56 protein-coding genes and 1 tRNA gene are annotated in these 56,116 nt (G+C 63.7%); 28 read left to right on the forward strand and 29 right to left on the reverse strand.

Annotation, left to right across the window (positions count from 1 at the left end):
- Nucleotides 1-1,564, reverse strand: a 1,564-nt coding sequence (gene ilvD, locus J0L98_RS07640) for a dihydroxy-acid dehydratase (protein ID WP_296411048.1), incomplete at its 3' end; no start/stop codon positions are given.
- Nucleotides 1,565-1,865: 301 nt separating this feature from the next.
- On the opposite strand from ilvD, the gene J0L98_RS07645 reads away from it, so the two are divergent.
- The 6 genes from J0L98_RS07645 to J0L98_RS07670 are packed head-to-tail and all read left to right on the forward strand — an operon-like array spanning nt 1,866 to nt 6,688.
- The gene (locus J0L98_RS07645) at nt 1,866-2,003 is read left to right on the forward strand and encodes a hypothetical protein (RefSeq protein WP_296411049.1); all 138 of its coding nucleotides are present in this window, start codon (nt 1,866-1,868) and stop codon (nt 2,001-2,003) included.
- A 24-nt stretch (nt 2,004-2,027) separates the two neighbouring features.
- Nucleotides 2,028-2,795 carry an ABC transporter ATP-binding protein gene (locus tag J0L98_RS07650; RefSeq protein ID WP_296411050.1) on the forward strand — a complete coding sequence of 256 codons (768 nt, stop codon included), beginning with the start codon at nt 2,028-2,030 and terminating at the stop codon, nt 2,793-2,795.
- Nucleotides 2,796-2,808: 13 nt separating this feature from the next.
- Nucleotides 2,809-3,531 carry an ABC transporter ATP-binding protein gene (locus J0L98_RS07655; RefSeq protein ID WP_296411051.1) on the forward strand — a complete coding sequence of 241 codons (723 nt, stop codon included), beginning with the start codon at nt 2,809-2,811 and terminating at the stop codon, nt 3,529-3,531.
- A 32-nt stretch (nt 3,532-3,563) separates the two neighbouring features.
- Nucleotides 3,564-4,778 carry an ABC transporter substrate-binding protein gene (locus J0L98_RS07660; protein ID WP_296411052.1) on the forward strand — a complete coding sequence of 405 codons (1,215 nt, stop codon included), beginning with the start codon at nt 3,564-3,566 and terminating at the stop codon, nt 4,776-4,778.
- 60 nt (nt 4,779-4,838) lie between these two features.
- Nucleotides 4,839-5,720: a branched-chain amino acid ABC transporter permease gene (locus tag J0L98_RS07665; RefSeq protein WP_296411053.1), complete on the forward strand. Its 882-nt coding sequence runs from the start codon at nt 4,839-4,841 to the stop codon at nt 5,718-5,720.
- Nucleotides 5,721-5,776: 56 nt separating this feature from the next.
- Entirely contained in the window at nt 5,777-6,688 is a 912-nt protein-coding gene (locus J0L98_RS07670) for a branched-chain amino acid ABC transporter permease (RefSeq protein ID WP_296411111.1), read from the forward strand.
- 68 nt (nt 6,689-6,756) lie between these two features.
- Here the strand turns inward: J0L98_RS07670 and J0L98_RS07675 are convergent, their stop codons facing one another.
- The 8 genes from J0L98_RS07675 to J0L98_RS07710 all read right to left on the reverse strand — a co-directional run bounded on the left by J0L98_RS07675 (nt 6,757) and on the right by J0L98_RS07710 (nt 14,056).
- Nucleotides 6,757-8,379: a methyl-accepting chemotaxis protein gene (locus J0L98_RS07675; protein ID WP_296411054.1), complete on the reverse strand. Its 1,623-nt coding sequence runs from the start codon at nt 8,377-8,379 to the stop codon at nt 6,757-6,759.
- 105 nt (nt 8,380-8,484) lie between these two features.
- Nucleotides 8,485-9,072 carry an aminoacyl-tRNA hydrolase gene (pth, locus tag J0L98_RS07680; protein ID WP_296411055.1) on the reverse strand — a complete coding sequence of 196 codons (588 nt, stop codon included), beginning with the start codon at nt 9,070-9,072 and terminating at the stop codon, nt 8,485-8,487.
- A 29-nt stretch (nt 9,073-9,101) separates the two neighbouring features.
- Nucleotides 9,102-9,698, reverse strand: a complete 597-nt coding sequence (locus J0L98_RS07685) for a 50S ribosomal protein L25/general stress protein Ctc (protein WP_296411056.1) — start codon at nt 9,696-9,698, stop codon at nt 9,102-9,104.
- 88 nt (nt 9,699-9,786) lie between these two features.
- A complete protein-coding gene (locus tag J0L98_RS07690) occupies nt 9,787-10,737 on the reverse strand; it encodes a ribose-phosphate pyrophosphokinase (RefSeq protein WP_296408708.1) in 951 nt (316 codons plus the stop codon).
- 73 nt (nt 10,738-10,810) lie between these two features.
- Nucleotides 10,811-10,887, reverse strand: a tRNA-Gln gene (locus J0L98_RS07695).
- A gap of 16 nt (nt 10,888-10,903) precedes the next feature.
- Nucleotides 10,904-11,767, reverse strand: a complete 864-nt coding sequence (gene ispE / locus J0L98_RS07700; protein ID WP_296411057.1) for a 4-(cytidine 5'-diphospho)-2-C-methyl-D-erythritol kinase — start codon at nt 11,765-11,767, stop codon at nt 10,904-10,906.
- A 1-nt stretch (nt 11,768) separates the two neighbouring features.
- A complete protein-coding gene (locus J0L98_RS07705; protein ID WP_296411058.1) occupies nt 11,769-12,332 on the reverse strand; it encodes an outer membrane lipoprotein LolB in 564 nt (187 codons plus the stop codon).
- A complete protein-coding gene (locus J0L98_RS07710) occupies nt 12,329-14,056 on the reverse strand; it encodes a tetratricopeptide repeat protein (RefSeq protein ID WP_296411059.1) in 1,728 nt (575 codons plus the stop codon). The genes J0L98_RS07705 and J0L98_RS07710 overlap by 4 nt, the downstream gene beginning before the upstream one ends.
- Nucleotides 14,057-14,215: 159 nt before the next feature.
- Here J0L98_RS07710 and mutM point away from each other — a divergent pair, with 159 nt between their 5' ends.
- Nucleotides 14,216-15,025 carry a bifunctional DNA-formamidopyrimidine glycosylase/DNA-(apurinic or apyrimidinic site) lyase gene (mutM, locus tag J0L98_RS07715; RefSeq protein WP_296411060.1) on the forward strand — a complete coding sequence of 270 codons (810 nt, stop codon included), beginning with the start codon at nt 14,216-14,218 and terminating at the stop codon, nt 15,023-15,025.
- A gap of 103 nt (nt 15,026-15,128) precedes the next feature.
- Nucleotides 15,129-17,084 (forward strand): dynamin family protein, encoded by a 1,956-nt coding sequence (locus tag J0L98_RS07720; RefSeq protein WP_296411112.1) that lies wholly within the window; start codon nt 15,129-15,131, stop codon nt 17,082-17,084.
- A 96-nt stretch (nt 17,085-17,180) separates the two neighbouring features.
- Here J0L98_RS07720 and J0L98_RS07725 read toward each other — a convergent pair whose 3' ends face one another.
- Genes J0L98_RS07725 through J0L98_RS07745 form a run of 5 tightly spaced genes read right to left on the reverse strand, consistent with a single transcriptional unit; the run spans nt 17,181 to nt 21,247 of the window.
- Entirely contained in the window at nt 17,181-17,432 is a 252-nt protein-coding gene (locus J0L98_RS07725; RefSeq protein ID WP_296411061.1) for a YfhL family 4Fe-4S dicluster ferredoxin, read from the reverse strand.
- A 16-nt stretch (nt 17,433-17,448) separates the two neighbouring features.
- A complete protein-coding gene (gene coaD / locus J0L98_RS07730) occupies nt 17,449-17,940 on the reverse strand; it encodes a pantetheine-phosphate adenylyltransferase (protein WP_296411062.1) in 492 nt (163 codons plus the stop codon).
- A 37-nt stretch (nt 17,941-17,977) separates the two neighbouring features.
- Entirely contained in the window at nt 17,978-18,514 is a 537-nt protein-coding gene (gene rsmD / locus J0L98_RS07735; RefSeq protein WP_296411064.1) for a 16S rRNA (guanine(966)-N(2))-methyltransferase RsmD, read from the reverse strand.
- Nucleotides 18,511-19,848, reverse strand: coding sequence for a pitrilysin family protein (locus J0L98_RS07740; protein WP_296411065.1), 1,338 nt, complete (start codon nt 19,846-19,848; stop codon nt 18,511-18,513). Before J0L98_RS07740 ends, rsmD begins: the two co-directional genes overlap by 4 nt.
- A gap of 25 nt (nt 19,849-19,873) precedes the next feature.
- Complete coding sequence (locus J0L98_RS07745; RefSeq protein ID WP_296411067.1) at nt 19,874-21,247, reverse strand: pitrilysin family protein; 1,374 nt, start codon at nt 21,245-21,247, stop codon at nt 19,874-19,876.
- 159 nt (nt 21,248-21,406) lie between these two features.
- Between J0L98_RS07745 and ftsY the strand changes: the two genes are divergently transcribed.
- From ftsY to J0L98_RS07760, 3 genes are all read left to right on the forward strand, one after another.
- Nucleotides 21,407-22,513: a signal recognition particle-docking protein FtsY gene (gene ftsY, locus J0L98_RS07750; protein WP_296411068.1), complete on the forward strand. Its 1,107-nt coding sequence runs from the start codon at nt 21,407-21,409 to the stop codon at nt 22,511-22,513.
- A gap of 160 nt (nt 22,514-22,673) precedes the next feature.
- Nucleotides 22,674-22,976, forward strand: coding sequence for a hypothetical protein (locus tag J0L98_RS07755; RefSeq protein ID WP_296411069.1), 303 nt, complete (start codon nt 22,674-22,676; stop codon nt 22,974-22,976).
- An 11-nt stretch (nt 22,977-22,987) separates the two neighbouring features.
- Nucleotides 22,988-23,176: a hypothetical protein gene (locus J0L98_RS07760; RefSeq protein ID WP_296411070.1), complete on the forward strand. Its 189-nt coding sequence runs from the start codon at nt 22,988-22,990 to the stop codon at nt 23,174-23,176.
- Nucleotides 23,177-23,260: 84 nt separating this feature from the next.
- Here the strand turns inward: J0L98_RS07760 and wecB are convergent, their stop codons facing one another.
- From wecB to rfbB, 5 genes are all read right to left on the reverse strand, one after another.
- Nucleotides 23,261-24,367, reverse strand: a complete 1,107-nt coding sequence (gene wecB, locus J0L98_RS07765) for a UDP-N-acetylglucosamine 2-epimerase (non-hydrolyzing) (protein WP_296411071.1) — start codon at nt 24,365-24,367, stop codon at nt 23,261-23,263.
- A gap of 222 nt (nt 24,368-24,589) precedes the next feature.
- Nucleotides 24,590-25,135 (reverse strand): dTDP-4-dehydrorhamnose 3,5-epimerase, encoded by a 546-nt coding sequence (rfbC, locus tag J0L98_RS07770; RefSeq protein ID WP_296411072.1) that lies wholly within the window; start codon nt 25,133-25,135, stop codon nt 24,590-24,592.
- Nucleotides 25,135-26,019, reverse strand: a complete 885-nt coding sequence (rfbA, locus tag J0L98_RS07775) for a glucose-1-phosphate thymidylyltransferase RfbA (RefSeq protein ID WP_296411073.1) — start codon at nt 26,017-26,019, stop codon at nt 25,135-25,137. The genes rfbC and rfbA overlap by 1 nt, the downstream gene beginning before the upstream one ends.
- Nucleotides 26,020-26,031: 12 nt before the next feature.
- Nucleotides 26,032-26,925, reverse strand: a complete 894-nt coding sequence (gene rfbD, locus J0L98_RS07780) for a dTDP-4-dehydrorhamnose reductase (RefSeq protein ID WP_296411075.1) — start codon at nt 26,923-26,925, stop codon at nt 26,032-26,034.
- Between the two features lie 11 nt (nt 26,926-26,936).
- Complete coding sequence (rfbB, locus tag J0L98_RS07785) at nt 26,937-27,998, reverse strand: dTDP-glucose 4,6-dehydratase (RefSeq protein WP_296411076.1); 1,062 nt, start codon at nt 27,996-27,998, stop codon at nt 26,937-26,939.
- A gap of 239 nt (nt 27,999-28,237) precedes the next feature.
- On the opposite strand from rfbB, the gene J0L98_RS07790 reads away from it, so the two are divergent.
- From J0L98_RS07790 to J0L98_RS07815, 6 genes are all read left to right on the forward strand, one after another.
- The gene (locus J0L98_RS07790) at nt 28,238-30,184 is read left to right on the forward strand and encodes a CHASE domain-containing protein (RefSeq protein WP_296411077.1); all 1,947 of its coding nucleotides are present in this window, start codon (nt 28,238-28,240) and stop codon (nt 30,182-30,184) included.
- 103 nt (nt 30,185-30,287) lie between these two features.
- Complete coding sequence (gene pyk / locus J0L98_RS07795) at nt 30,288-31,733, forward strand: pyruvate kinase (protein WP_296411079.1); 1,446 nt, start codon at nt 30,288-30,290, stop codon at nt 31,731-31,733.
- Nucleotides 31,734-31,852: 119 nt separating this feature from the next.
- Nucleotides 31,853-32,917, forward strand: coding sequence for a class II fructose-bisphosphate aldolase (gene fba, locus J0L98_RS07800; protein WP_296411080.1), 1,065 nt, complete (start codon nt 31,853-31,855; stop codon nt 32,915-32,917).
- A gap of 81 nt (nt 32,918-32,998) precedes the next feature.
- On the forward strand, nt 32,999-33,379 hold the full coding sequence (locus J0L98_RS07805; RefSeq protein WP_296411081.1) for a hypothetical protein: 381 nt from the start codon (nt 32,999-33,001) through the stop codon (nt 33,377-33,379).
- Between the two features lie 147 nt (nt 33,380-33,526).
- Entirely contained in the window at nt 33,527-34,828 is a 1,302-nt protein-coding gene (locus J0L98_RS07810) for a DUF3422 domain-containing protein (protein WP_296411082.1), read from the forward strand.
- A gap of 52 nt (nt 34,829-34,880) precedes the next feature.
- Nucleotides 34,881-35,813 (forward strand): phosphoribosylaminoimidazolesuccinocarboxamide synthase, encoded by a 933-nt coding sequence (locus tag J0L98_RS07815; protein ID WP_296411083.1) that lies wholly within the window; start codon nt 34,881-34,883, stop codon nt 35,811-35,813.
- A gap of 82 nt (nt 35,814-35,895) precedes the next feature.
- On the opposite strand, the gene J0L98_RS07820 is transcribed toward J0L98_RS07815, so the two are convergent.
- Nucleotides 35,896-36,762 carry an HDOD domain-containing protein gene (locus J0L98_RS07820; protein WP_296411085.1) on the reverse strand — a complete coding sequence of 289 codons (867 nt, stop codon included), beginning with the start codon at nt 36,760-36,762 and terminating at the stop codon, nt 35,896-35,898.
- Between the two features lie 110 nt (nt 36,763-36,872).
- Here J0L98_RS07820 and J0L98_RS07825 point away from each other — a divergent pair, with 110 nt between their 5' ends.
- The gene (locus tag J0L98_RS07825; RefSeq protein WP_296411086.1) at nt 36,873-38,942 is read left to right on the forward strand and encodes a M3 family metallopeptidase; all 2,070 of its coding nucleotides are present in this window, start codon (nt 36,873-36,875) and stop codon (nt 38,940-38,942) included.
- A complete protein-coding gene (locus J0L98_RS07830) occupies nt 38,939-39,424 on the forward strand; it encodes a glutaredoxin family protein (protein WP_296411087.1) in 486 nt (161 codons plus the stop codon). Before J0L98_RS07825 ends, J0L98_RS07830 begins: the two co-directional genes overlap by 4 nt.
- Nucleotides 39,425-39,524: 100 nt before the next feature.
- On the opposite strand, the gene J0L98_RS07835 is transcribed toward J0L98_RS07830, so the two are convergent.
- From J0L98_RS07835 to J0L98_RS07850, 4 genes are read right to left on the reverse strand one after another with little or no spacing between them, the layout of a single operon-like run.
- A complete protein-coding gene (locus J0L98_RS07835; protein ID WP_296411088.1) occupies nt 39,525-40,052 on the reverse strand; it encodes a GTP cyclohydrolase I in 528 nt (175 codons plus the stop codon).
- Complete coding sequence (locus J0L98_RS07840; RefSeq protein ID WP_296411090.1) at nt 40,049-40,732, reverse strand: hypothetical protein; 684 nt, start codon at nt 40,730-40,732, stop codon at nt 40,049-40,051. Before J0L98_RS07840 ends, J0L98_RS07835 begins: the two co-directional genes overlap by 4 nt.
- A 1-nt stretch (nt 40,733) precedes the next feature.
- Nucleotides 40,734-41,456 (reverse strand): queuosine precursor transporter, encoded by a 723-nt coding sequence (locus tag J0L98_RS07845; protein ID WP_296411091.1) that lies wholly within the window; start codon nt 41,454-41,456, stop codon nt 40,734-40,736.
- On the reverse strand, nt 41,453-42,427 hold the full coding sequence (locus J0L98_RS07850) for a transcriptional regulator (protein ID WP_296411093.1): 975 nt from the start codon (nt 42,425-42,427) through the stop codon (nt 41,453-41,455). Before J0L98_RS07850 ends, J0L98_RS07845 begins: the two co-directional genes overlap by 4 nt.
- A 264-nt stretch (nt 42,428-42,691) precedes the next feature.
- Between J0L98_RS07850 and J0L98_RS07855 the strand changes: the two genes are divergently transcribed.
- The 9 genes from J0L98_RS07855 to J0L98_RS07890 all read left to right on the forward strand — a co-directional run bounded on the left by J0L98_RS07855 (nt 42,692) and on the right by J0L98_RS07890 (nt 49,648).
- Nucleotides 42,692-43,582 carry a cysteine synthase family protein gene (locus tag J0L98_RS07855; protein ID WP_296411095.1) on the forward strand — a complete coding sequence of 297 codons (891 nt, stop codon included), beginning with the start codon at nt 42,692-42,694 and terminating at the stop codon, nt 43,580-43,582.
- A gap of 57 nt (nt 43,583-43,639) precedes the next feature.
- Nucleotides 43,640-44,422: an alanyl-tRNA editing protein gene (locus tag J0L98_RS07860; protein WP_296411097.1), complete on the forward strand. Its 783-nt coding sequence runs from the start codon at nt 43,640-43,642 to the stop codon at nt 44,420-44,422.
- A 64-nt stretch (nt 44,423-44,486) separates the two neighbouring features.
- Complete coding sequence (locus J0L98_RS07865; protein ID WP_296411099.1) at nt 44,487-45,464, forward strand: hypothetical protein; 978 nt, start codon at nt 44,487-44,489, stop codon at nt 45,462-45,464.
- 3 nt (nt 45,465-45,467) lie between these two features.
- The gene (locus J0L98_RS07870) at nt 45,468-47,060 is read left to right on the forward strand and encodes a GTP-binding protein (protein WP_296411100.1); all 1,593 of its coding nucleotides are present in this window, start codon (nt 45,468-45,470) and stop codon (nt 47,058-47,060) included.
- A 251-nt stretch (nt 47,061-47,311) separates the two neighbouring features.
- Nucleotides 47,312-47,491, forward strand: coding sequence for a hypothetical protein (locus J0L98_RS07875; RefSeq protein ID WP_296411101.1), 180 nt, complete (start codon nt 47,312-47,314; stop codon nt 47,489-47,491).
- 11 nt (nt 47,492-47,502) lie between these two features.
- Entirely contained in the window at nt 47,503-47,634 is a 132-nt protein-coding gene (locus tag J0L98_RS21580) for a hypothetical protein (protein ID WP_365954432.1), read from the forward strand.
- Between the two features lie 309 nt (nt 47,635-47,943).
- On the forward strand, nt 47,944-48,702 hold the full coding sequence (gene xth, locus J0L98_RS07880) for an exodeoxyribonuclease III (RefSeq protein ID WP_296411102.1): 759 nt from the start codon (nt 47,944-47,946) through the stop codon (nt 48,700-48,702).
- Nucleotides 48,699-49,361 (forward strand): Crp/Fnr family transcriptional regulator, encoded by a 663-nt coding sequence (locus tag J0L98_RS07885; protein WP_296411103.1) that lies wholly within the window; start codon nt 48,699-48,701, stop codon nt 49,359-49,361. Before xth ends, J0L98_RS07885 begins: the two co-directional genes overlap by 4 nt.
- A 92-nt stretch (nt 49,362-49,453) precedes the next feature.
- Complete coding sequence (locus tag J0L98_RS07890; protein ID WP_296408765.1) at nt 49,454-49,648, forward strand: DUF2892 domain-containing protein; 195 nt, start codon at nt 49,454-49,456, stop codon at nt 49,646-49,648.
- 168 nt (nt 49,649-49,816) lie between these two features.
- Here J0L98_RS07890 and rsmA read toward each other — a convergent pair whose 3' ends face one another.
- From rsmA to J0L98_RS07915, 5 genes are all read right to left on the reverse strand, one after another.
- A complete protein-coding gene (rsmA, locus tag J0L98_RS07895; protein ID WP_296411104.1) occupies nt 49,817-50,617 on the reverse strand; it encodes a 16S rRNA (adenine(1518)-N(6)/adenine(1519)-N(6))-dimethyltransferase RsmA in 801 nt (266 codons plus the stop codon).
- A gap of 11 nt (nt 50,618-50,628) precedes the next feature.
- A complete protein-coding gene (locus J0L98_RS07900; protein WP_296411106.1) occupies nt 50,629-51,522 on the reverse strand; it encodes a patatin-like phospholipase family protein in 894 nt (297 codons plus the stop codon).
- Nucleotides 51,519-52,496: a 4-hydroxythreonine-4-phosphate dehydrogenase PdxA gene (gene pdxA / locus J0L98_RS07905; protein WP_296411107.1), complete on the reverse strand. Its 978-nt coding sequence runs from the start codon at nt 52,494-52,496 to the stop codon at nt 51,519-51,521. The genes J0L98_RS07900 and pdxA overlap by 4 nt, the downstream gene beginning before the upstream one ends.
- 83 nt (nt 52,497-52,579) lie before the next feature.
- Entirely contained in the window at nt 52,580-53,878 is a 1,299-nt protein-coding gene (locus J0L98_RS07910) for a peptidylprolyl isomerase (RefSeq protein ID WP_296411108.1), read from the reverse strand.
- Between the two features lie 16 nt (nt 53,879-53,894).
- A partial coding sequence (locus tag J0L98_RS07915) for an LPS-assembly protein LptD (protein ID WP_296411109.1) occupies nt 53,895-56,116 on the reverse strand: 2,222 nt, incomplete at its 5' end.

Genomic DNA, 56,116 nt, shown 5'->3' on the forward strand with positions numbered 1-56,116 from the left:
CCGAGGTGCCACCGGAGAAGCGGCCGTCGGTCAGCAGGGCACAGCTCTTGCCCAGCCCCTTGGACTTCAGGTAACTGGTCGGGTAGAGCATCTCCTGCATGCCAGGGCCGCCCTTCGGGCCTTCGTAGCGAATCACCACGACGTCACCCGCCACGATCTGGTCGCCCAGGATGCCCTCCACTGCGGCCTCCTGGCTCTCGAACACGCGAGCACGCCCGGTGAAGGTCCAGATGGACTCATCCACGCCGGCGGTCTTCACGATGCAGCCCTTTTCGGCGATGTTGCCGTACAGCACGGCCAGACCACCATCCTGGCTGAAGGCATGAGCCTTGTCGCGGATGACCCCCTTGCTGCGGTCCATGTCCAGCTCGTTCCAGCGGCGATCCTGGCTGAAGGCGACCTGGGTCGGCACACCGCCCGGCGCGGCCTTGTAGAAGTTGAACACACCGCTGTCGTGGGCCTGCATCACGTCCCAGCTAGCCAGAGCCTCGGCCATCGTCCTGGTATGGACAGTGGGCAGATCCGTGTGCAGCAGCCCGGCGCGATTGAGCTCCCCGAGGATGGCCATGATGCCGCCGGCACGGTGCACATCTTCAATATGCACGTCGGCCACGGCGGGCGCCACCTTGCACAGGCAAGGTACTTGGCGCGAGATACGATCAATGTCCTTCATGGTGAAGTCGACACCGGCTTCCTTGGCCGCCGCCAGCAGGTGCAGCACCGTGTTGGTGGAGCCCCCCATGGCCACATCAAGGCTGATGGCGTTCTCGAAAGCCCTGAAACTGGCGATGGAGCGCGGCAGGACGGATTCGTCATCCTTCTCGTAGTAGCGGCGAGCCATGTCTACGATGGCGCGGCCGGCACGCAGGAAGAGCTGCTCGCGATCTGCGTGGGTGGCAAGCACGGTACCGTTGCCCGGCAGAGACAGGCCAAGGGCTTCGGTCAGGCAGTTCATGGAATTGGCGGTGAACATGCCGGAACAGGAGCCACAGGTCGGGCAGGCAGAGCGCTCGATGGCGTCCACCTCTTCGTCCGAGCAGCTACTGTCGGCAGCCTTGACCATGGCGTCCACCAGATCAAGGGAGATCACCTTGGCCTCCCACTTCACCTTGCCGGCCTCCATCGGGCCGCCGGACACGAAGATCGCCGGGATGTTGAGGCGCAGGGCAGCCATCAGCATGCCCGGAGTGATCTTGTCGCAGTTGGAGATGCACACCATGGCATCCGCCGTGTGGGCGTTGCACATGTACTCCACGCTGTCGGCGATCAGGTCGCGGCTGGGCAGGCTGTAGAGCATGCCGCCATGGCCCATGGCAATGCCGTCATCGACGGCGATGGTGTTGAATTCCTTGGCAACACCACCGGCCTTCTCGATCTCGCGCGCCACCAGCTGGCCCAGATCCTTGAGATGTACGTGACCGGGAACAAACTGGGTGAAGCTGTTCACCACCGCGATGATCGGCTTTTCGAAATCGCCGTCCTTCATGCCGGTGGCGCGCCAAAGGGCGCGGGCGCCGGCCATGTTGCGACCGGCGGTGGAAGTGCGGGAACGATACTGGGGCATCTCGAGGACTCCGTCTTGAAACGAATGAATGTGTTGCCAGCCTTCCATTCTAGCCCGACAGAAGGGCCGGTGCCGCCACTCGCTACTTGCCGGTACAGCCGGGGCAGCTTACGCGAGCGTAAGTTCGGGTAATCCCCCATTGGCCGCCAGCGGCGATGGCCCCTTAATAGGCTTGCATAGAGCAACACGCACAACGCTCCTGCCCCGAGCGCAGCCGCACCATTCGTTACATTTGAGAAAAGGTTTGGACACGCAGGGGCACTAGGCTTGGCGCAATAAGAAACACAACGGAGACCTCGCAATGAGCCCATTGCCCATCCTGGCCTTGATCCTCACGGTCAGCCTCGCCCTCGCCGTTGCGCACAGACTTGCAGCTGCCCGCCAGCAGCGCGCGCGCCTGCGCAAACAGCCCCTCTCCTCCACCCGGGCGAAGCACTGATTTCGCCCCCAACCGGGAAGTCCCATGAGCGAGTTCATCCTGGAAACTGCCGGCCTGACGAAGGAGTTCAAGGGCTTTGCGGCGGTATCCAACGTCGATCTGAAGGTCCGTCGCGGCCATATCCACGCCCTGATCGGCCCCAACGGCGCCGGCAAGACCACCGTATTCAACCTGCTGACCAAGTTTCTGCCTCCCACCCGCGGCAGCATCGTCTTCGATGGGCAGGACATCACCCGTGAAGCGCCAGCCGTCACGGCGCGCCGGGGGCTGGTCCGTTCCTTTCAGATCTCGGCAACATTTCCGCACCTGACAGTAATGGAGAACGTCCGGATCGGACTACAGCGGAAGCTGGGTACCGAGTTCCATTTCTGGCGCTCCGAGAAGAGCCTGGATGTTCTCAACGGCCGCGCCATGGAGTTGCTCGAATCCGTGGATCTGGGGAGCTTTGCCGACACGATCACAGCGGAGATGCCCTATGGCCGCAAACGTGCCCTGGAGATCGCCACAACCCTGGCTCTCGAACCTACGATGATGCTCCTGGACGAACCCACCCAAGGCATGGGTCACGAGGACATCGGACGGGTGGTTGATCTGATCCGCAAGGTATCCGCCAATCGCACCATCCTGATGGTCGAGCACAACCTCTCCGTAGTAGCCAACCTGTGCGACCGCATCACCGTGCTTCAGCGAGGCAGCATATTGGCGGAAGGCCCTTACGAGGAGGTCTCGAAAAACCCGCAGGTGCTCGAAGCCTATGTGGGCTCCAGCGACATGAACGACGCCCACCACTGACCGGAAGCGATCCATGACCAGCGCCTTCGACCCCAAGCCCGAGATGCTGCGGATCCATGATCTGCATGCCTTCTACGGCGAGTCCCATATCCTCCACGGCATCGACCTGAATGTCGGTCGCGGTGAATGCATCACCCTCCTTGGCCGCAATGGCTCCGGCCGCTCCACCACCCTCAAGTCCATTCTCGGCCTGGTGGGTCGACGTACCGGATCGATCATGGTGAATGGCAAGGACGTCATTGCCGAGCCCACTCACCGCATGGCCCGCTACGGCATCGGCTACGTCCCCGAGGAACGCGCGATCTTTGCCTCCCTCTCCACCGAGGAGAACCTGATGCTGCCACCCCAGGTGGCGAGCGGCGGGATGAGTGTGGACGAGATCTACGGGATGTTCCCAAACCTGCTGGAGCGCCGCAGCAGCCCCGGCACCAAGCTGTCCGGCGGCGAGCAACAGATGCTCGCCATGGCCCGAGTACTGCGCACCGGCGCAAAGCTGTTGCTCCTCGACGAGATCACTGAGGGTCTGGCACCGGTCATCGTCAAGAAACTGGGTGAAGTCATCGTAGAACTCAAGAAACGTGGCTTCACCATCGTGCTGGTGGAGCAGAACTTCCGCTTCGCCGCCCCCCTGGCCGACCGCCACTACGTACTGGAGCACGGCGAGATCATCGCCACGATCACCAAGGAAGAACTACCCGGAAAGATGGACTGGCTGCACCAAACCCTCGGCGTCTGAGCCGGCTCGACACAACAACGAAGGAGAGAGACATGACCATGAAAAAAGCGATTTCCATCGCCTGCACCACCGCCCTTGCCACCCTGTCCGCAGGCGCCCACGCGCAGGTGTCCGGGGGAGTGGTGAAAATCGGCGTGCTGACCGACCTGTCGGGCACCTATTCCGACTTGGCCGGCTCCGGCGCCGTACTCGCCACCAAGATGGCGGTTGAGGACTTCATCGCCAAGGAAAAGCCCAGCTTCAAAATCGAGGTGGTGAGCGCCGACCACCAGAACAAGGCCGACATTGCCTCCAACAAGGCCCGGGAATGGTTCGAACGTGAAGGCGTGGATACCGCCACTGAGCTGGTCACCACCTCCGTCGCCCTTGCCGTCATGAAGGTGGCCAAGGAGAAGGACCGCATCGCCCTGATGAGCGGCCCGGCCTCCACCCCCATCACCAACGAGCAGTGCAACGACGTTACCGTCCACTACACCTACGACACCTACGCGCTGGCCAACGGTACGGCCAAGGCCGTGACCAAGCAGGGCGGCAAGAGCTGGTTCTTCCTGACCGCCGATTACGCCTTCGGCCAAGCCCTCGAAAAGGACGCCTCGGCCGTGGTCACCGCCAACGGAGGCAAGGTGCTGGGCTCCGTCCGCCACCCCTTCCCCGGCTCCGATTTCTCGTCCTTCCTGCTCAAGGCCCAGTCCTCCGGCGCCCAAGTGATCGGCCTCGCCAACGCCGGTGCCGACACCACCAACGCCATCAAGCAGGCCGCCGAGTTCGGCATCACCCCAACCCAGTCCCTGGCCGGCCTGCTGATGTTCATCACCGACATCCACTCTCTCGGCCTCAAGACCACCCAGGGTATGTACCTGACCGAAGGCTTCTACTGGGATCTGAATGACGAAACCCGCGCCTGGTCGAAGCGATTCTTCGGCGTGCAGAAGAAGATGCCGACCATGGTCCAGGCCGGGCAGTACTCCTCGGTGTATCACTATCTGAAAGCGGTGAAGGCCGCCGGCACGGATGACACCAAGAAGGTCATGGCCCAGATGAAGAAAACGCCGATCAACGACTTCTTTGCCAAGAACGGCCAGATCCGGGAAGACGGCCGGATGGTTCATGACATGTACCTGATGCAGGTGAAGAAGCCCGCCGAGTCCAAGTACCCGTGGGATTACTACCATGTGCGCCAGGTGATCCCGGCGGCCGAGGCCTTCCAGCCCCTGGCCCAGTCCCGCTGCCCGCTGGTTAAGAAATAAAAGCCGCTGCAACCACGATCCCCGGAGCGGCCCCGCACCGCTCCGGCCCTGGAGTGACCCATGGAAATATTAGGCGTCCCATCCGCCCTGCTGGGCAGCCAGTTGCTGGTCGGGCTGATCAACGGCTCGTTCTACGCCATCCTCAGCCTAGGGCTGGCGATCATCTTCGGCCTGCTCAACATCATCAACTTCGCCCACGGCGCCCAGTACATGATGGGTGCCTTCATCGCTTGGCTGGCATTGACCAAGTTCAACGTCAATTACTGGGTGGCCCTAATTGCAGCCCCCCTGCTGGTCGGCCTGTTCGGGGTCATCCTCGAACGCACCATGCTGCGCAAGCTCTACAAGCTCGACCACCTCTACGGGCTGCTTCTGACCTTCGGTCTGGCCCTGATCATCGAGGGCGTCTTCCGTGATCAGTTCGGCATCTCCGGTGAGTCGTACGACGTTCCGGATGCCCTCGCCGGAGGCATCAATCTGGGCTTCATGTTCCTGCCCATCTATCGGGCCTGGGTCATCGTCGCATCCCTGACCGTTTGCTTCGGCACCTGGTACATGATCGAGAAGACTCGCCTGGGCGCCTACCTGCGCGCCGGTACCGAGAACTCCCAGATGGTCCAGGCCCTGGGCATCAACGTGCCCCTGTTAATCACCTTTACCTACGGTTACGGCGTCGCCCTGGCAGCTTTCGCCGGCGTACTGGCGGCCCCCGTCTTCCAGGTCAATCCGCTGATGGGCTCCAACCTGATCATCGTCGTGTTCGCCGTGGTGGTCATCGGCGGCATGGGCTCCATCCTGGGCTCCATCGTCACCGGTATCGGGCTTGGTCTGATCGAAGGCCTGACCCGGGTCTTCTACCCGGAAGCCTCCGCCGTCGTCGTCTTCGTCATCATGGTCATCGTCCTGCTGGTACGGCCTGCGGGTCTGTTCGGCAAGGCTTGAAAGGACACTCCGTGAGCACAACCAAGCAACCCTCCGCCCTGATCAAGACCGAGGCCTTGTACACCGCCCTGTTCGTCGTCGGGCTCATTGCGCCCTTCGCGGTCTATCCGACCTTCCTGATGAAGTTGTTCTGCTTCGCCCTTTTTGCCAGCGCCTTCAACCTGCTTCTTGGCTTTGCCGGCCTCCTGTCCTTCGGTCACGCCGCCTTCCTGGGCACGGCCGGCTACGTCTGCGGGCTGATGGTGCGCGACATGGGCGTTACTCCGGAAGTGGGCATCATCGCGGGTACCGCAGCAGCCGGCCTGCTCGGCTGGCTGTTCGGCGTACTGGCCATTCGTCGCACAGGCATCTATTTCGCGATGATCACCCTGGCCCTGGCCCAGATGGTCTACTTCATCGTGCTGCAGGTAAAGGCCACCGGCGGTGAAGACGGTCTGCAGGGTGTCCCCCGCGGCCACCTCTTCGGCCTGGTGGACCTGTCCGACAACATTGCCATGTACTACCTGGTCTACGCCGTGTTCAGCATTGGCTTCTTCATCATCTACCGGACCATCCACTCACCCTTTGGCCAGATTCTCAAGGCCATCCGCGAAAACGAACCAAGAGCGATCTCCCTCGGTTACGACGTGAACAAGTTCAAGCTCATGGCCTTTGTGATCTCTGCGTCGCTGGCCGGCCTGGCCGGTGCCACCAAGACCCTCGTGTTCCAGCTCACCTCTCTCTCGGATGTTCACTGGCACATGTCGGGTGAAGTGGTGCTGATGACGCTGCTGGGTGGGTTGGGCACCATTCTCGGCCCGGCGGTCGGATCGGCCACCATCGTCACCCTGCAGAATGAACTGGCCGACAAGGTCGGCTCCTGGGTGACGGTGATCATGGGCTTGATCTTCGTCGTCTGTGTGTTGGCCTTCCGGCGTGGCATCGTCGGCGAAATCCAGGCTTTGATCCAACGCGCGGGCATCCGCTGAGCCGCGCTGCGAGGCTTGCCGCAAACAAAAACGGACGGCCAAGGCCGTCCGTTTTTCTTGAATCGGCCTCAGACCCGGAATCGGGACACAGTCTGATGAAGCTGGGTAGCCAGATCTTCCATGTCGTGTGCCGCGACTGCGGTGGACTCGACAGCCTCAGTATTCTCCCGCGCCATCGCCGCAATCGACTCGATGCTATCCGCGACCGCGGCGCTGGCCGTGCGCTGCCGCTCGGTGGCATCGGCAATTTCATCAAGGCCGCGCCCGACATCCGCCACCGACTCGTTGGCCGCTGCAATCGCGCTCGAAACCGAGGCCACCGCGGCGCGGCTTGAGCCCAGGTGGCCCAAACCCTCATCAATCGCCTTGCGCACAGCGACCGATTGCCGGGAAAGTTGCGATGTCACGGCGTCGATCTCGCCTGCCGAACGGGCCGACTTCTCCGCCAGCTTGCGGACTTCGTCCGCCACCACGGCAAACCCGCGCCCTTGCTCACCGGCTCTGGCGGCCTCGATGGCCGCATTGAGCGCGAGGAGGTTGGTCTGTTCGGCAATCTCCCTCACCTCCTGGGTCATTGAGGTGATGGACGACGTGGACTGGACAAACTCCTCGACGGAAACGGCCATCTGACGCACCGCATCCTCGGCAAGCCCCACCTCGGCCACCAGCGATTCGAGTGTCCGCCCCCCCTCCTCGGCCCTCCGCAGGCTTTCCTGCGAACGCTGATGCACCCGCTCGGCACTACCTGCCACGTTGGCAATATTGGTCGCCATGTGCTCAACGGCCGCTGCAGCACTCACGGACTGATCGTTCTGCCGCCGCGATCCTTCCGCGACCCGTCCCGCGCTCGTTGCCAGTTGATGGGCCGAACCGGTCACCCGGGAGGCCGACTCGGACACATGGCGCACCAGCTTGGCAATGGTCCCGAGCATCTCGTTGAACGTGGCAGCCGTCTGACCGATCTCGTCCCTGCCGGCCACCTCGAGGCGACGGGTCAGATCACCCTCGCCTTTCGCAATCTCGGCAAGGCTCCGATTCATCTCGGCCAGGGGGCTGACGACGAACTTGCGAATGAAAAAGACCACGAAGGCGATCAGGGGAAGCGACAGGGCCAGGGCGCTGACGATGCTTTTCCACATGAAGGAATCGACCGCTGCGTTCACCTTGTCGAGGGACACCTTCATGCTCACCAGCCCAAGTGTGCTTCCCACCGGAACCTGGTGGCAACCAACGCAGTTCTTCCCCAGGTAGTTCTCGGATGCGAGGGCAGGTTTGACGACCCGCAGATACTCTCCAGCCTGGGGGTCGCGCTCCACGCGCACCAGCTCCTTGCCGCTGGCCAACACAGCCTTTTCGTCCACATCCAGCGGCGGAGGTGGCCGATTCCCGGCGCCAAACTGCTGCGTGACGGCGTCGCCCCGGATCACCACCAGATCCTTGATCACCGATAGCTGCTTGATCTGGTCGAGAAAGACCTCGCGCTGCCCGACCGTTCCGGTAATCATCATCCCGGTCAGGCCCGCCATGGTCATTTCATGGATGGCATGGGCGAAATCCTCCGCCTGGTCAATGGCCGTTTCCCGATTGACCCGGGTTTCCCAGGCGATCATGCCGCCCCAGGCGATGATCAACATCAGCCAGATGGCACCGGTCAGTCGAAGCCAAATGGGTGTGTTGGCGAGTTTGCGCATGGTGTGACCCTCCATACAGCCAGGATCGCAACGTCCCGGTCTGTGATGCTAGTGGGCGGTTTACGGCAGGGACATTGTGCGCCTTAAGGCTGCGGCGGGAAAATATCAGGCGGGTGCCGCGCGGGCATTGAGACGTTGGGTAGCGGCGTTCCAGTCGGCCCTGGCCAGCAGGGGCCAGGCCAGAAGGGCACGATCCAGGGAAGCATCGATCAGGGCGGACTCTTCACGCCGAGGTGGCTTGAGGACGAAGTTGACCACTTCATTGCGGTCACCGGGGTGGCCGATACCCACCCGAAGACGCCAGAAGTCCTGGGTGCCCAGGTGGGCAGTGATGTCCTTGAGGCCATTGTGCCCCCCCAGACCACCACCGAACTTGAGCCGGAGCTGCCCGGGTGGAATGTCGAGTTCGTCATGGACGACAAGGATTTCCGCAGGGGCAATGCGGTAGAAACGGGCCAGCGCGGCCACCGACTGGCCGGAACGGTTCATGAAGGTCTGGGGCATCAGCAACCACACCCCGTCGGCACGAGCATTGGCTGCCAGGCCATGGAAACGGGCTTCCTTGCTAAACGCCGTACCTAGCTCACGGGCGAGGCGCTCACAAAACCAAAACCCGGCGTTATGCCGGGTTTCAGCGTACTCACTCCCCGGATTACCGAGGCCGACGACAAGCTTTGGTGCGGGCTGACTCATCGTTCAGTGGCCTCGCTATCCGCGAAGAATCAGGCAGCCGGGGTTTCCTCGGCAGCATCGTCGCCACCACGGACAGCCAGGACGGTAGCCACGACCGGGTCTTCACCGTGGGTGAGGGCCTTCACGCCCTTCGGCAGGGTCAGGGCGGAAACGTGGATGGAGGCGCCGCTCTTCAGATCCTTCAGGTCCACTTCGATGAACTCGGGCAGGTCGCCAGGCAGGCACTCGAGGTCGAGTTCGGTCATCGGATGGGAAACCATGCCGCCTTCGAGCTTGACGCCCGGCGCGATGTCCGCATTGATGAAGTGCAGGGGCACCTTCACGTGGATCTTGTGGGTTGCATCCACGCGCTGGAAATCCATGTGCAGAACCTGCTGCTTGTACGGGTGCCACTGGGTGTCCTTGAGGATCACGGACTGGTTGGCACCATCCAGGACCATGGTCAGCACGGAGGCGTGGAAGGCCTCGTTGCGCAGGGCATGGAAAATCTCGTTGTGATCCACTTCGATCTGGGCGGGAGCGCCAGAACCGTAGACGATGGCGGGGACACTGCCAGCGCGACGCAGGCGGCGGCTCGCACTCGTGCCCTGCAGAACGCGCGTTTTGGCGTTGAATTGAATGGTCATTTTCACTACTCCAGTTGATGGGCCCGGCCGCGACCAGACGGGCGAAAAAGCCGGCGGGCTCGCACCCACCGGCTTGAAAACAGATGTCCTACTCGTTGAACAGCGAACTGACAGACTCTTCGTTGCTGATCCGCAGAATGGTATCGGCGAGGAGTTCGGCAATCGACACGAACCGGATCCGCTTGCAGGCCTTGGCCTCATCGGAAAGCGGAATGGTGTCGGTCACCACCAGCTCATCCAGATCGGATTCATTGATCCGGCTGATGGCGGGGCCGGACAACACGGCATGCGTACAGTACGCCATCACACGCTTGGCGCCGTTCTCCTTGAGTGCCTGGGCCGCCTTGCACAGGGTGCCGGCGGTATCGACGATGTCGTCCATGATCACGCAGGTACGGCCCTCGACTTCACCGATGATGTTCATCACCTCGGACACATTGGCCTTGGGACGGCGCTTGTCGATGATGGCCAGGTCGCACTCGAGGCGCTTGGCGAAGGCACGGGCCCGCACCACACCGCCCACGTCCGGCGATACGACCATCAGGTCTTCGTACTTCTGCTTTTCCAGGTCATCGAGCAGCACGGGCGCCGCGTAGATGTTATCCACGGGAATGTCGAAGAAACCCTGGATCTGGTCGGCGTGGAGGTCAACCGTGAGCACACGCTGAACGCCGGCTGCCTGGAGCATGTTGGCCACAACCTTGGCGGTAATGGGCACACGGGCAGAACGGGGGCGCCGATCCTGACGGGCGTAACCAAAATAGGGAATCGCTGCTGTGATGCGACCGGCGGAAGCCCGCTTAAGCGCATCCACCATGATCAGCAACTCCATGATGTTGTCGTTGGTGGGAACGCAGGTCGGCTGCAGGACGAAAACATCCTTGCCACGCACGTTCTCGAGAAGTTCGACATTGACTTCGCCGTCCGAGAAACGACCAACCGTGGCCGAACCCAAAGACTTCCCAAGGCGGCGCACCACATCTGCGGCCAGTTTGGGGTTGGCGTTGCCGGTGAAAACCATCAGGCTGCCCGAAGCCATGATCACCTCTCGTTACTGCGAAGTAGAACCGCTTGAAACAAAACGGGCAGGTTTTTGACCTGCCCGCTGAATTTGGCTGGGGAAGAAGGATTCGAACCTTCGAATGCCGGAATCAAAATCCGGTGCCTTGACCAACTTGGCGACTCCCCAATATCGTCATCACAACCTACACAAGCCATCCCTGCAACGGATGCCTGTCCAGCCCTGAGGCTACCCAGACCACCCAACCCTGCGGGGCTGCTGCAGCAACCTGATCTGCTTCCTCCTTCGAGTTGAAGGGGGCAAAGATGCAGGCACCTGAACCACTCATTCTTGCTGCCCCATGCTGCGACAACCAGACCAGCGCTTCAGCCACTTCGGGAAACCGTCTGCAGACCGTTGGCTGCATGTCGTTCCGCGTTGTGTGTGTTGCGAAGGCGCGCATTATTATGGGTTCGGTGTCCCGCGTCAACTCTTCGGCCGAAAAAATTTCCGCGGTCGGCACCACGACCTGGGGCGCCACCATCACATACCAGGCCGGCGCCACTTTCAAGGACTGGAGCGCCTCTCCGACGCCCTCGGCGAAAGCGGTCTCGCCGAAGATGAAGAAAGGCACATCGGCGCCCAGGGCCAGCCCCAGCTCCCGAAGGCGCTGTCCGGAGAGGTTGCAGCCCCACATCCGGTTCAGGGCGATCAATACGGTGGCCGCATCCGAACTGCCGCCACCCAGCCCGCCGCCCATGGGGATCCGCTTGCATACCCCGATGTCGACCCCCTTCGTTGAACCCGTGGCCTGCTCCAGGGCACGGGCTGCACGCACGACAAGATCCGCCTCGGGGGCCACCCCGGGCACATCCGTGGTGCGCAGGATGCGCCCGTCGGTACGGCACCTGAGATGGATCTCGTCACCCCAGTCCAGCATGCGAAAGGCCGTCTGGAGCAGATGGTAACCATCCGGACGACGGCCGACGATGTGCAGGAAGAGATTGATCTTGGCGGGCGCCGGCAGACGCAGGTCCGTGGCCGCCGGATCGAAGGCAATGGGGTGCATGTCAGGGATTCCAGGAATCGACGATCAGGCGCAGGCGCGTATCGCCACGATGGATGTCAATTTTGCGGGGCAGGTCATCCGGCGCCCCGCCCACATAATCGATGTAGTCGATGCTCCAGCCACCGTCGACAACCTTGAGGGGGCGCCCAAGAGCATCGAGCGTGCGCACCTCCGCCTGGGGCCGGACACGTGCCGTCACCCAGCGGGGAAGCTCCTCCAGGGGCGCACCGACGCCCAGCACGCTCTCCGCAAGCTCGGCGGCCGTGCCGGCAATGACCTGGCGACCGTCGGACAGGATCATCCGCGCGCCCCCTCCTGCCTTGCTCTCGATGCGGGCCAGCCCTTGCCCCAGGGGCCCCGTGAACAGCCAGGAATCAAGTTCCGGCGCATGCTCCCAATACACACCGACAGCGGCGCTACGCTCACCGTCCCGCACCTGCAGACGGCCTTCAAGTTGAAAACGCGGAAGCTCGGGGGCACCCCGCAGCGCTACGGCGGGCGGCAAGTCCGGCACGGTGGCACAGGCGGCCAGAGCCATCACACACGCCAGGAAAAGTGCTCTCAAGGCTTGAACTTCTTGATCACGTCGGCGAGCACAGTGCTTTCGGGATGGGCCTTCGCCGCATCCCTCCAGGTGCGGGCGGCTTCGTCACGCCGCCCCATCATCCACAGCACTTCCCCGAGGTGTGCAGCGATCTCCGGGTCGGCGCGCAGCTCGAAGGCGCGCTGGAGCTGTGCGAGGGCTCCGCCCAGATCTCCACGCCGGTACAGGGCCCAACCCAGACTGTCGAGGATGAACGCATCATTCGGGGCAATTTCGAGACCCTTGCGGATCAGGCGCTCCGCCTCATCGAGGCGCATGTTGCGATCGGCCAGCGAGTAACCCAGGGCATTGTAGGCATGTGCGTGATCGGGCTTGATGACGATCAGCTTGCGCAAGCGGCCCTCCATCACCTCGGGACGTCCGATCCTTTCTGCCATCAGGGCCGACTCATACAGAATCTCGACGTTGTCCGAATCGCGGCGCAGGGCCTCATCCAGCACGTTGAAGGCCTCTTCATTACGACCGGCCTCCCGCAGGATCTGCGCTTCCGCAAGGACAAACTGCTGGCTCTCGCCCGGCGCAGCATCGCGCGCCAAGGCCTGCAGATGCTGGCGTGCATCCGGGATCCGCCCGCTGACCACCATAACCTGTGCAACCCGCACCTGGGCCGCGACGAAGCGGCTGCCCGGCGCCACGGACTTGTACCAGCCGATGGCCTCATCGTAGCGCTTCGCCTCCTCGGCGATCTGCCCCAGGTAGGTGCGGATGCTGTCCGGCTCAGCGAACCCCAGATCGAGCAAATGCCGGAAATGCGCCTCGGCGGTGCCCCTGTCACCAAGCTGCATGGACAGCAGACCCGCGGCATGGACGGCGTCCTTGTCGTCCGGGGCACGCAGGAGTATCTGTTCAAACTGCGCCCTGGCAGGCGCAAACTGCTTGGCCGCCACCAGCAGGCGAGCCAGGGTGATGCGCGGCTCGCGCGCCTCCGGGTGTTGATCAACATACATCTGCAGCGCCCGGATGCCGGAACCCGGCGCGGCTTCCTCCTGGAACTGGGCCTTCAGCACCACAGCCTGCTCCCAGTCGGGACGCAGACGCAAGGCCCCGTCCAACGCATCCGACGCTGCAATGTTGTCACCGCCGACAAAAGCCGCGTTGGCACGGGCGAACCAGGCCTCCGGGTGAGCCAGATAGGGCTCGGTCAACTCGCCCACCAAGCGGCGGATCAACGCCTTGTCGGGAATCCGGGCCAAACCCCGGTTCAGTCCCATCAGGGCCGGCCCGATGGCATCGCCCTGACGGGCCAGGGCCTCGGCCAGGTGAGTGCGCAACTCATCAATCCGCGCCCCACTGGCAAGCGTGCCCGAAGCCAGCTGCTGGGCCTGCACCGAGCCGGGCTCAAGCTCAAGCCAAAGCCGGGATGCTTCGCCGGACATGTCGGCGTCGCGGGCAAACAAGGCCATCTCGGCAGCGCGGCGGGCAATGCGCCCATCCCGGGTACGCCGCGCCAGGTCCAGATAGGAGCGGGCGGCCATGACCGTCTGCCCCCTGGCTGCCGCCACCTCGGCAAGCATCATCTGGTGAAGGATCTGGGGGGTCAGCTCCTGGGAAGGGTAGATCGGCTTTGCCACCTCATCGCCGGCCCCATCCTGTTGAGCCTGGGCAAGGCCCGAAAGCAGGCTGGCCGAAACAAGCAGGGCAGCCAGCAAGCGGGCCGGCTGAGCATGGCGGAAAATAGGTTTCATGTGACTCTCTGGAAAGGCTTGCGGGTTCCGGTCGGCCACCGTCCCGACAAGCTCGCAACGGCGCGACATGCTCTTGGATCGCGCGGCTACAATAGGGTTCGCCGGATGTTAGGCGGTTTCCCCAAGCCCAGCAAGCGAGCCTCTCGGCCCCCCTTTTTCATGCCCGAATTGCCCGAAGTCGAAACCACCCGCCGGGGAATCGCCCCGGCGCTGATCCATCACGTCAGCACCGGCGCCGTCGTTCGCAATCCCCGTCTTCGCTGCCCCGTACCGGACGATCTGGACACCCTCCTCCGGGGCCAAGAGCTCCAGGCCGTGGAACGCCGCGCCAAGTACCTGCTCCTGCGCTTTGCCACCGGCAGCCTGCTGATCCACCTGGGCATGTCGGGAAGCCTGCGCATCGTGCCTGCCCAGGCCGCGCCGGACAAGCACGACCACCTCGACATCCTCTTCGACGACACGGCCCTGCGCCTGCGCGACCCACGCCGCTTCGGGCTGGTGCTGTGGCAAGACGGCCCGGTGCCGCACCCGCTGCTTGCCAAACTCGGCATCGAACCCCTGAGTGACGGCTTTGACGGCCCCTGGCTGCAGCGGGCCGGGCGCGGCCGCAAGACGCCGGCCAAACTCTTCCTGATGGACGGGCACCAGGTGGTGGGCATCGGCAACATCTACGCCTCCGAAAGCCTCTTCAGGGCGGGCATCGACCCGGTGACACCCATCGGTGAGCTGGGGCCGCGACGCTGCGCACGCCTGGCCGCCTGCATCCGCGAAACCCTCAACGACGCATTGGCTGCCGGCGGCAGCACCCTGCGGGACTTCGTCAGCAGTAATGGCACCCCCGGCTACTTCCAGCAGCAGTACTTTGTCTATGGGCGGGAGGGTGAGCCCTGCCGGAAATGCACCACCCCCATCCGCAAACGGATCATGGGGCAACGGGCCAGCTTCTACTGCCCCCGCTGCCAGCGTTGAAACGGTTTCGGTCGGCCTCGTTCCCGTTTATGCTAACCATCTTGACGATTTCCGCCGGCTTAGCGGCTCCCATCCAGGAATGAAGCCCGTGAAGGACGCACACATGCTTGCCGAACACTTCTCTGCCTATACCCAGTGGCGGGGAAATGTCGCCTCCGGTATCGGAGAACTGCGCAAATGGCTGCAACTGAACGAGATCGGTGACGCCCAATCCGATCTGCGCCTGCAATACCTCCTCGACCGCCTGCGCGAAGACAAACTGATCGTCGCCTTCGTTGCCGAGTTTTCGCGGGGCAAGTCCGAGCTCATCAACGCCGTCTTCTTCGCCGGCTACGGCAACCGCATCCTGCCTTCAAGCGCCGGACGCACCACCATGTGCCCGACCGAGCTGCAGTGGAAGGAGGGCGACAAGCCGGAAATCCGCCTGCTGCCCATCGAGAGCCGCAAGACCAACGCCAGCATCACCGAACTCAAGCGCTACCCCGAGGAATGGCAGATCCGCCCCCTTGACACCAGCTCGGCCGAAAGCCTGCAGCAGGCCCTCGCCCAGGTCGGCGAAACCCGGCTGGCCAGCCTGGCCGAGGCGGAAGAGCTGGGTTTTCCCATCGATGCAAGCGGTGATCACGGCATCCGTCCCGATGCGGAAGGCCGCCTGGAGATCCCGCGCTGGCGCCACGCCATCATCCAGTTTCCCCATCCGATGCTCGAACAGGGCTTGGTGATTCTCGATACGCCGGGCCTCAATGCCATCGGCGCAGAGCCCGAGCTTACCCTCAACCTGCTGCCCAACGCCCATGCAGTGCTGTTCATCCTGGCCGCCGACACCGGCGTCACCCAGAGCGATCTGGCCGTATGGCGGGAGCACGTCAATGCCGGGCGCCGGCAGCGGGGGCGCATCGTCGCCCTCAACAAGATCGACGGTCTGTGGGATGGCCTTCGCAGCGAGGAGGATATCGAGAGGGAGATCTCCAATCAGGTCAATAGCGTCGCCAGCACACTGGAAGTCGATGCATCCCAGGTCTATCCGGTTTCGGCCCAGAAGGGCCTGGTGGCCAAGGTCAATGACGATCAGGAACTGCTGGAGCGCAGCCGCATCGTCGGCCTCGAACGGGCCCTATCCACCGAACTGCTCCCCACCAAGCGCGACATCGTCCGCGACAACACCCATGGTGACGTCACCGACATTGTCGGCCGCAGCCGCGAGTTGCTGAACGCACGCCTCACCGGTCTGCGCGAGCAGCTTCAGGAACTCACCGATCTGCGCGGCAAGAACCAGAACGTCATCGAATACATGATGCGCAAGGTTCGCTCCGAAAAGGACGAGTTCGAGCAGGGCCTGCAGAAGTACTACGCCGTACGCAGCGTCTTCTCCAACCTCTCCAACAACCTCTTCGGCCATCTGGGTCTTGATGCCCTGCGCGATGAAACCCGCCGCACCCGCGAAGCCATGCTCGATGCGGCCTTTTCCCGCGGCCTGCGGGAAGCGATGAAGGGCTTCTTCGCCCATCTGCGCGGCAACCTGAAGAAATCCACCGACGAGATCGGCGAGATCTCCAAGATGCTCGACGCCATGTACAAGCGCTTCACCGTCGAGCACGGCCTCAAGCTGGCTGCCCCTACCGCGTTCTCGACCCTGCGCTACGAAAAAGAGATCGAACGCCTGGAAGAGGCCTTCAACAACCAGTTCAACACGGTGCTGACCATTGTCACCACTGAAAAGCACACCCTGACCCAGAAGTTCTTCGAAACCGTGGCCGTCCAGGCCCGCCGCACCTTCGAAGTGGCCAACCGGGATGCGGAACAGTGGCTGCGTGCCGTCATGGCCCCCCTGGAAACCCAGGTACGCGAATACCAGCTCCAGCTCAAGCGCCGCCTCGAAAGCGTGAAACGCATCCACCAGGCCACCGACACCCTCGAAGACCGGGTGCGGGAACTGCAGCAGGCGGAAGATCTGCTCGTCCAGCAGGTCGCCCAGCTCAATGCCTTGGCAGAACGCATCGAACGGGCTCTCGAAATGCCGACGGAGGGGGTGGACGTGCCCTCCGCCTTGGCGGCCTGAAGCCGCCGCCGGCCACGCTCAGGCGTCAGAAAAGAAGAGAGCCTGGCACCCTGATGGGGTGCCAGGCTCTCTTCTTTTCTGCTTGCGCCAGATCGCTTACTTGTCGGCGGTGAGCTTGAGGAACTTCTCCATCAGATCCTCCTTGCTCTCCGGATGATCCGGATTGAAGGGAATGCAATCCACCGGGCAGACCTGCTGGCACTGGGGTTCATCGAAGTGGCCCACGCACTCGGTGCATTTGTTCGGGTCGATGATGTAGATCTCGTCACCCTGGGAGATGGCACCGTTCGGACACTCCGGCTCGCAGACGTCGCAATTGATGCACTCGTCGGTAATCATCAAGGCCATTTTGCTTAATTCCTCATTACTTGCAGTTGTTGATCTTCAGGCACAGGCGCTCATAGACGCCCGGCTGCACAAATTTGCTCACATTGCCGCCGAGCCGCGCGATCTCCCTGACCATGGTGGCGGAGATGAACATGTACTCGTCGGCCGGGGTCAGGAACACCGTTTCCACGTCCGGGTAGAGCTTGCGGTTCATGCCCGCCATCTGGAACTCGTACTCGAAGTCGGACACGGCCCGCAGGCCCCGGAAGATGACCCGCGCATTGTTCTGGTGAAGAAAATCCATCAGAAGGCAGGAAAACCCCTTCACTTCCACATTCGGGTAGGACGCAAGCACCTCCCTGGCAATCTCGACCCGCTCGTCGACGGTGAAGATCGGCCCCTTGCCGGCACTCGCCGCAACACCGACGATCACCCGCTCGAAAAGGCGAGATGCCCGCCGAACCAGATCTTCATGCCCCCGGGTGAACGGGTCGAAGGTCCCCGGATAAACCGCGATGCCATCCCTCATCCTGCAGGCCTCCCCTGTCGGCGCAATCGCGCGAAGGTCAGGGCGCTGCGGCAAAGAGGTGGTAATACACCTGCCCGGCCGTCCCCTGCTTGATTCGCGTCAATCGGTCGATGTTTTCGATCTCGTATTCCGCTTCCACATAGACCACTCCTCCCTCACAGAGAAGGCCCGGCAGCAACGGCCCCATCCGCTCGATCCAGCCCGCCCGGTAGGGAGGGTCGAGAAAGACCACGTCGAAGCCGTGATCGGCGGAACGGGCGAATTTTAGCGCATCGCCCCGCACAATCCGTACACATGACGCCTGCAGGGTCTTTGCATTGGCCTGGAGGGCACCCCAGGCGACGGCATCCTGCTCGATCATCGTTACCTGCGCCGCCCCCCGGGAGGCAGCTTCGAAACCCAGTGCACCGCTGCCGGCGAAGAGGTCAAGACAGGTCTTGCCGTCGAGATCCTGCCCCAGCCAGTTGAACAGGGTTTCTCGGACCCGGTCCGGCGTGGGGCGCAAGCCCTTGACGAGACTGACGTCGATGAGGCGGGAGCGCCATTCCCCCCCGATGATGCGGATCCGGCTCAACGGGCAGCTCCACCGCGGGCATCGGGTTTGTCCCCATCCCCCCCCACCACCACAGTCACCAGGCGCTCGGGCAACACATGACGCCGGAAGGCATCGCGGATCTGGGCCGCCGTGACAGCCGAAACCTTGGTCCGATAGGTATCCAGATAGTCGAGGGGCAAACCGTAACTACCGATTACCGCCACCTGCTCCAGCATCTTGCGGTTGGAGTCGAGACGCAGGGCGAAGCCATTGATCAGGTTCTCCTTGGCCGCCTTCAGCTCACTCTCGGTCGGCCCATCCTTCACGAAGGCGGCCACGGTTTCGGAAACCACCTTGAGGGCATCATCGGTCTGGCTGCCCTTGGTCTGCAGCCCGATCTGGAAGGGACCGACGCTGCGTTGCGGCGAAAAATAGCTGTACACGCTGTAGGCGTAGCCACGCTTCTCCCGCACTTCCCGGGTCAACCGGGAGACGAAGCCTCCCCCACCCAGGATGTAATTGCCCACCACGAGCGGGAAGAAGTCCGGATCGCCGCGACGGATGCCGGGTTGGCCCACGGCAATGTGCGCCTGCGCCGACGGATTTGGCACACGGATCGTGCCTCCCGCGGGGGGGGCTGCATCGACGGGCGGCGCCGGCAACACGCCCGCGGGCAGGGCGCCGGTGAGTCGGACCGCGATGGCCTCGGCGTCGCTACGCGAGACATCGCCGACGATGCTGACCACCGCCCCGGCCGCCGTGTAGTGCCGACGATGGAAATCCACCAGATCCTCACGGGTGAGGGAGGTCATGGTGTCCACCGACGGCAGGCGTCCATAGGGATGGTCGGAGAACACGGCCGCCGCAAAACGGCGCGACAGGATGGCATCGGGCTGGGTGTCGGACTCCTTCAACCCGGCAATACTGCGCGCCTTCTCGCGCTCCACCGCAGGCGCAGGGAAGGTGGGTTGCTGAATCAGGGTGGCCAGCAGGTCCACCGCCCCCTCCCGTTCGACCGCGCTGCTGAGGGTCCGCAGGGACACCGACGCACGATCCATGTCGACACCGCCACCGATCTGCGCCCCCAGGTCGGCCACCCGATTGGCGATGGCGTCCTCGTCAAGAGTGCCTGCACCGGCATCGAGGAGGCCACGTGCCAGGCCCGCCAGCCCCGCCTTGCCCACGGGAGCCTCGGCGCCACCGGCACGGAAGTCCACCTGCACGTCCACAATCGGCAAGGCCCGGCTCTCGACAAAGTACACCCGGACGCCATTGGCTGTCGTCCAGTTCTGAATGGTCAGCCCGGCCTGGGCCGATAGCGTTGCGAAGGTCAGCGCAAGGGCCAGCCCCACACGTTTGCATTGGGAAATCATCAATCAACCTCGAATTCAGGAGCGGTCAGTGGCGGTGGGGAGCAACGGCCTTGGCGCGGGCCTGGGGATCCACCGGCAAGGGGTCGAGCTGGGCGACGGTCAGGGTCTCGTCGCGGAAATACTTGCGCGCCACCGCCTGCACCTCGGCAGCCGTCACGGCGCGGATGCGCTCCAGCATCAGGGCGTCGTCTTTCCAGGAATGGCCGACCATCTCGTCCATGCCGATTTCCATGGCCTGCCCCATCAACGAGTCACGCTTGTAAACCTGACCCGCCACCGCCTGGGCCTTGACCCGGCGCAGTTCGTCCTCGGACACCCCTTCGTTCTGGATGCGCACAATCTCGGCTTTCAGGGCCGCCTCCACATCGGCCGGCGTCCGGCCCGCAGCCGGCGCGCCATCGAGATAGAACAGGGACTCGCCGCGGGCCGTCCCGTCATAGCCGGCCCCCGCAGTCACGGCAATCCGGCTGCCGCGCACAATGTTCTTTGCCAGCCGGGCACCTTCGTAGCCGTCCAGCACGGCCGCCAGCACCTGCAAGGCGTAGAAGTCACTGTCCGCCTTCACATCCCGCAGGCTGGGCACCCGCCAGGCCAGGGCTACATAGGGCAGCTCCGCCGGCGCCTTGACCACGGTGCGGCGGGAGCCGGTCTGCTCGGGCTCGATCAGGGGCTTGCGCACCGGCAGGGGCCGGGCCTTGACCCGCCCGTAGGTGGCCGCGGCCTCCTTGAAGACAGCCTGATGATCCACATCACCCACCACCACCAGCGTGGCGTTGTTCGGCACGTACCAGCGCTGGTACCAATCGCGTGCGTCCTGGGCCGTCATGTTCTCCAGGTCGCTCATCCAGCCGATGACCGGCCGGCGGTAAGGATGCGCCTGGAAGGCCGTGGCCATCAGCTGCTCAATCACCAGGGAGCGGGGCTTGTCATCCGTGCGCAGGCGGCGCTCCTCCTTGACTACCTCGATCTCCTTCCTGAACGAGGCTTCGGTGATCTGCAGGTGGGCCATGCGATCGGCCTCCAGGGCCATCATCCGGCCGAGGGCCTCCCGGGGCACCTGCTGGAAGTACGCGGTGTAATCGTGGCTGGTGAAAGCGTTATCCCGCCCCCCTGCCGCAGCAACCTGCTTGTTGAACTCCCCCGGGCCGAGCTTCTTCGTACCCTTGAACATCATGTGCTCAAGGAGGTGGGCAACCCCCGAGGTGCCATCCACCTCATCCATCGCCCCCACCCGATACCACACCATATGCACCACGGACGGTGCCCGGCGATCTTCCTTGACGATGAGCTTCATCCCGTTGGGAAGCGCCGTCTCGAAGGGATTGGCCCACACCGGCCCGGCAAGGGCGGCGGCAAGGGCAAGGGCACTACGGGCGACCCTCAATCTGCGATTCATCATAGGCTCTTGAAGCATCTGGTAAAATTCGAAAACGGTGGCCGCAGGCCGGCGTGTGGCGCGGCATCATAGCGGCATTCCGGCGGCTCGGCCAACCGGGCAAAGCGGGGGTATTCCCCCCCGGCCTCGTCCCGATCGACCCACTTTCAGACTCACCACTCCATGTTTGGTTTCCTCAAGAAAGCCCTGAAACCGGGCGATGCGCCCGCGCCAGAGCCCGAAGCCCCGGCAACCGCCCCAGTGCTCCCCGAGGCTGTTCCGGCGCAGGCCGCAGCGGCCCCGGCGCCTTTGCCCGTGGCCAGCCCCCCCGAGCCCGAAAAGAAACGCTCCTGGATGGACCGGCTGCGTGCCGGCCTTTCCCGCACCCGGGAGCAGATCGGCGGCGGTCTCGGCGGCCTGAGCAGCCTGTTCTCCCGTCGCAAGATCGACGAGGAGCTCCTCGAAGAGCTGGAAACCACCTTGCTGATGGCCGACTGTGGTGTTGAAGCCACCCAGCATCTGCTCAAGGAACTGCGCCTGCGCTGGAAGCGCGACAAGCTGGAAACAGCCGACCAGCTCCAGGGTGCCCTGTCAGAAGGCCTGCTGAACATCCTGGCCCCCCTCGAACGGCCCCTCGAGATCAGCGGCCACAAGCCCTACATCATCATGATCGCGGGCATCAACGGCTCCGGCAAGACCACCTCCATCGGCAAGCTGGCCAAGCACTTCCAAAGCCAGGGCAAGAGCGTGCTGCTGGCCGCGGGTGACACCTTCCGCGCCGCCGCCCGTGAGCAGCTAATGACCTGGGGCGAACGCAACGGCGTGTCGGTGATCGCCCAGGAATCCGGCGACCCGGCCGCCGTGGTCTTCGACGCCATCAGCGCCGCCCGCGCCCGCAACATCGACATCGTGCTGGCCGACACCGCCGGCCGTCTGCCCACCCAGCTACACCTGATGGAGGAGATCGCCAAGGTACGCCGGGTGATCCAGAAGGCCGAACCCAGCGGCCCCCACGAGGTGCTGCTGGTGCTCGACGCCAACATCGGCCAGAACGCCATCCAGCAGGTCAAGGCCTTCGATTCGGCCATCGGCGTCACCGGGCTGGTGCTCACCAAGCTCGACGGCACCGCCAAGGGCGGCGTGGTTGCCGCCATTGCCCGCCAATGCCCCAAGCCCCTGCGCTTCATCGGTGTCGGCGAACAGATCGACGATCTGCAAGTGTTCCGCGCCAGGGAGTTCGTGGATGCCCTGTTCACCCCGATCGGCGGGAGCACCGACACCCCGGGCTGAAGCCTGCCCAACCCGCCGCGGGGCAATGTCCCGCGGCACCATACCCTTCCCGGGCATCCCATCCGGGCGTGCATCACCCCCCCCCATTCGCTTATGCTTGCGCAATGAAGGGGCGACACAGCTTTCAATGCATCCCGCCTCCTCACCAGGAGCGTCGTGGATGTCATCCCCAGTCAGCCCCCCACCCCCCGCATCGACAACAACCCGGTCGCTTCCTCCCGCCCGCTGGCTGCGCATCGGCCTCCTGCTCTTTGCCGCCCTGACCCTGGCCCTCGGCCTGCAGGCCCTGCTGCTGGTCCACAAGGAGGGCGAGCTGCTCAGCGCCCTCACCGCCTCGCGGATCGGCATCGCCGCCGATGAAGTCAACGCCACCTTCCGCCGCGGGGCGACCAACGGCCTGACCCTTGCCGAGTCCCGGGGAATCGGGCGGATGCTGCCCCGCCCCACCTCAGCCTGCGCCTGACCGGCCCCCGGGTGAACCTTGCCGGCATCGAACGCACGCTTGATCCGGACAACCCCGAGCGGCTGCACTGCGTTGCCCATTGCCTGATCCGTGGCGAACTGGAAACCAGCCTGACCCTCGGGGAGCCCGATCCCCAGGGGCGCATCAGCAAAGTGGACGTGGCGCTACACCTGCCATCCCGGCCGCCATCCGGCGGCTGAGCGCCACGCCGCCCGAAAAGCAAAACGGCGGATGTTGCGAATCACATCGCAACATCCGCCGTTTTCACCCGTACGGGGTAATCGTCAGGCCAGCAGGCGGTCCAGGTCGGCCACAATGCGCTCGGCGGCCTTTCCGTCCCACAGGGTGGGGCGGCGCCCCTGCTTGCCCTGACCGGCCAGCACCTTGGCGGCCTCCTCAAGGATGCGGGCAGGATCGGTCCCCACCAGCACGTTGCTGCCTTCATCGATGGTCACCGGGCGCTCGGTGTTCTCACGCAGGGTCAGGCAGGGAACACCGAGGGCGGTGGTCTCCTCCTGCAGGCCGCCGCTGTCGGTCATGATCAGGGCTGCATCCTTCCACAGGTTGAGGAACTCCATGTAGGACTGGGGCTTGGTCAGCACCACGTTGGGGCCCAGGTCGAGGCCGAACTTTTCGAGGTTGCCGCGGGTACGCGGATGCACCGGGAAGATCAGCGGCAAGTCGGCGGCGATCTGCTTGAGAGCGCCGGCAATACCGCGCAGATTGGCTTCGTCGTCCACGTTGGAGGGGCGATGCAGGGTGACCACGCCATACCTGGGGTACTGGGCCTTGATGGCCTGCGTCTCCATGCCGGCCTTGTCGGAGGCGTCGAGTTTGTCGCGCTGGAACAGCAGGTTGTCCACCATCACGTGTCCCACGTGAAAGACCACGTCCTGGCCCTTGCCTTCACGCAGCAGGTTATCCACGCCCGCCGGCTCGGTACAGAAGAACCAGTCGGAGATGCTGTCGGTGACGAGGCGGTTGATCTCCTCGGGCATGCGCATGTCGCCGCTGCGCAGGCCAGCTTCCACGTGGGCCACCGGAATGTCGAGCTTCTTGGCGTCGATGGAGCAGGCCAGGGTGGAGTTCACATCGCCGACCACCAGCACACAGTCGGGGCGGGCCTTCTGGCAGATCTCCTCGAAGGCCACCATGATCTTGGCGGTCTGGGTGGCGTGGCTGCCGCCACCGGCTTCCAGGTGGTAATCGGGCTTGGGAATGCCCAACTCATCGAAGAAGACATCGCTCATTTCCCGGTCGTAGTGCTGGCCGGTATGGATGATGCGGAAGTCGAAGCGATCAGCCCGCGCCTGCAGGGCTCGCACGATCGGCGCGATCTTCATGAAATTGGGACGCGCGCCGGCGACGAGGTAGATGAGGGAACGGGACATGCAGGACTCCACGGGCGGAATGTCAGGCGCGCATTATTGCGCGGGGGATGCTGGGCTCACAAAGAAATAATTGTCAGACGCATGCCAATGGCAGCAAACCGAGCCCGTGAAGAAATCGTGGCGAGCGGACGGGGTCCGCTGCCCGACACACCACCGGACCCGGCCCCCAGTGCCGCGTCACAGGGATGAAAGAGGGGGCACAGCCGATTTGCTGACGCTCAATCAGGGAAAGGTCTCGCATTCTCCCAAGGGCTTGCCAGCCACATCCTTGGCCGACAGCAGGGGGGCTCCGTCGAGGGGCCAGACCACGCCCACATCGGGGTCGTTCCAGGCCAGGCTGCGCTCGTGCTCGGGCGCGTAGTAGTCGGTGGTCTTGTACAGGAAATCGGCGCTGTCGCTGGTCACCAGGAAACCATGCGCAAAGCCCGGCGGGATCCAGAACTGGCGGTTGTTCTCCTCGCTCAGGGTCACGCCCACCCACCGGCCGAAGGTCGGTGAGCTGCGGCGAAGGTCCACGGCCACGTCGAAGACGCTGCCGCGCACCACCCGCACCAGCTTTCCCTGGGCCTGCTGGATCTGATAGTGCAGGCCGCGCAGCACCCCCTTGGCGGAGCGGGAGTGGTTGTCCTGCACGAAATCCACGTTCAGCCCGGTGGCTTCGTGAAAGCTCCGGGCATTGAAGCTCTCCATGAAGAAACCCCGGGCGTCACCGAAGACCTTGGGCTCGAGGATCAGCAGGTCGGGGATGGCGGTTTCAATCACCTTCATCAGAACACCTTTTCCTGGAGGAGGCGCACGAGGTATTGCCCATAACCGTTCTTGGCCAGGGGAGCGGCGAGCTTTTGCAGCTGTTCGGCATCGATCCAGCCGGCGCGCCAGGCGATCTCCTCGGGGCAGGCGATCTTGAGGCCCTGGCGCTTCTCGATGGTCTGGATGAACAGGCCGGCTTCGAGGAGGCTTTCATGGGTGCCGGTGTCGAGCCAGGCGTGGCCGCGGCCCATCACCTGCACATCGAGCGCGCCCCATTCGAGGTATTGGCGATTGACGTCGGTGATCTCCAGCTCGCCCCGCGGGCCGGGCTTGAGGTCGCGGGCAATGTCCACCACCCGGTTGTCGTAGAAGTAGAGGCCGGTCACGGCGTAGCGGCTTTTGGGGGCCTTGGGCTTCTCTTCGAGGCTGATGGCCCGGCCGGCGGCGTCGAACTCGACCACGCCATAGCGCTCGGGGTCATGCACCGGGTAGGCGAAGACGGTGGCGCCGTCGGTCTGCTTGGTGGCCTCCCGCAGGCCGCTGGCGAAGTCGTGGCCGTAGAATAGGTTGTCGCCCAGCACCAGCGCGCTCGGGCCGCTGCCGACAAAGTCGGCGCCGATCACGAAGGCCTGGGCCAGGCCGTCGGGGCTGGGCTGCACGGCGTATTGCAGGTTGAGGCCCCACTGGGCGCCGTCGCCGAGCAGTTGCTGGAAGCGCGGGGTGTCCTGGGGGGTGGAGATGATGAGGATGTCGCGGATGCCCGCCAGCATCAGGGTGCTGAGGGGGTAGTAGATCATCGGCTTGTCGTACACCGGGATGAGCTGCTTGGAGACGGCCAGGGTGGCCGGGTGCAGCCGGGTGCCGGAGCCGCCGGCGAGGATGATGCCTTTGCGTTGGGTCATGGGGAGGTCCATTTACAGAATTTCGGTGAGCATGCGGTCGACGCCCTGCTGCCAGGCCGGCAGGCTGAGCCCGAAGGCCTGCCGGAGCTTGCGGGTGTCGAGCCGGGAGTTGGCCGGGCGGGCCGCGGGCGTCGGGAAGGCGCTGGTGGGCACCGGGAGGATGGCCTCCGGGGCGACCTTGACGGGGCGGCCTTGGGCCCGAGCGAACTCGATGACGTGGCGGGCGTAGGCGTACCAGGTGGTTTCACCACCGGCTACCAGGTGGTAGGTGCCGGCCAGGGCGGCGTCGGCCAGGGTCATGCGGGCCGCGTGGGCGGTGACGTCGGCCAGCAGGTCGGCTCCGGTGGGGGCGCCGTGCTGGTCGTTGATGATGGTCAGCCGGTCGCGCTCGGCGGCAAGCTTGAGCATGGTCTTGGCGAAGTTGCCGCCGCGGGCGGCATACACCCAGCTGGTGCGGAAGATGAGGTGGCGGGCGCCGCTCCGGCGGATGAGCTCTTCGCCTTCGAGCTTGGTGCGGCCATACACGGACAGGGGGCCGGTGGGGGCCGCTTCGTCCCGGGACGTTTCACCGCTGCCATCGAAGACGTAGTCGGTGGAGTAGTGCACCAGCAGGGCGCCCAGGGTGGCGGCTTCACGGGCGAGGACACCGGGGGCCAGGGCGTTGAGGGCGCGGGCGAAGTCGGGCTCGCTCTCGGCCTTGTCCACGGCGGTGTGGGCGGCGGCATTGACGATGAGATCGGGCGCTACCGCACGCACGGTGGCGGCGAGGCTCTCAGGGTCGGCAAAGTTGCCGGAGAGGCCCGGGGCGCCGTCATGATCAAGGGCGATGAGCTCACCGAGCGGGGCGAGGCTGCGCTGCAGCTCCCAGCCCACCTGGCCGTTCTTGCCGAAGAGGAGGATCTTCATGGTGGGCGTCCTTACTCGCGACCGGCGTAGTTCTTCTCGACCCAGTCCCGGTAGGCGCCGCTCTGCACATGGGCCACCCAGTTCTGGTTGGCCAGGTACCACTCGACGGTCTTGCGGATGCCGGTGTCGAAGGTCTCGGCCGGGCGCCAGCCCAGTTCGCGCTCGATCTTGCGGGCGTCGATGGCGTAACGGCGGTCGTGGCCGGGGCGGTCGGTGACGTAGGTGATGAGGCGGCGGTAGCTGCCGGCCGGATCGGGCTTGAGTTCGTCGAGGAGCGCACACAGGGTGTTCACGATCTCGATGTTGGGCTTCTCGTTCCAGCCGCCCACGTTGTAGACCTCACCCGGGGTGCCTTTGGCCAGAATGGCGCGGATGGCTGAGCAGTGGTCGGTGACGAAGAGCCAGTCGCGGATCTGCATGCCGTCGCCGTACACCGGCAGCGGCTTGCCGGCCAGCGCGTTGGCGATCATCAGCGGGATCAGCTTCTCGGGGAAGTGGTAGGGGCCGTAGTTGTTGGAGCAGTTGCTGGTGGTCACCGGCAGCCCGTAGGTGTGATGCCAGGCACGCACCAGGTGGTCGGAGGCGGCCTTGCTGGCCGAGTAGGGGCTGTTGGGCTCGTAGGTCTTGGTTTCCGTGAAGGCCGGGTCATTCGGCCCCAGGGAGCCATAGACCTCGTCGGTGCTCACGTGGTGGAAGCGGAAGCCCCCCTTGGCTTCACCCTCCAGGCTCATCCAGTGGCCGCGGGCGGCTTCGAGCAGGGTGAAGGTGCCATTCACATTGGTGCGCACAAAGTCACCCGGGCCATGGATGCTGCGATCCACGTGGCTCTCTGCGGCAAAATGGACGATGGCCCGGGGCCGGTGCTCGGCAAACAGGCGGTCGATCAAGGCCCGGTCACAGATGTCGCCCTGCACGAAGATATGCCGCGGGTCACCCTGCAAGGAGGCCAGGTTTTCCAGGTTGCCCGCGTAGGTCAGGGCATCCAGATTGACAACGGGCTCATCGCTGGTGCGCAGCCAGTCGAGAACAAAATTTGCACCGATGAAGCCGGCACCGCCGGTTACAAGAATCATGGGAGGTCCTCAGGGTTTCACGGAGATGCGCCACCCGGAGGCGACGCCGGAAGCGGCCGGACTCGAACCGGGGCGCCTCCGGAAAGCGCGCCGATTATGACACCGCTGGATGATGAAGTCTGCGCACTGCGCCACCATCCGATGCAAGGGTCAAACTGCCGGCCCCGCTGCCGTTAAGCCAGTAGAAGGCCGGCCTCACCACTCGGAAGGGGCACCGGCACACGGGAGACGGCAGGACCATGCAGTTTGTTGCCAGGTTACTCACGCAGACACTGACAGCGGCCATCGCCACACCGACTCTGGTCGCCCTGGTGTTTGCGAGTGTGCTCGGCGTGATGGTCGTGGATCGCCTGGAGCAGGCCCGCGGTCAGTCCATTCGCAGCGCATTCGCCCAGGACACGGGGGAAATCACCCTGCGCATCGAAGAGCGCCTGAGAACCTACAGGCAGGTGCTGAAGGGGGCTCACGCCCTCTTCCAGGCATCGGAGACGGTTTCCCGAGATGAATGGCGGCGCTACGTGGCGGCCCTGAATCTGCCCGCGGAATATCCGGGCATCCAGGGCGTCGGTTTTGCGGCGCATATACCCGCCGACCAGCTGGCCCGCCATGAGCGCGCCATGCGTGCGGAGGGCTTTCCCGACTACCGGGTCAGCCCGCCCGGTTCGCGCGACGAATACAGCGCGATCATCTATCTTGAGCCCTTCGACTGGCGCAACCAGCGCGCCTTTGGCTACGACATGCTGTCCGAACCGGTACGTCGGCAGGCGATGACCCAGGCACTGCACTCAGGCTTGCCGGCCCTGTCAGGCAAGGTGCGGCTGGTCCAGGAGACCGCCATCGACCCCCAGGCGGGTGTGCTGCTTTACATGCCGCTGTTCCGTCGCGGAGCAGACCTGGGAAGCCCGGCACGCCGGGAGCACGCCTTGCTTGGCTGGGTCTATGGCCCCTTCCGCATGAACGACCTTGTCGCAGGCGCGCTTGCCGAAACCGGGCCGCGCATCCGCCTGCGCATCCATGACGGCCATGACACCACACCCGCGACCCTGCTCTTCGACAGCCACCCGGACGGGGACAACACCCCGGACCTGAGCGACAGGAAGCTCCTCGAACTCGACGGCCGAGTATGGACCCTGGTCTTTGAGGACTCCCCGGGGCCCGGCGCACGTCCAACGGCCCACTGGCTGGAGACCGGGGCCGTAGTGCTCATCTGCAGTCTGCTCGTCCTGCTGACCGCCGCCGCGGCCGCGGCGCGCTCCCGGGCCCACGCACTCGACCGGATCAGTTCGTCCCTGCGCAGCAGTGAGGCACGCTACAGCACCCTGGTGAATCTGTCCCGGGACGGTATCGCTGCGCTCGACGCCAAGCTCAATTTTTCCTTCGTCAACCCACGGCTGGCCCGCCTGCTCGGCTACCCGGAAGACAGCCTGATCGGCACGCCCTTCAGCAAGCTGTGGCCGCCCGGCGAGCCCGCCGTTCGCAACCGCCTCCTCACCCGCCTGCAGCGTGGCGAGCCCTCCAGCTACGAGCAGGATCTGCTCACCGCTGACGGACGCACCCTGACGGCCATCGTCACCGATGCGCCCCAGCGGGACAAGGACGGCGGCCTGCAAGGCGTCATTCTCAGCGTCACGGACATCTCCGAGCGCAAGGCGTCGGAAGAGCGCATCCGTTACCTTGCCACCCACGACTCCCTGACCGGACTGTCCAACCGCGCCAGCTTCCTCGAGCAGATGAATACCAGCCTGCTGATGGCGCGTCGGCAGCACAGCCGCTTCGCGCTGCTCTACCTGGATCTGGACCACTTCAAGGAGATCAATGACAGCCTCGGCCATGCCGCCGGCGACGCGCTGCTCATTGAAACAGCCCAGCGCCTGCGCCACTGCCTGCGCGCCAGCGACCTGCTTGCCCGCCAGGGCGGTGATGAGTTCATGGCCCTGCTCCACGACATGGCCGGCATGAACGAAGCCCTTGCCGTTGCCGAGAAGATCCGTCGGGCGGTCGGCGCCCCGATCGTCCTGGAAGGTCATGAAGCCCTGGTCTCGGTCAGCATAGGCGTCGCCCTCTATCCGGACCATGGCACCGACCTCGACAGCCTCACACGGCGCGCCGACGCGGCCATGTACCGCAACAAGTCTTCCGGCCGCACGGGCGACGGCAGCGCCGTCACCCGGCCGGCAGGACAATGATGGGGAGACGCCGGAGCAGCCCGGATGTCATCACGAGGCCTGGCCCCTTGTTAGAATCTCGACCGAGAACAGGCCCTGAAGGCCACTACAACCTGGAGACCCCATGTCCCGCCACACCAAGATCGTCGCCACCCTCGGCCCCGCTTCGTCCGACCTCCCCACCCTCGAACGCCTTGTCCACGCCGGCGTGGACGTGGTCCGCCTGAACTTCTCCCACGGCAAGGCGGAAGACCACATCGCCCGTGCCAACCAGATCCGCGAGGCGGCCCAACTGGTGGGGCGCCCGGTGGGCATCCTGGCCGACATGCAGGGCCCGAAGATCCGTGTCGGGAAGTTCGAGGAAGGCAAGATCACCCTGACCAAGGACGCCGCCTTCATTCTGGACGCCGCCCTGACCACACCCGGCAACCTCCATCGGGTAGGCCTCGACTACAAGGATCTGCCCCGGGACGTGAAACCCGGCGATGTGCTGCTCCTTGACGACGGCCGTCTCAAGCTGAGCGTGGATCGCGTCCTCGGCCACGAGATCCACACCCGGGTCAAGGTGGGCGGCGAGCTCTCCAACAACAAGGGCATCAACCGCCAGGGCGGTGGCCTCACGGCACCCGCCCTGACCGCGAAGGACATGGACGACATCAAGACCGCCGCCCTGATCGGGGTGGACTTCGTCGCCATCTCCTTCCCCAAGGGGGCTGCCGACATGTACATGGCCCGCCAGCTACTGCGCGCGGCCGGCAGCAGCGCCCTGCTGATCGCCAAGATCGAGCGCACCGAAGCGGTGGCCAACCTGGAGGAGATCCTCGATGCCTCGGATGGCATCATGGTTGCGCGTGGCGACCTGGCGGTGGAAGTGGGTGATGCCGCGGTGCCGGCCCTGCAAAAACGCATGATCCGCCTCGCCCGGGAGCGCAACAAGCTCGCCATCACCGCCACCCAGATGATGGAGTCCATGATTCACAGCCCGGTACCCACCCGCGCCGAAGTGTCGGATGTGGCCAATGCGGTGCTCGACGGCACCGACGCCGTGATGCTGTCGGCCGAAACCGCCTCGGGCAAGTTCCCGGTGGAAGTGGTCGAGTCCATGTCGCGGATCTGCCTCGAGGCCGAGAAGTCCGCCGAAGTCACCATGGACCGGGACTTCCTCGACCGGATCTTCACCCGCATCGACCAGTCCATCGCCATGGCGGCGATGTGGACGGCCTATCACCTCAAGGTCAAGGCCATCGCCTCCCTCACCCAGACCGGCTCCACCGCCCTGTGGATGAGCCGCCTGAACAGCGGCGTACCCATCTACGCGCTCACACCGGAGATCTCCTCGCGCAACCAGATGACCCTCTACCGGGAGGTCTATCCCCTGCTCATGTCCCAGGTCCATGCCGACCGGGACGTGCTGCTGTGGGAGGCCGAACAGATCCTGCTGGAGCAGGGTGTGGTGGAATACGGCGACCTCATCGTGCTGACCATCGGCGAACCCATCGGCGCCTCCGGCGGCACCAACACCATGAAGATCGTGCGCGTCGGCGACACCCCCAAGCCCGGTCCGGTGTGATCGGCAACACAATCCCTGGCACGTGGGTGCCTGTCGATCACTCAGGCCCCATGCCGGCTTGGTAGAATCCTTTTTTTTATGTCTTTACCAGGCCGGCCCCGGCCTCCGGAGAAAAAACCATGTCCCTCGTTTCCATGCGCCAGCTTCTCGACCATGCCGCCGAAAACGGCTACGGCCTGCCCGCGTTCAACGTCAACAACCTCGAACAAGTCCAGGCCATCATGGAAGCCGCTGCGGAAACCGACAGCCCGGTGATCATGCAAGCCTCCGCCGGCGCCCGTAAATACGCCGGCGAAGCCTTCCTGCGCCACCTCATCGACGCGGCCGTCGAGGCCTACCCGCACATCCCGGTGGTCATGCACCAGGACCACGGCCAGTCCCCCGCCATCTGCCTGGGCGCCATCCGCTCCGGCTTCTCGTCGGTGATGATGGACGGCTCCCTGATGGAAGACGGCAAGACCCCGTCCTCCTACGAATACAACGTGGACGTGACCCGCAAGGTGGTCGAGATGTCCCACGCCATCGGCGTCAGCGTCGAGGGCGAGCTGGGCTGCCTGGGCTCCCTGGAAACCGGTCAGGCCGGTGAGGAAGACGGCGTCGGCGCCGAGGGCACCCTGGACCACTCCCAGATGCTCACCGACCCCGATCAGGCCGCCGACTTCGTCAAGCTCACCAACGTGGACGCCCTGGCCATCGCCATCGGCACCAGCCACGGCGCCTACAAGTTCAGCCGCAAGCCCACCGGTGACATCCTCGCCATCGAGCGCATCAAGGCCATCAACGCCCGCATCCCTAACACCCACCTGGTCATGCACGGCTCCTCGTCGGTGCCCCAGGAGCTGCTGGAGATCATCCGCCAGTACGGCGGTGACATGAAGGAAACCTACGGCGTGCCGGTCGAGGAGATCGTCCAGGGCATCAAGTACGGCGTGCGCAAGATCAACATCGACACCGACATCCGCCTGGCCATGACCGGTGCGATCCGCAAGTTCTTCGTGGAGAACCCCTCCAAGTTCGATCCGCGCGAGTTCCTCAAGCCGGCTCGCGAAGCAGCCAAGCTGGTGTGCAAGGCCCGCTTCGAGGCCTTTGGCACTGCCGGCAACGCCAGCAAGATCAAGCCCATCGGCCTCGACAAGATCGCCGCCAGCTACAAGAGCGGCGCCCTCAACCAGATCATCCGCTGATCCGGCAGCCGGCCAGATGATGCAGCCCCTTCGGGGGCAGCATCATCTGAAGCCTGACGCGCCGCTCCAGAAGCACCAGACATGCCCCTTCCCTGGTCAACGCTCGTCAAGGCCATCCCCTGGTCCGACGTCATCGCCAAAGCCCCTGACATCGCCCAGGGTGCCCGCAAGCTCTGGCAGCAGGTCAGCACCCGGGACACCGCCCACAGCGCAGGGACACCGGTTCCGGGCGACGCTTCCGCACCCGACGCACGCCTCACCGCCCTGGCGGCCCAGGTGGCCGAGATGAGCACCCGTCAACAGGAAAGCGCCGAGCTCCTCAGCGCCCTTGCCACCCAGAACGCCGAGCTGGTCGCTGCCGTGGCAGCACTCCGCCAACGAAATCGTCTGCTCGCAGCCGCGACCGGCGTGGCAACGGCCATCGCCTTGGCGGCGCTAGCCCTGTCCATTGGTTCATCCTGATACACCTGGGCCGATTTTGTTGCAGCGCAACAACGCGCCGTGACAGGCCGCACACCGCCCCCGGGCGGTGAGCTTGCCAGCGCACCTTCCGTAGCGGCAAGATAAGCGCCCGATCACACCCGGCGCACCACCCGTACGCCCGAGCCCATGACCCTGCCCGACCATTTCGCCGAGCACGACCTGCGCCAGGCCCTCAACGACGAGTTCCATGCCCGTCCGCCGGTTCCCCTGGAAAGCCCCCAGCTGATCAGCTATCTCGCCCTGCACCACGAGGGCGAGGCACCGGGCGCCGCCCAGCAGCATCTCATTGCACTGGGCAAACTCCTCGGACGCCCCATCGATGCCGCCGGCACCCACAGGTTGATCGACTTCGGCACCTTCCAGCTCAAGTGGGAACTCCACAACGAGTTTTCCAGCTATACCTTCTTCCGCTCCATCCCCCGGGGCGAAGGGCTGGACTCGGACACATCGGCCCTCGCGGTGGTACCCGACGCCTGGCTGAAAAGCCTGCCCGGCAAGCTCATTGTCGCCACCCATGTCGAACTGCGCTCGGCGGCCGAAGTGACGCCGGAGAGCGTCATGGCCCAGCTCTCCCCCACCGGACGCCAGATGGTGGGCGCCACCGTGGCCGACGGCGCGGCCTGGGTGTTCACCGACTTTCTGTTCGAGGACGGTTTTTCCCGCTTCCTGGTCATCGACGTGTCCCTGACCCGCCGTCAGGCCGGCCGCACCGTGCAGCGGCTGGTGGAGATCGAGACCTATCGATTGATGGCCTTGCTGGCCTTTCCGGTGGCCAAGGAGGTCGGCCGGCTGCTGGGCGCGAGCGAGCAGCGCCTCGCCGACCTGATGGACCGCACCGGCTCCGCGCGCAACACCGAGGACGAACGCAGCGTGCTGGCCGATCTCACCACCATGGCCGCCGAGGTCGAGCACTCCGTGGCCCGCACCACCTTCCGCTTCGGCGCCGCCCGGGCCTATCACAGCCTGGTGATGCAGCGCATTGCCGAGTTGCGCGAGCGCCGCATCATCGGTCTGCCCACCTTCCACGAGTTCATGGAGCGCCGCCTGCTCCCGGCCATGAACACCTGCGAGACCATGGCCCGCCGCCAGGAAGACCTGTCCAGCCGCGTGGCCCGCAACAGCCAGCTGCTGCGCACCCGCGTCGAAGTGGAGCTGGAACGCCAGAACCAGGAACTCCTCGGGCAGATGAACCGCCGCGCCAAGCTCCAGCTCCACCTGCAGCAGACCGTGGAGGGCCTGTCGGTGGTGGCCATCACCTACTACGCCTCGCAACTGGTGCAGTACATGGCGAAGGGTCTCAAGCACCAGATCGAGCCCCTCACGCCGGAGGGCATCACCGCTGCCGCCATCCCGTTGATCGCCGGCTTCGTCGCCTTCGGCCTGCACCGCATGCGCAAGCATCTGGCTGCCGCCGATGCGGGACACTGACCGACCCCTGCCACCCCGCTATAATCGCGTTTTGACCGACGGACCCCAGACCGTGACCACTCCGCTCTTCGAATCCTCCCTTCACAGCCTGACCCTGCTGGGTCGCGGCAAGGTGCGCGACATTTACGCCGTCGACGCCGACACGCTGCTCATCGTCACCTCAGACCGGCTGTCCGCCTTTGACGTCATCCTCCCGGATCCGATTCCGCGCAAGGGTCAGGTACTCACGGCCATGGCCAACTTCTGGTTCGCCAGACTCGGTCACATCGTCCCCAACCAGCTCACCGGCATCGACCCCGAGAGCGTGGTGGCCGCCGACGAGCGGGATCAGGTGCGCGGCCGTGCGCTGGTGGTCAAGCGCCTCACCCCGCTCCCCATCGAGGCCGTTGTGCGTGGCTACGTCATCGGCTCCGGCTGGAAGGACTACCAGGACACCGGCGCCATCTGCGGCATCGATCTGCCCGCCCACCTCAAGCAGGCCCAGAAGCTCCCCTTCCCTATCTTCACCCCGGCCAGCAAGGCCGACGTGGGCGATCACGACGAGAACATCAGTTTCGAGCAGGCCCAGGCCCGCACCGCCAGCGTCCTCGCCGAGGCCCTCAAGGGCACCGGCAAGACCGGTAGCCAGCTCGTGGCCGAAGCCCGTGACGCGGCCATCCGCCTGTACTCCGAGGCCGCCGACTATGCGGCCACCCGCGGCATCATCATTGCCGACACGAAGTTCGAGTTCGGCATTGATGCGGCCGGCACCCTGCACCTGATCGACGAAGCCCTGACCCCCGACTCGTCCCGCTTCTGGCCTGCCGACAGTTACGCCGAAGGCATCAGCCCGCCCAGCTACGACAAGCAGTACGTGCGCGACTACCTCGAGACCCTCGACTGGGGCAAGGTCGCCCCCGGCCCCCGGCTGCCGGATGAGGTCATTGCCCGCACTGCCGCCAAGTACGTCGAAGCCTACGAGCGCCTCACCGGCCAGCACCTCTGAACGCTGCCTTCGGGCACCGCATGAATGCAGATGACCCGCCAAGGCGGGTCATCTGCATTCACTGGAGGCCTGCAATCGGGAATCAGCCGACCTTAAAGAGGTCGATCAGCGACTGCCGCTCTTCGGCGGATTCCGTCAGAGCCTCCTCAAGACGGACGGGATCCAGGCCAAGGGTCGCCGCCCGGGCCAGCCCTTGACGAAAATCCTCGTCCTCGGGCGAAAACGGGTTGCGCGACTCAACCACCAGGTTCGCAACGAAGATCAGGTCGGGGATCGTGGCTGGCGGCCACTCACCCCCATAGATCTCGGGATTGTCCACCGCATCCACCAGCTCCCGCGGCATGCTCATGGCCGCCAGCACCGCCCGCCCCACCGGGGCATGCCAAACCCGCACCAGATCCGAAAGAGGGCTCTCCTCGCTGAGCATCTCCGGGTATTCCCACACCCGGGCCAGCAGGAAGAACTGGCCGATGTCATGCACCATGCCGGCAAAGAAGGCGGCATCCCGATCCTGCCCGGTACACCGCCGTGCGAGCACACTTGCCGTCGCGGCCACATCCACGCAGTGGGCCCAGAGCTTGCGGATCAAGGGCTGGTAGGGGCCGAGCATGTCCCTGTGCATCAATTGCTCCGCGGCCACCGCCATGGAAAGCGCCCTCAACTTGCCAAAGCCGATACGAACAAGGGCCTTCGGCACATCCGTGACCACGCGACCGCTCGGGTTGTACCAGGCGGAATTGGCCAGCGCCACGGTACGTGCCGCCAGCAGCGGTTCAGCGGATACCATGGTCGACAATCGGCCCAGGTCCATGTCCGGATCATCCAGGGCCTCCATCACCCGCATGGTCACTTCCATGGAAGTCGGAAACCGCAGCTCGCCACGCTCCAGTTCCTGGGTAATGGTATGCAGGAACGCCTGCTCCGCCAGATTCAACGCTTTGTCGCTCACGCCCGTCCCCTTTGCACATGTCCGTCGTCCTGCCCCGGATCGCCGATAGAGGCGACACTCCACGCGGATTTCGGCAAAATGAATCCACTCAACTGACAGCCTTCAAAAAAATGACTACCACCCCCGCCACCTCGCCCCTGCTCGACCTCTCCGGCCTGCCACGCTTCGACGCGATTCAGCCGGCCCACGTGGAGCCCGCCGTGCGCAGCCTGCTTGAGGCCCTGCGCAACACTGTCGAACGCCTCCAGGACGACCCTGCCGTGCCCACCTGGGCCACCTTCGTCGAGCCCATCGAAAACGAGAGCGAGCGCCTCGGCCGTGCCTGGGGGATTGCCGTCCACATGCACAGCGTCATGGACACCCCCGAATGGCGCGAGGCCTACAACGCGATGCTGCCGGAGGTCACCCGTTTTTACGCCGAATTGGGGCAAAACCTTAAGCTTTTCGAAAAATATAAAGCCATTGCCCACGGCCCCGAATACGCCACCCTCAGCCCGGCCCGCCGGCGCATCATCGACAACGAGCTGCGTGGTTTCCGCCTCTCCGGTGCCGAGCTGCCCGACGACCGGAAGCCCCGTTTCCAGGCCATCCAGGAAGAGATGGCCAGCCTGGGGGCCAAGTTCTCCGAGAACGTCCTCGATGCCACCAATGCCTTCAGCCATCTGGTCACCGAGGCAGGCGATCTCGCCGGCCTGCCCGAAGATGTGATCGCAGCCGCGCAGGAGGCTGCCGAAAAGGCCGGCCAGGATGGCTGGCGCTTCGGACTCAAGATGCCCTCCTACCTACCGGTGATGCAGTACGCCGACAGCCGCAGCCTGCGCGAGGCCCTGTACCGCGCCTATGCCACCCGCGCCGCCGAGATCGACAACGGCTACAGCAAGCCCGAGTGGGACAACGGCCCGCTGATCCAGCAGCTCCTCGCCCTGCGTGCCGAGGAAGCCCGCATGCTTGGCTACCGCAACTTTGCCGAGGTTTCGCTGGTCCCGAAAATGGCCGACAGCCCGGATCAGGTGCTGGGCTTCCTGCGCGAGCTGGCGGTCAAAGCCAAACCCTTCGCCGAGCGCGATCTGGCCGAACTCCGCACCTTCGCCCAGGAGCAACTGGGTCTCTCACCCCTCGAACCCTGGGATGTGGCCTACGCCTCGGAAAAACTGCGTGTTGCCAACTACGCCTTCTCCGAACAGGAAGTGAAGGAGTACCTGCCCGAGCACAAGGTGCTGGACGGCCTCATCCAGGTCGTCGAGAAGCTCTACCAGGTCAGCATCAAACCGGACACCGGCCCCGTCTGGCACCCGGACGTGCGCTTCTTCCGTATCGAGCGGGCCGGCCAGTTGGTCGGTCAGTTCTACCTCGACCTCTACGCCCGTGACACCAAGAAGGGCGGCGCCTGGATGGACTCCGCCATCACCCGGCGACGCCTGCCCAGCGGCATCGAGACCCCGGTGGCCTACCTGGTGTGCAACTTCCCCGGCCCCGTGGGTGGCAAACCCGCCACCTTCAGCCACGACGACGTGATCACCCTGTTCCACGAGACCGGGCATGGTCTCCACCACCTGCTCACCCAGGTGGACGACCTGGCCGTCTCGGGCATCCACGGCGTCGAGTGGGACGCCGTGGAGCTCCCCAGCCAGTTCATGGAGAACTTCTGCTGGGAATGGGATGTGGTGCGCGAAATGACCGCCCACGCGGAAACCGGCGAGCCTCTGCCCAGAGCCCTCTTCGACAAGATGCTGGCCGCCAAGAACTTCCAGAGCGGCCTGCAGACCGTGCGCCAGTTGGAGTTCTCCCTGTTCGACCTGCTGCTGCACATGGATTTCGACCCGGCCACCCAGGGCTACATGGATCTCCTCGCGGAGGTCCGCAAGGAAGTCGCCGTGCTGGTGCCGCCAGCCTGGCACCGTTTCCCCAACAGTTTCACCCACATCTTTGCCGGGGGCTACGCGGCCGGCTACTACAGCTACAAGTGGGCTGAAGTGCTGTCGGCCGACGCCTTCGCCGCCTTCGAGGAAGAAGGCCGGCCCAAGGGCAGCGTGCTCGACACCGCCACCGGCCTGCGGTTCTGGAACGAGATCCTCGCCGTCGGCGGCAGCCGCCCGGCCCTCGAATCCTTCAAGGCCTTCCGCGGCCGCGAGCCGCAGGTGGATGCCCTGCTGCGCCACAGCGGCATGGTGCCGGCATGAAGCTCCCCGCCCCCCGCGCCGTCCTGCCCCTGCTGTTGGCGATGCTCGCCGGTGCAGGGCCGGCAACGGCTCAAAACGCCTACCGCTGGGTGGACGAGCAGGGTCGCGTGCAATACAGCGACCAGCCGCCCCCCCAGGCCATCAAGAAGTTCGAGGAGCGCAACGTCCAGCCCAACCGGGGCAACGCCCAGACGCCCTTCCTGACCCGCAAGGCCGCTGCCAGCTTCCCGGTGACCTTGTACACCAGCAAGGATTGCGGCAAGCCCTGCGAGGACGCACGCGCGCTGCTCCAGAAGCGGGGCGTCCCCTTCAGCGAAACCGCCATCGACAGCACCGAGCAGGTCGAAGCCTTCAAGGCCCGCTTCAGCAAGGAGCCCTTCGTTCCCACCCTGGTGGTCGGCCGCACAGTGGAAGCCGGCCTCGCCGAACCCCTGTGGCATAGCCTGCTGGACAACGCCGGCTACCCGGCCGGCAAGCGCTGAGACGATCACATCGGGTCAAACCATCTGCAGAATATCTCGGAAGCCTTCGCTCGAGAACAAACTATTTGCTTCATGCCCTCACTCCGGCCCCGCTCTTGCGTCAGCCTCTCGACACCATCTTCGTCAGACTCCCGCAGCCGTAAACCACCTTGGTTGTTGCCGTGTCATCCTTAGGCCCGCGACTACAGGTACAGAGATGCTTCGCTTGGGTTTCCACGAACACGCCTTTCGCCCCCAACACCCGCATGATGTCCTCGGCGATGTCCCTCGTGAGGATCTCCTGAATCTGTAGCCGTCGGCCATGCACGTCCCGAACAAGCCTGATGATCTTCCCGAGGCCTGTGATGATCTCCGCCGGCTCATAGGTAACGGACGCCGTCCCAAGAAACGGAGCGAAATGGTGCTCGCAGAACGAATAGAAGTTGATGTCTGCGACGGTGACCAGCCCAGTGTAATTGGACACATGGATAACATCGTTGAGGACATCCTCAGCGCGTAACCCGTAACCAGAAAACAGTTCCTTGAAGGACCTGCGTATCCGGTCTTCCGACACTGCCAGTTTCTGGCGTATATGCTCATCGGTAATAAATCCGAACAAGCCGTCCTCCTCTGTCGCACCCGTCTTCATCTTTGCCTCCTGAATAGCTTCACTCGCTCGTTGATGGCGAACGATGGTGTGTCTAATTGTCGCTCCAAGTACTTCACGAGCATCTGGTGCTTAGCTACTGGCAGTGCGCAGTCCATGAGAAAGCACACCTGCTCAGCCAAAGTGGGAAAATCCTTGCACTCCAGCCTTGCCGTAAAGCGGGTCTCCTCGCTAAGGACGTATCCCGCAGGGAACTCCGGAACATTCACTTCTGGATTGGCATCCTTTGAGTTGCTCGCGAACCACTCAACGAGTTCACCCATGAAGTAGTCGTTCGCGTTGTCAACGACTACCACGCACTCTGGATCAAGCTCCTTCACCTTCTCATTAAGTCTTGATATATCGTCGTCCAAGAACTGAAGAACGTGACATAGCAGCACCGTCCCGATGGCCTGGTCAGCCGGATCATAAGAAAAAAAGTCCGACTTCTCGCGGGAATGATTAACTGGAATCGGATGGTTCGAATAATCGAGAACATCCAGATGAATCACACGCTTTTCGGGAAACGCAGATGCCGAGATGTCGCCCAGACCAGAGCCAACATCAAGGATGGGCTGGACTAGCGTCCTTGAGAAACGCTCACGCAAGATATCTGCAACCAGACAGTTCTCATTGCAGTGGACGCCCTTGAAGACGACCACCTCTTGCTTAGTGATTTTCATGCTAAGAGCTCTTTACACCGCCTCCCTTGACCGGCTCGTCACCAATGTTGTTCCGAAGAACATGAAACGGATTGAAGTCAGTGTCGGTATCGTAGTAGTCCTCGCCTTCTGCTTTTTTGAGAAAACGCACAACGACCATGGTAAAGGGAAGAGCCAGGACCTCCCAACCAACCTTGAAGGCCCACCCGGACAGGGTAAGCGACACCAGTTCCGCCGTCGGAAAAATGCCAGCGAAGGCGATCAGCACGAACACTGACGTATCGATCGCCTGCCCTACCACCGTTGAGAGGACGAACCGCAGCGGCATGATCCGACCCTGCATACGCACCTTTATCTTGGCCAGGACGTATGAGTTGCAGAACTCACCCAGGAAATACGCGACAATCGATGCGAGCACTATGCGGGGCACCTTCCCGAGAATATGGTCATATGCCTGCTGGTCCGTCCAGAACGAGGCCGGCGGAAGTTGTCGCGCGATCTCGTAGGTAAGCACCATAAGGAGCAAGGAGAAGAAGCCAGACCAGATCACCTTGCGAGATGTGGCATAGCCATACACCTCCGTAAGAATATCGCCGAAGAGGTACGCGAGCGGAAACAGGATGATTCCGGCCGGCAACGCCAAGGAACCGAACGCAAAAATCTTCGTGTCGAGCGTGTTCGAGATTAGCAGCGTTGCTACGAATATCCCTGTGACAAAGGTAAGGTAACGGTATTCCTTTTTCATGACGCGCTTACCTCACGCAGACGTTTCGTCCCTTGATGGTTTCCATACCTCAGGACTTGAGCCTGTTCAGTAGTGATTAGTTCGCTCCCAATCGCTGTTTCGACAAAGCCCTCAAGGTAAGCGATGATCGGGAACAGTTCGTCCCTTTCTACGTGAAAGGCGTAGATCGGTTTTCCCTTCTGGCGGATGCACTGAAAGCCAACGGGTAACCCATCTGGGTCAAATGGGTTGCCTATTGCATAATCCGCATTTAGCACCTTCAATTTCTCGTCTTCCACAGGAATCCCGAATACTTGGCCGACTTGCTTTCCGGCTTTCTTCTCGAGCCTTACTCTGAGGTTTGCAAAGGCGCTACCCGGCTTCAGCTCATGGGGTCTAACGAAGTACGTGTAGTTAACAGATTTCTTCAAGTTCTCCACAACGACGTCCTCCATCTCTTTGTCATCGTTGTCCACGTAGTTCAAAGCGGCTATCCAGAAGACTTTGGCCTTTGGCAGTTCGCGTTCCCACGTGGCCAACCCCCGAACATCGAGCATCTGTTCACACGCCACAAGCCCAGCTTTTGCTTCGAGTTGAAGCTCCTCAAGTCTTTGAACGGTACTTGGGTCATCAATATCGCCAATATTGTCGAACCGTCTTAATGCTCCCTTGAACACATTCCAGCGGGCTTCATAGAGCACTCCCGTCGCGTCCGTTTCAGACTGCATTGGGAGGCGATACTTCTCTTTGCAAAGTTCGAGCACGAGCGCCATGTAGTCGACCTTGTAGAGTCGTGAGAGAGCAAGAAGAACCTTCGGATCGGGGTCCGCCACACCACCGTTCTCGTAGTTCGCCAACATGCTCTGCCCCAACCTGATGTCTCCGCCCGAGCTCAATTCTTCAGCAGCCAGCCGCTGGGACTTCCCTACATCTTTCCGAAGTTCGGCCAAGCATCTACCGAAGTTCTCGAACCGCCCCATGTCGACCACCATGACTTAAAAGGATGTGATAACAAAACACTGCATGGCAAGTATAAGGCATCGCTCAGCAATCACCCAACACAATCATTGCACACCATCTAATGATTTCTGAACCATTTATCGCGTGAAACGATCTGTTTTTGCAGTTGACTGATCATAATTTAATGATCTACGATCAACATAAAATGATCTCCGGCAAGCGAACGCATCGGAACAGTCGCCTTGTCGTGAAGGGAAAGAGTGGCATATGTGCCATAACATCAAGGAGATAAGTCCATGATCACCCCTGTCATGCGGATCAGCACATCGATCTACGCGAAGCTCGAGAACCTGCAACTGGGCGGCAGCCACAAGGCCCGGTCCGCACGCCAGATCATGATCGATGCGATCCGGGACGGGGACCTGACCCCGGGAATGACCGTGCTCGAGAGATCCGGGGGTAACCTGGGGATCGGTCTCGCCATCGAGGCTAACCGCAGGGGCTACCCGCTGCACCTGGTGGTCAATCTGAATTTCAGCCAGCACAAGAGGAAAATCCTCAAAGCGCTCGGGGCGGAGTTGGTCGGACTCGAGTTTTTGCGCCGAGGTCTGACGACTCTCGACACGGTGCAGGAGGTTCTGGCGCGGCAGGAACGTCCATACTTCTTCCCCGACCAGTTTCGCAACCCCGCTAATCTCGCCGCGCACGCCCTCCATACCGCTCCTGAGATTCTTAACTTCTTGGAATCGATTGCTTGCTCGTTCGATGACCAGATCGTTTTCGTCGGGGGTATTGGTACGGGCGCTTCGATCACGGCCATCGGCCGGGCGATGAAAGCCACCTTTCCGGCAACCGAGGTGGTCGCGGTCCAGCCAGAAAACGTCGACTTTCAGAACCACAGTTACGGCCCCCATTCGATCCAGGGCACCGGTGTCGCCCGTCCGCCCCTATTCGACAGTTCGATCGTCGATCGCTACGTGCCATGCAGCCACGAACAAATGCTGAGTGCCCAGCAGTGGCTTATCCGCACACAGGGCCTGTTCGTCGGTTACTCGAGCGCGGCCAACGCTCATGTGGCGCGGATCCTGGAGGACGAGTGGACCGGCCGGCGCCAACGTCGAGGCAGGCGACTCGTGATCGTGACCTTGATTTACGACTGCGGCAGCTCATACATGGGTAGTAGTTAGCATTCACCCCTTCCCGTTACGAAAATCCTGGCCACCTACCACCACAAACGGAGATTCATGATGGATTCGATCCAGCAGATCACTCGCGACCGCAAGACCGAAAAACTGTACATCCTGTCCCCGGACCTTAGGTGGGCGATTGCCACTGTGCGTGAGGTACGGCCCGACCGAGGAGTCAGGCTGGATCGCACCGTAGCCTACCCGGAAGGCGGCGGGCAGGAAGGCGACAGGGGCACAATTGAGACAACTTCCGGTCTCAGGCTGGCGTTCGATGACACGCAGCGCGGCCCCGGTCGCGTGCTGTTCATGGACGGCTTCAGCGGCGTCCATGTGGACGTCCCGATCTACCATCGCGTCACGCCCGAGGACGCGCATCACCTAGCGGTAGGCGACGAAGTCATCGTTTCGATCGATATGGACAGGCGAGCCCAACTCTCCCTGAGCCACACCGCCGCACACATCCTGTACTTGGGCGTGAAGCAAGTGCGCCCGGAAGCGGTCAACTGGGTCATCGGCTGTCATATCAGGGAGGATCAGGCCCGGTTCGACCTTCGGGTCGACGAGCGCTTCATGCCGGACGATCTGGCCAGGATGGAGGAGTTCGCCACCGAGTTCATTTGCGCGGACCATACCATCAAAATCAGGGCGCATCCCGACGAACCCGAAGCCCTTTACTGGCTCTGCAACGACGAGGTCATCCCCTGTGGCGGCACCCACGTGTCAAGAACCGGCCTGGTGGGACGTATCCGCGTGCAACGTAAGAACATCGGCAAGGGCAAGGAGAGACTGATCGCCACGTTCGGGCCGTCGGATACCGACCGGCTCGACAGAGGCGGCTGACGGCGGGCGGGTCTGCCACGCAATCCGTGGCCTCGCACTCACCCCCAAAACCGGAGAGTCGAACATGAGCAAGCTCGAAGACGACGACCTGAAGGGTCTCCACGACTACCTGCGCGACCGAACTGCGCCGTTCCGGCTGAGCCTGAGCGGACTCGGACTTGCCGATGCCGAGTTTGCACCTTACTACAATACGGCTCTGCAACTGGCCATTGGCGATCTGGATGCCATGGTGTCCACCGACCCGGCGGCCCGACGTTCGCGCTCGTACGTGTTGGCCTCCTATAGCACCTACCGGGCCGTGGTCGATTACCGGATCGGCCACCAAATCCTTCGGTTCGGCCGCGCAACGAGGCATCCCGAGATCTTCGCCGCCGAGGCGCGTAGGATTTCGGAGGACGCAAAGGCTCGATCGGGCGTGGAGATCCATCCAGCGGCACGTATCGGAGAGCGGTTCAAGATCGATCACGGCGTAGGAACCGTGATCGGAGAAGATGTCCGGATCGGCGCGCGCTGCACGCTGATGCAAAGCGTCGTCCTCGGGGCCCGCGGCACCAGCGTAATGGACGGAAAGCGGAGACACCCGACGCTGGACGACGACGTTACGGTCTGCGCGTTCGCGATGATTCTCGGGCCGATCAGCATCGGCCGGGGCTGCTTTGTTGGCCCGCACGTGGTTCTGACCCAATCCCTAAAGGACTACGAGAGTGCCCGAGTCCAGAGTTCGACGATGATCCTATCCGGGGGAGGATCCCTTGCTTTTTATGGCATCGTGCCCCACCCCCGGTTGCGGCGGCGGTGCAGGATCGATGGCGAGGATCTCCAGGGGTGGCGCCCGAGGATCGTCGATCCCCACGCGGAGAATTTCCCCGACCTCGTATCATTCAACTATTCGGTCATGGGGGACCGGATTCTAATCTCGAATGCATACCGAATTCCGGGCCGCGCCGCTCGCAAGCCCGGCCTAATGCTCACGCACCCGGACGGCGCGGCCTGCCGCCTGATTGAGCATGTCGGGTTGACCCAATTCTATGAGCGCCTCTAAAACATGAGTACACTATCTTCACCCAGGAACTTTGCAATATTTGGGGCCGCCCATGCGGGCAAATCGAGTCTGGCAGGCTTTTGCACGCTCCGGACGGGCGGCCTTAATGGGACTTGGGAATCCTTCCTGCATCATCGCCGCGTCCAATTGGGGGCTCACTTCGACGTGAAGCAGAAGTTCGCCTACATCGTCGACCGCGGCCCTGACGAACAGATCCGACAGCACGATGGCATCGGGCAGTCGAGGCGCCTGCACCCCACGACCGCGCATCTGCGCATCGACGGCCGGGACGTGCCCATCAACATGATCGATACCCCCGGGGCGCAGCACGTGGAGCGCGAGACGTATTCGGGAATGTTCATGGGTGACATGGGCATCTTCGTCGCCGAGATCAACCGGCTGCTGGAAGACGGACTGGGCGGAAACAGGGAATTCCTCGCGCAACTGGTGACATGGATCGAGTTTAAGCGACGAGCGCGATTTCTCATCGTGCTAACTAAGTTCGACCAGTGCGGATATTCGCGCGACCGTTACGACTCAGCCTTACACAAGATCGGGCAAATGCTCGAGCAATTGTTCCACGCGAGCCTTTGCTATGACGTCATTCCGACCGCCATCGACATGATCACCGAGTCCGACCAGAACGTCGTGACGCCCGCAATACAAATGCCTTGGTATAAGGGGCCGACGCTGCTCGAATGGATTCAGGATTCGATCCGCCGCCATGCCGTGCCAGCGTTCTCCGGGATGGGCAAACTCGCGTACGTCGAGGGCGAGTACCGGCGCAAGGCGCGGGAGGTCGGGGTTCCCATGCTGCTCCAGGGCAAGGTGCTAAATGGCGGATTTTCCGTCGGAGACGTCGTGAAAATTGCGCCGGTCCGGCTCGGAGATGGATCGCACGGTACGGCGACTGCTCGGATACGAAGCCTGCGGCCGCAAGGGGGCGAAATAAGGGCCAATCTGGAAGCCAATGAACTGGGCGGCTTTGCTTTGACGTCGATCCGGGGTGGCGCCGACCTGCGGCTGTGCAAGAGCACCTGCCTTTTCGGCGCTGCGGACAAGATCGCAGTGGGGCGCGCCATTGTCATGCGCCTCCAAGGCACCCACCGGCTGCCTTTTGTCGGCGAACTATTTACCCTGATTTGGTTCGGCAAACTAATTAGCTGCCACTTAGTGGGCTGCACGGGCGCTGAGAAGGAACTCCATGTCTTTGAGGCAGCAGGAGCACCGGTTGCGCTAGCCTCGCCCTTCGACGCGCCTGCGCACAACGTCTTTTACTTGCGCAGGGGCTCACAAAACGACGCACCCAAGTTTATTCCGGCAACAGTTACGCAAATCGGCGTGGTGTCCTCAATCTCGGTCACTATTCCGGATGCACTGTTGCGGGTTGGCACAAGACTTCAACGTCGAAAAATCCCGATAGAGCACATAGACGACACAAGTCTGGAAGTCAGCTGCAAAGATTCAGCCATAAACACCGTCCGGCAAATCGAGCATGCACTGCTCCATGAGGCCAGTCTGGATGTGTCGGAAGCGGAGTTAAAAAAATGCGGGAGTTATATGGCAACGGTACACCCATCCCTTCAAGGCCCCTGAACGCTCTCTCGAGTACGCGATCGATCAGTAATTCGCCCAGCGTACATGGTCGTGCGTGTTCGCGCGCATTGAATTTCAACCACCCGTGTGTGCTGAATTTTGACTACGATCAGGGTTTCTGACATAGCTCAAGAAAACGTTGATTCTTGTTTTGAGCAAGGCCATTCTATGAGCTATCTATTTTGAACCACATAGCGGTATGCCATATCTGGAGTTGTCGCCTACACGCGTCTCCACTGACAATCAAACCTGTGAGAACCCGGAACCAGTGCCGGACCATCGCGGCCCGCTACACGGTGGGCGAGTGGTGCTCCGATGATGGCGTCTCCGCCAAGGTGACTGCGACCCAGTGGACGGGGCTGGAGGTGCTCCTCGCCAAAGTCCGGGAAGGTGACGTCTTTTGGTGGCGGCGATTGATAGGCTCGGGCTGAACACCCTTGACGTGCCGAACACCGTCAAAGCCTTGAAAGCGACGGGTGCGTCCATGATCTCCGTGCGGGAGAGCGTTAGCCTGACCATCCCGCCGGGTAGGCGAATGCTCACCATGCCGGTCGCAGTAGCCGATCTGGCGTGAGAGAACACCGAAGCTCGCTACGTTCGAGCGGACCAGAGCCAAAGGCAAACGCCGGCGACGCTTGACGATGCGGACGTGGTCGCACTGCGTGCCGAGAACAATGCCGGCATCACGGCAGCGGCCGAAAACGCCGGGATTTCGTTTGCGCGTGAAACGGGGCTGCTCGAAAGGACAACGGCAAACCATAAACTCTGTGGCGATGTGGCTGGCACAATCATGCCAACCAAGCAGGGTTCTGTGTAACCCGGAGCCTAGCGAGTAGCACGATTAACGACATCAACCCGCGCCACCACTGGATTTCAAGACCCCATGAAGATCGCCACCTGGAACGTCAACTCCCTCAAGGTCCGCCTACCCCACGTGCTCGACTGGCTGGCGGCCCACCAGCCCGATGCCCTGTGCCTGCAGGAGCTCAAGTGCGAGAACAAGGCCTTTCCTCTGGCTGAAATCGAAGCCGCCGGCTATCAGGCCGTGTTCAACGGGCAGAAGACCTACAACGGCGTCGCCATCCTCAGCCGCAAGCCGCTGGAAGACGTCACCTGTGACATTCCCGGCTTTGCCGACGAGCAGAAGCGCATCATCGCCGGCACCCTCGACGGGGTGCGCATCGTGTGCGGCTACTTCCCCAACGGTCAGGCCGTGGGCTCCGACAAATTCGCCTACAAGATGGCTTGGCTGGAAGCCCTCACCGCCTGGCTGAAGACCGAACTGCAGGCTACCCCGCAACTGGTGCTGGCCGGCGACTACAACGTTGCGCCGGAAGACCGGGATGCCCACCCGGACTGGAAGGACGAGATCCACGTGTCCGTGCCCGAACGGGCGGCCTTCCAGGCCCTCATCGACCTCGGGCTGAGCGACGCCTTCCGCCTCTTCGAGCAGGAGGAGCGCAGCTTCTCCTGGTGGGATTACCGGATGGGCGCCTTCCGTCGCAACTTCGGCCTGCGCATTGACCACCTGTTGCTGTCACCTCCCCTGGTGGAAAGATGCGCGGCCTGCTACACCGACAAGGAACCGCGCAAGCTTGAGCGCCCCTCGGACCACACTCCCGTCGTTGTCGAACTCCGATGAACACAGCCCCTGCCGGCGACACCCTGATCGCCCTCTACCCCATCCTCGCCACCCTGACCGCCCGCACGCGCCAGCGCCTGCAGGCCCGTGCCCAATTTCTCGAGTTGCCGGCGGGCACCACGGTCTTCGACGAACGCCAGGCATGCCGGGGCTTTCCCTTCGTGATTTCGGGCAGCATCCGGGTGGTCAAGGCTGCCCCGAACGGGCGGGAACTGCCTCTTTACCGCGTCACGCCAGGAGAAACCTGCATCATTTCCTCAGCCTGCCTGCTTGGCCAGGCGCCTTACAACGCCCGCGGCGTCACCGAAACCGACACCACCCTGCTGGTCGTGCCCAACGAGGACTTCCAGGCCCTGCTGGGCGAGCAGGCCTTCCGCGACTTCGTCTTCCAGTTGTTTTCCGAGCGCATTGCCGATCTGATGCAACTGATCGAGGAAGTGGCCTTCCGCAAGCTCGACCAGCGACTCGCCGCCCTGTTGCTGGGCAAGGGTCAGCGCCTCCATACCACCCACCAACAACTCGCCGACGAACTGGGCAGCGTGCGGGAAATCGTCAGCCGCCTGCTCAAGGGTCTGGCAGAGCAGGGGCTGGTCGCCCTCTCGCGGGAGCAGATCGAGATCCTCGACCCCGCCGGCCTGCGCCGCCTGGCCGGCGGCTGAAGCCCCCCGGCTCTGTAACCAAGGTTACAGACGCCCCCTGGCGACAGATGCTCCAATACGCCCACCTGAACCAATGTGCCGAGGAGGCGATCATGAAAGCGAACGTGGGCGGTATCGACAAAGTATTGCGGATTGGTGGCGGCGTGGCCCTGGTAGCCTGGGCTGCCCTCCTGGGCGGACCGACCTGGGCCTGGATCGGCGTGGTGCCCCTGGCCACCGGTCTGACCGGCTTCTGCCCGGTCTACCCGCTGCTGGGCATGAACACCTGCCCGATGAAAAAGGACTGATCTCCGGCGGCTCCACCTGGACTCATCCCGGCCCGGCCCCCGACACAGAAGGGCGCCGGGCTTTTTCACGCCGCTGCGCACCCGCTGTCCCCGCAAGCGCAATCCCTTGTGCCGTGAGGCATGATCAGCACGCTAAGGCGTCTTTAAACCCGTGATCGATCAGATCGATCAAGCGGCCGGCGTGATTCGGCCGGCCACGTGATTGGCGATGCGCACAAAGGCATCCACACCCAGCTTCTCACCGCGCAGGCCCGGGTCCAGCTCCAGAGCCGCATAATCGGACTCGTCCAGGAAATCCCGCAGGGTGTTGCGCAGCGTCTTGCGGCGCTGACCGAAGGCTGCCGTCACGATCTTGCCGAGCAGGGCGTAGTCGGACGCCGCGCACTCGGCCACGGGGCGCGGCACCATGCGCACAATGCTCGACATCACCTTGGGTGCCGGACGGAAGGCGCCCGGCGGCACATCGAAAAGCCGCCCCATGTTGAAGCGATACTGCAGCATCACCGACAGCCGCCCGTACTCCTCGGTACCGGGCTCGGCCACCATGCGCATCACCACTTCCTTCTGCAGCATGAAGGTCATGTCCTTCACCTTCTCGGCGTAGTCGGCCAGGTGAAAGAGGATGGGCGTGGAGATGTTGTAGGGCAGGTTGCCGACCACCCGCAGGGGTGCGCCATCGGCGACCAGGCTGCCGAAGTCGAACTTGAGGGCGTCACCTTCGTGGATGGTCAGCTTCTCGGGGGAATGCGCCTCCTTCAGGCGGGCGATCAGGTCCCGGTCGATCTCGACCACATGCAGATGGGGCAGACGCGCCATCAGGGGTTCGGTCATGGCACCGAGGCCCGGGCCGATCTCAACCATGCGATCCCCCTCGGCGGGGCGGATCGCCTCGATGATCTTGCGAATGATGTTGGGGTCGGACAGGAAATTCTGGCCGAAGCGCTTGCGCGCGAGATGGGGTTCGCTCATCCGGGGCTTTCTCAGGAATTCTTCTTTTCCCAGGCTGCCATCGCCTCCCGGACGCGGGGCACGGCGGCAAAGCCGACCCGTTCCCCCTCGAGAATGGCTTCATGGCGCTGCTGGAAGTTGGTGGCGGGAAGGCCCTTCAGATCGGGGCGGATAACCACGTCGGCACCGGCCAGTTCGTCTCGCCCCAGGGCGCCGCCCATGATGGCGATGGTGTCGAGCAGCACGTCCAGACTGCCCTGGTTTTTCTTGCCACTGGGACGACCCGATATATCCACCGCGATGACGATGTCCGCACCAAGGCCACGGGCTTCGCGAACCGGAATCGGTGCCACCAGCCCCCCATCCACATACTCCCGCCCGTTGATGGGCACTGGTGGAAAGACACCGGGAATGGACGAGGACGCGCGGACCGCGGTGCCGGTGTTTCCCCTTTGGAAAACGATGGGCTGGCCGCTCTGCAAATCGGTGGCGACGGCGGCAAAGCGACGCTTCAAGCCCTCAATGGGCTTGTTGCCCACATGGGTGTTGATGAAGCGCTCCAGGGCTTCGCCCTTGATTACGCCCCGATCAAAGAGACTCCAGTCGGTGACGGCAGACTCATCCAGCTGGATGGCCAGTTTCTGCAGTTCAAAGGGCCCGTGCCCGGCGGCATAGAGGGCCCCGACCACCGCCCCGGCACTGGTCCCAACAATGAGATCGGGCACCAGACCCTGGGTCTCGAGAACCTTGATGACGCCGATGTGGGCAAAGCCACGGGCGGCACCCCCACCCAGGGCCAGGGCCACCCGTGGCTTGCGGGCAACGCGAGGCACTGCGGGCTGCTCGGGCTTGTGGGTCAGGTCGGCGCAGGCAGCAAGTCCAAGGGCCGCAACACCACCAAGCAACAGGCGACGCCTGCCGTTCATGCCCGGGCCATGGAAATGGCGAGCCCGACGGCAGCAAACAGGCTGCCCGGGTCTGCGCGACCTGTCCCTGCCAGATCAAGGGCCGTACCGTGATCGACCGAGGTACGGATGATGGGCAACCCCAGGGTGACATTGACGCCCCCTCCGAAGCTGGCGTGCTTGAGCACAGGCAGGCCCTGATCATGGAACATGGCCAGCACCGCATCCCCCTGTTCCAGGGTATGGGGCACGAACAGGGTGTCCGCCGGCAGGGGACCACGCAGGTCCATGCCCTCGGCGCGCAGGGCCTCCAGCACCGGGTTGATCACGTCGATTTCTTCACGCCCCATGTGGCCCCCCTCCCCCGCATGGGGGTTGAGGCCGGCCACCAGGATACGTGGTGCCACCAGACCGAAGCGGTCGCGCAGATCCGCATGCAGGATGCGCAGGGTGTCGGTGAGCAGGCTGCGGGTGATGGCCGCGGACACATCCTTGAGGGGCAGATGGGTGGTGGCCAGCGCCACACGCATACCCCCGCCCACCAGCATCATCACCACCAGTGGTGTGCCGGTGGCTTCGGCCAGGTATTCCGTATGCCCCGAAAACGGCACGCCCCCATCGCAGATGATGCCCTTATGCACCGGTGCGGTGACCATGCCGGCAAACTCCCCTGATCGGCACCCGACGATGGCCCGGTCGAGCACATCGAGGACATAGCGGGCATTGGCCGCATCCAGCCGGCCCGGGGTGACCGGACGGGCAAGCGGCACATGAAGCACCTCCAGGCTGCCGGCCCGGGGGGTGTTGCCGACCGCGTAGTCGAGAATGCGAACGGAAGGCTCCACCGCATGGATGCGGGCGGCAATCATGTTGCGATCACCCAGGACGACAAGACGCGCGGGGCAGTCAAGGCGCGGCAGGGCGGCACACAGGTCGGGGCCGATACCGGCGGGCTCACCGCTGGTGATGGCAAGGACGGGAAGCGGGGAGGGCATGGTGGGGGCGAGGCTGAAGGGGAGGAAGCGGCGCTGCTCAAGGGGTGCGGGCGACGGCGGACTGCGCCGCCCGCACGTCGGGTTCAGCGATCTTCGCTGCGGTATTCCACGTAGGCCCGGTCACGCAACTGGCGCAGCCAATCCTGGTAAGCCTCGTCGGACTTGCGCTCGCGCAGCGCATTGCGGGCGGCACCCCGCTTGCGCTCGTCGGAGACATCCTGCACACGCCGGTCTTCAACGAGGATCAGATGCCAGCCAAAGGGCGACTGCACAGGCTGGCTGAGCTCACCGGGCTTGAGGGCATCCATGGTCTGTTCAAACTCGGGAACGGTATCGCCCGGGTAGATCCAGCCCAGATCGCCCCCCTTGGATGCCGACAGGTCGGCGGAGTGGATGCGGGCCAGATCGGCAAAGCTGGCACCGCCCTGGACCACCCGCTCGCGCAGATCGACAAGGCGGCGGCGGGCGTCTGCATCGGAGACCACCTCAGAGGTCTTGATCAGAATATGACGGGCACGGGTCTGCTGGACCTGGGCGGGCACACCCGATGAGGCGCCGCCCTTGCGGTCGATCACGCGCACGATGTGAAAGCCCGCCGCGCTGCGCAGGATGGGCGTGGTCTCGCCGGGCTTGAGGCTGGCAACGGCTTCGGCAAACAGGCCGGGAAGGCGCTCGGCACTGCGCCAGCCCAGGTTGCCGCCGGTCAGGGCGTCGGGGGCATCGGAATAGCTGGCGGCCAGCTTGTCGAAGGGCTCGCCCCGCCCGATGCGGGCTGCCACGTCATCGGCCTTGGCGCGCAGGCGTGCAAGCTGCTCGGGGGTTGCCCCCTCCGGCGCCCGAAAGAGAATGTGGGAGAGGTTGTATTCATCCTGCCCCATGGCGTTCTCCGGATGGGCCAGGAAGTTGCTGACCTCCGCGTCCGACACCACGATACGGCCGTCCACCTCGCGCTCACGCACTCGGGTCAGCAGCATTTCGTTGCGCACCTCCTCCCGGAAGCGGTCCCAGGAGATGCCATCCCGCTCCAATGCCTTACGGAACTCGGTCATGGACAGGCGGTTATTGTCGGCAATACGTCCGACGGCCCGGTCCAGGGTCACGTCATCAATGCGCAGGGAGGTCTCGGCGGCCAGCTGCAGTTGCAGCCGCTCCATGATCTGACGCTCCAGTACCTGCTTCTCGAGCACCTCGGCGGCGGGCAGCGGCGTGCCCTGGCGGCTGAGCTGGCGGGTCACCTGCGCCACCCGCATGCGCAGGTCGGAACGGGTGATGACTTCGCTGTTGACCACCGCCACGATGCGATCGACCTCCACCGGCCCGTTGGCGGCGGAAGCGAGGCTGGAAATGAGGGATGCGGCAAGCAGGGAGACGATGAATTTCATGGGTCGGGGCGCGCTTTCAGAAGTCGTCGTCACTGGAGAAGGGGTTTGAGCCATCATTGATGCGGTTGTAGCCGGGAACGCTGCGCCGGAGGACATTGAGCGGGCTGGAGCCAAGGCTGCCCGCACCGTTGAATTCCAACTGGAAGAAGAAGGCACGGGTCACGTCGGTGGCGCTGGTGGTGAGATGCTGCACCACGCCACGGAACACCCAGCAGCCGGCGTTGTACTCGACGCCGGCAATGCCCTGGGTCAGGCGGTGATCGCGCAGGTTGCGGTTGTAGCGCCCCACGCCATACCAGTTACCCCACAGGGGCCATTGGCCAGTGAGGTCGATGTCGCGGAAACCGTTGGGATTGGCGGCATCGGTGGAATAGTTGCGCCGATAGCGCCAGCTCACCCCGAGGGTGCGGGCATAGCCCGGCTGGTAACGGACGCCGAAATTGAAACGCTCTGTCCAGTTGTCCCTGGGGTTGTATTGCCAGGCCGTGTCGAGCGTGGTCTTGGGCGCCAGATTGATGCCGAGGGCAGCAAGCAGATCCGCCTGCTTGCCGGTCCGCGCCGGGGTGTCCTTGTTGAGGGTGACACGCTGGTCCACCAGATAGTAGCGCTGCCCCAGGGCCGCACGCAGGGTCTCGGCCCCGGTCGCCGGGTCGATCAGGCGGCTCTGCACCGCAGTAGTGATCTGATTGGCGTTGGAGATGCGGTCACCGCCGGTGTAGACGTTCTCCGCGAAGATCTGCGCAAAGTTGAAGTCGTAAAAGCCCGTATCGAAGTTGGGAATGTTCGACTGGTCGCGGTAGGGTACGTAGAGGTAGTAGATCCGCGGCTCAAGGGTCTGCACGAAATCCCGCCCACCGAAGGTAGCCTCACGCTCGAAGGTCACGCCGCTGTCCACCGACAGGATGGGCAGGGTGCGGGTGGTGGAGTTGTCCCCCGTGCTCACCCTCCGGTCCAGCTCGTAGCGGGTGGCGTGCACCCCGATCTTGGGCGTGAAGTGGAAGGCTGCCGTCTGCAGAGGCAACGAGAGCTGCGGATAGAAGGTCAGGCGGCGGCCTTCATCCTGGGTCGGGTGGCTGAAGGCGACGAATTCGCTGGCCAACTGGAAAGTGGTACCCCCCGGCATGTCCGGGCGATTCGCCATCAACATCAACTGGGGCAGACGCTTGTAGGGCGTGCTGACGGGCGCGGCGCCGGTCTTGGGATCATCCAGGGTCTGAAAGGCTTGCAGCATGCCGGTGGCGGTCCACCAGCCGCCGCCCGCGTAGGTCACCGAGCCCTGGCGCAGCAGGTTCACCTGGGACGTCAAAGCCAGGCGCGTACTGAGGTCGATGAAGTAGCGCGGGTCGGAGACACCGTTGAAATTGATGTTGCTGGTCCAGCCACCACCGAAGTTGTGGTCATGGCGCACCGACCCCACGTAACGACTACGCCCCTCCACCTGATCCTGGGGCATGTATTCCAGGTAGGTGATGCCCCGGTAGTTCGGATTGATGTAGCGCGCCTCGTTGCGGAACTGCAGTCCCCGGCGCCCCATCAGGCGGGTGGTGAGGGTGTCGTCGTAGTTCGGCGCGAGGTTGAAGTAGTAGGGCACCGACAGATCGAAGCCGACCTTGTTGGAGGTGCCGAAGGTGGGCGACAGGAGGCCGGACTTGCGGCTCTCACCGAGGGGGAAGTCAGCCCACGGCAGATAGGCCAGCGGTACGCCCTTGAACCACAGGGTGCCATGGCGCGCCTCGCCCACTTCCGTGTCGTAATCCAGATCCAGCTCCTTGGCCTGCAGGTACCAGTCGGGGCGAGCCGGCTTGCAGCTAGTCCATGAAGCATTGGAGAAGCGGAACTGGTTTTCGCCCTCCAGCACGAGGGAATCGGCCGAGCCATGCCCGCTGATGGGCTGCTGGCTGGCGGGCAGGGCCTGACCGGGAAGCAGCGGCGCCTGGCCGGGACGCGGCGGTCGGGCGGGCCGGCTGATGGCATAGCTGGGTGAATCAAAGACCCCGGACTGTTCCTGCACCTTGATGCGGGCATGGGGACCGGTCATCTCGTCGGTGCCGCGCAGCACGCGCACATTGCCGGTGGCCTCAACCTCATCGGTGAGCTCGAAATACTGGAGGCGGTCACCATCAACGCGGGTGGCGTCGCGCAGCAGCGTGGCGTTGCCCTCGGCAACGGCATCCACATCCTGACGGCCGCTCACCCGGTCCGCGGTGATCCGGGTGGCGCCAGGCCCGGCTGCCGGGG

Origin of the sequence: Zoogloea sp. (genome assembly GCF_017302315.1) — a bacterium.
GTDB lineage: Bacteria > Pseudomonadota > Gammaproteobacteria > Burkholderiales > Rhodocyclaceae > Zoogloea.

What these genes read in the sequence shown, in the direction of transcription:
- J0L98_RS07900 (WP_296411106.1), bottom strand. Translation starts at nt 51,522, where the DNA reads ATGAACGGCAGGCGTCGCCTGTTGCTTGGTGGTGTTGCGGCCCTTGGA.
- J0L98_RS07825 (WP_296411086.1), top strand. Translation starts at nt 36,873, where the DNA reads ATGACTACCACCCCCGCCACCTCGCCCCTGCTCGACCTCTCCGGCCTG.
- J0L98_RS07860 (WP_296411097.1), top strand. Translation starts at nt 43,640, where the DNA reads ATGATGGATTCGATCCAGCAGATCACTCGCGACCGCAAGACCGAAAAA.
- J0L98_RS07650 (WP_296411050.1), top strand. Translation starts at nt 2,028, where the DNA reads ATGAGCGAGTTCATCCTGGAAACTGCCGGCCTGACGAAGGAGTTCAAG.
- J0L98_RS07865 (WP_296411099.1), top strand. Translation starts at nt 44,487, where the DNA reads ATGAGCAAGCTCGAAGACGACGACCTGAAGGGTCTCCACGACTACCTG.
- J0L98_RS07790 (WP_296411077.1), top strand. Translation starts at nt 28,238, where the DNA reads ATGCAGTTTGTTGCCAGGTTACTCACGCAGACACTGACAGCGGCCATC.
- J0L98_RS07660 (WP_296411052.1), top strand. Translation starts at nt 3,564, where the DNA reads ATGACCATGAAAAAAGCGATTTCCATCGCCTGCACCACCGCCCTTGCC.
- rfbB (WP_296411076.1), bottom strand. Translation starts at nt 27,998, where the DNA reads ATGATTCTTGTAACCGGCGGTGCCGGCTTCATCGGTGCAAATTTTGTT.
- J0L98_RS07840 (WP_296411090.1), bottom strand. Translation starts at nt 40,732, where the DNA reads ATGAAAATCACTAAGCAAGAGGTGGTCGTCTTCAAGGGCGTCCACTGC.
- J0L98_RS07885 (WP_296411103.1), top strand. Translation starts at nt 48,699, where the DNA reads ATGAACACAGCCCCTGCCGGCGACACCCTGATCGCCCTCTACCCCATC.
- coaD (WP_296411062.1), bottom strand. Translation starts at nt 17,940, where the DNA reads ATGAGGGATGGCATCGCGGTTTATCCGGGGACCTTCGACCCGTTCACC.
- J0L98_RS07890 (WP_296408765.1), top strand. Translation starts at nt 49,454, where the DNA reads ATGAAAGCGAACGTGGGCGGTATCGACAAAGTATTGCGGATTGGTGGC.
- J0L98_RS07910 (WP_296411108.1), bottom strand. Translation starts at nt 53,878, where the DNA reads ATGAAATTCATCGTCTCCCTGCTTGCCGCATCCCTCATTTCCAGCCTC.
- J0L98_RS07665 (WP_296411053.1), top strand. Translation starts at nt 4,839, where the DNA reads ATGGAAATATTAGGCGTCCCATCCGCCCTGCTGGGCAGCCAGTTGCTG.
- J0L98_RS07740 (WP_296411065.1), bottom strand. Translation starts at nt 19,848, where the DNA reads ATGATTTCCCAATGCAAACGTGTGGGGCTGGCCCTTGCGCTGACCTTC.
- J0L98_RS07690 (WP_296408708.1), bottom strand. Translation starts at nt 10,737, where the DNA reads ATGGCTTCGGGCAGCCTGATGGTTTTCACCGGCAACGCCAACCCCAAA.
- pth (WP_296411055.1), bottom strand. Translation starts at nt 9,072, where the DNA reads ATGAGTCAGCCCGCACCAAAGCTTGTCGTCGGCCTCGGTAATCCGGGG.
- J0L98_RS07830 (WP_296411087.1), top strand. Translation starts at nt 38,939, where the DNA reads ATGAAGCTCCCCGCCCCCCGCGCCGTCCTGCCCCTGCTGTTGGCGATG.
- J0L98_RS07835 (WP_296411088.1), bottom strand. Translation starts at nt 40,052, where the DNA reads ATGAAGACGGGTGCGACAGAGGAGGACGGCTTGTTCGGATTTATTACC.
- rfbC (WP_296411072.1), bottom strand. Translation starts at nt 25,135, where the DNA reads ATGAAGGTGATTGAAACCGCCATCCCCGACCTGCTGATCCTCGAGCCC.
- ispE (WP_296411057.1), bottom strand. Translation starts at nt 11,767, where the DNA reads ATGCACCCCATTGCCTTCGATCCGGCGGCCACGGACCTGCGTCTGCCG.
- J0L98_RS07645 (WP_296411049.1), top strand. Translation starts at nt 1,866, where the DNA reads ATGAGCCCATTGCCCATCCTGGCCTTGATCCTCACGGTCAGCCTCGCC.
- J0L98_RS07855 (WP_296411095.1), top strand. Translation starts at nt 42,692, where the DNA reads ATGATCACCCCTGTCATGCGGATCAGCACATCGATCTACGCGAAGCTC.
- xth (WP_296411102.1), top strand. Translation starts at nt 47,944, where the DNA reads ATGAAGATCGCCACCTGGAACGTCAACTCCCTCAAGGTCCGCCTACCC.
- pdxA (WP_296411107.1), bottom strand. Translation starts at nt 52,496, where the DNA reads ATGCCCTCCCCGCTTCCCGTCCTTGCCATCACCAGCGGTGAGCCCGCC.
- J0L98_RS07870 (WP_296411100.1), top strand. Translation starts at nt 45,468, where the DNA reads ATGAGTACACTATCTTCACCCAGGAACTTTGCAATATTTGGGGCCGCC.
- rsmA (WP_296411104.1), bottom strand. Translation starts at nt 50,617, where the DNA reads ATGAGCGAACCCCATCTCGCGCGCAAGCGCTTCGGCCAGAATTTCCTG.
- rfbD (WP_296411075.1), bottom strand. Translation starts at nt 26,925, where the DNA reads ATGAAGATCCTCCTCTTCGGCAAGAACGGCCAGGTGGGCTGGGAGCTG.
- J0L98_RS07845 (WP_296411091.1), bottom strand. Translation starts at nt 41,456, where the DNA reads ATGAAAAAGGAATACCGTTACCTTACCTTTGTCACAGGGATATTCGTA.
- J0L98_RS07675 (WP_296411054.1), bottom strand. Translation starts at nt 8,379, where the DNA reads ATGCGCAAACTCGCCAACACACCCATTTGGCTTCGACTGACCGGTGCC.
- ftsY (WP_296411068.1), top strand. Translation starts at nt 21,407, where the DNA reads ATGTTTGGTTTCCTCAAGAAAGCCCTGAAACCGGGCGATGCGCCCGCG.
- J0L98_RS07805 (WP_296411081.1), top strand. Translation starts at nt 32,999, where the DNA reads ATGCCCCTTCCCTGGTCAACGCTCGTCAAGGCCATCCCCTGGTCCGAC.
- J0L98_RS07655 (WP_296411051.1), top strand. Translation starts at nt 2,809, where the DNA reads ATGACCAGCGCCTTCGACCCCAAGCCCGAGATGCTGCGGATCCATGAT.
- J0L98_RS07850 (WP_296411093.1), bottom strand. Translation starts at nt 42,427, where the DNA reads ATGGTGGTCGACATGGGGCGGTTCGAGAACTTCGGTAGATGCTTGGCC.
- J0L98_RS07710 (WP_296411059.1), bottom strand. Translation starts at nt 14,056, where the DNA reads ATGAAACCTATTTTCCGCCATGCTCAGCCGGCCCGCTTGCTGGCTGCC.
- rfbA (WP_296411073.1), bottom strand. Translation starts at nt 26,019, where the DNA reads ATGACCCAACGCAAAGGCATCATCCTCGCCGGCGGCTCCGGCACCCGG.
- wecB (WP_296411071.1), bottom strand. Translation starts at nt 24,367, where the DNA reads ATGTCCCGTTCCCTCATCTACCTCGTCGCCGGCGCGCGTCCCAATTTC.
- fba (WP_296411080.1), top strand. Translation starts at nt 31,853, where the DNA reads ATGTCCCTCGTTTCCATGCGCCAGCTTCTCGACCATGCCGCCGAAAAC.
- J0L98_RS07810 (WP_296411082.1), top strand. Translation starts at nt 33,527, where the DNA reads ATGACCCTGCCCGACCATTTCGCCGAGCACGACCTGCGCCAGGCCCTC.
- J0L98_RS07720 (WP_296411112.1), top strand. Translation starts at nt 15,129, where the DNA reads ATGCTTGCCGAACACTTCTCTGCCTATACCCAGTGGCGGGGAAATGTC.
- J0L98_RS07745 (WP_296411067.1), bottom strand. Translation starts at nt 21,247, where the DNA reads ATGATGAATCGCAGATTGAGGGTCGCCCGTAGTGCCCTTGCCCTTGCC.
- J0L98_RS07685 (WP_296411056.1), bottom strand. Translation starts at nt 9,698, where the DNA reads ATGACCATTCAATTCAACGCCAAAACGCGCGTTCTGCAGGGCACGAGT.
- pyk (WP_296411079.1), top strand. Translation starts at nt 30,288, where the DNA reads ATGTCCCGCCACACCAAGATCGTCGCCACCCTCGGCCCCGCTTCGTCC.
- J0L98_RS07755 (WP_296411069.1), top strand. Translation starts at nt 22,674, where the DNA reads ATGTCATCCCCAGTCAGCCCCCCACCCCCCGCATCGACAACAACCCGG.
- mutM (WP_296411060.1), top strand. Translation starts at nt 14,216, where the DNA reads ATGCCCGAATTGCCCGAAGTCGAAACCACCCGCCGGGGAATCGCCCCG.
- J0L98_RS07725 (WP_296411061.1), bottom strand. Translation starts at nt 17,432, where the DNA reads ATGGCCTTGATGATTACCGACGAGTGCATCAATTGCGACGTCTGCGAG.